Raw genomic sequence first — 57,671 nt, forward strand, 5'->3', positions numbered from 1 at the left:
GGCCATGCTGCTGATCCCGCTTAGCTCCGGCTTTGTGGGGCTGCTGCTCGCGGCTCTGCTGATCGGTTTTGGCAACGGGATCAGTTCGGGCCTGAACATGACGCTGGGGGCGGACTTCTCACCGGACAACGGCCGCGGACAGTTCCTGGGCATCTGGCGGTTTATGGCCGACGCCGGCGCCACCGGCGGCCCGGTGCTGCTCTCAGGCGTTACCGCGCTGGCCTCGCTCGGGGCCGGGGTAGCCGCCACCGGAGTGCTCGGCTTCGCGGCAGCTGCGGTCTTCGCCGTTACCATCCCCCGGCTCAAGCACCGGCGCAACTACTGAAGCTACTGGCACCGCGGCGCCGGAGCCCAACTAGCTCGCAGTAAACGTCGTTTTCAGCGCTCAAAACGACCTTTGCTGCGAGCTAGTTGGGGTGCACATGTCGCGGGGCCTCAGCGCAACGGTGCGCTCCGCCGTCGTGCAGCGTGCCCAAACAGCCACACCCCGGCGACCGTGGCCAAGTAGCCGGAAATGACAATCAGTGACGTGCCGGCCCAGAAATAGTTTGTGGTGCTGCTTTCCTGGCCCGGGCCAGGCGCAATCCTCAGCAACGAGTAGCTGGCCACCGCCGCCGCGGCGAGCCCGGCCAGCGCCGGCAGCGCCAGCCACAGCCGCGAGGAGGCCCAGAATATCCCGTAGCCGTCCCAGACGTTCCAGCGCGGCCCGTTGCGGATAATCAGCCAGCCTGCGGGGAGCATAAACACCGCCACGACCAGGAAGGCCGCCACCACGTCAGCGGGACGGTGCCACTGGTTGATCAGGGTGGACACCCCCGTGGCGACGGCGAAGCTGCCGCCGAGGAAACCAGCCAGCGGCCGCCAGCGCGGCGATACCATCAGGAACACGGCGGCCGCAGCGGATGCCGCCAGGGTGGTGTGCCCGGAAGGCAGGGAATTCAGTTCCAGGGTTTCGATCCCGCGGAAGGGCCGGACCGGAACGATGCTTTTCAGGACCTGGGTAGCCACGTTGGCGCCAACACAGGCTGCCACGGCGATCCCAGCGGCTGCCCAGCGCCGCTTCAGCACGGTGACAACGAGGACCACCACCGTGGCGATCAGCAAGGACAGTGCCGGCAGCCAGTCCAGGAACCTGGTGGCGGCCTTGCCTGCCGCGCCGTGGATATCCCCGGCCTCCACCAGGGCAGACTCGTCGATGAACTGGCCCGTGGTGGTCCGGACAAAGAAATAGTACGTTGCGGCGAGGGCCGCCATGCTGCCGAGGACGGCCAGCAGGAACAGGAACCCCGTTGCCCGGCCCGGCGTCCCTTCAGGAACGTGCCGAGGTGCGGCAGAGCGCGGCCGCGGGTACCCCGAAGCCGGATCCATGCTTGTGCGTTCCTGCCGAAAACTCATGACTATCAGAATCCCATAAATCCCTGCGAAGTATCTGGGACCACCGGCGTGGACCCGCGCGGGACCCCCGGTACAGTAAATTCATGCCCACCCCATCAGTACCGCCGCTGCACGTTCCCGGAGGCCACGGCCCTGCTGAGACGGTGCGGCTCCCGCAACTGGACGAGCTCCTCGCCGGCGCCCATGTGGTGAGCCTGCCCATGCGGGTGAAGTTCCGCGGCATCCTCCAGCGCGAGGCCCTGCTGCTGGATGGCCCGCTGGGCTGGGCCGAATTCTGCCCCTTCCCCGAATACGGCGACTTGGAGGCCTCCCGCTGGCTCCTCGCCGCCATCGAAGCCGGGTGGGAGGGTTTCCCGGCGCCGCTGCGGACCAGCATCCCCGTCAATGCCACGGTCCCCGCCATCGCAGCGGACCGGGTACCGGACATTCTGGCCCGCTTTGGCCGGGTGGACGCCGTCAAAATTAAGGTCGCCGAACCAGGGCAGACCCTGGCGGACGATGCTGCCCGGGTGGACGCCGTCCGCGAGGCGCTCCCGGGTGCGGCCATCCGGGTCGACGCTAACGGCGGTTGGGACGTACCTGCTGCCGTGGCGGCCTTGACGCGGCTGTCCGCCGTCGGACTGGAATACGCCGAACAGCCCGTGCCGGATATCGCCGGCCTCGCCGAGGTCCGCCGGCGCCTGCGCGCCAGCGGACTTCCGGTGCTGATCGCCGCGGACGAAAGCGTGCGCAAGGAAGAGGACCCGCTCAAGGTGGCCCGTGCCGGTGCCGCGGACCTGATCGTCGTGAAGGTGGCGCCGCTGGGGGGAGTACGGCGTGCGCTGGAGATCGTGGCGCAGGCCGGGCTGCCCGCCGTCGTCAGCTCGGCGCTGGACACCTCGGTGGGAATCCGCGCCGGGCTGGCGCTTGCCGCCGCGCTTCCGGAGCTTCCATACGCCTGCGGGCTGGGAACCGTGACCCTGCTGGCCGCCGACGTCACCCGGGATCCGCTGATCCCCGACGACGGCGCCATCACCCTCCGCGAGGTCACCGCCGACCCGGACCTGCTGGCGGAGTACGCCGCCGCGCCGGAGCGCCGCGACTGGTGGCTGGACCGCCTGCGCCGGGTCCACACGCTCCTTTCGGACCGGGGCCGGCCGCAGGTTCACCGGAACGTCACCTAGCAGACGCCTTGAGGTCGTGTTGGGCTGGAAGGGTGGACGGGATCACAGCCACCCCCTCGGAAGGTCGCCCCCATGTCTGTTTCCTCCGGACGCACGTTTTCCCTACTCCCGATGCTCGGCCACACCAAAGGCAAACGCAGCGCCGTCACCTGCGCGCTGAAATGCGACAACGCCTGTTCGGGTGAAGTGTGCAACACCAGCTCGAACAGCTACTTCCGCGACATTGCCTCCGCCACCATGTCCCGCCGCGCCGCACTGGGCTTCGGTGCCGCCGGCGCCTTGGCGATCGCCTTCGGCGGGGCCCTCGGCTCACCGGAGTCCGCAGTGGCCGACGGCGGCCCCGGACTGGCCGCCGCCGCGAAGGACGGCTTCGGGAAGTCCAAGCTGAAGTTCACCGCGATCGCCCCCGTTGATGCCGCCGTCGACGCCTTCACCGTGCCGGAAGGCTTCGGCTGGCAGCCGATCATCCGCTGGGGTGACCCGTTGTTCAACGATGCTCCGGCGTTTGATCTGAATGGCCAGACCGCGGCCGCCCAGGCCCGCCAGTTCGGCTACAACAACGACTACACCGACATCCTGCCGCTGGAGGGTTCCAAGGACCGCCGCGCAGTGCTCTTCACAAACCACGAATACACCAACGAGTCGATCATGTTCCCGGCGTCCCTGCCCGCGGCTGAGGGGCGCGCCATCGGCCGCGCCGCCCACGGTCTGACCGTCGTCGAGCTGGAACGCAAAAACAAGAACAAGCCGTGGAGCTACGTCAAGGGCGCCAAGCTCAACCGGCGCTACCTCTCCGACACCGCCTACGAACTCACCGGACCCGTCGCCGGTTCCCCGTTGGTCCGCACCGTGGCCGATCCCGCCGGCCGTTCCATCCTGGGCACGCTGGGGAACTGCTCCGGCGGCACCACGCCGTGGGGCACCATCCTCTCCGGTGAGGAGAACTTCAACGGCTACTTCGTCTCTGCCGGCACCTCGGACTCGGACAAGCGCTACGGGTTGACCAGCAAGCCCACCGCCCGCCAGTGGGAACTCGACGATCCCCGCTTCGACGCCCGCACCCCCGGCTTCGAAAACGAGACCAACCGCTTCGGCTGGATCGTCGAAGTCGACCCCCTTGATCCCACGTCGACGCCGAAGAAGCACTCCGCCCTGGGCCGCTTCAAGCACGAAGGGGCCAACGTCATTGTGGCCAAGTCCGGCCATGTAGTGGCCTACATGGGAGACGATGAACGTTTCGACTACCTCTACAAGTTCGTTTCTGCGCAGAAGTACGTTGAAGGCAACCGCAAGCACAACATGACCCTGCTCTCCGCCGGGGACCTCTACGTTGCCAAGTTCACTGGCGACTCCCCGGCCGGGGAGATCGACGGCTCGGGCAAGCTCCCCACGGACGGCGCCTTCGATGGATCCGGCCAGTGGCTGCCGCTGGTGGTCGGCGGCAAATCGATGGTCGCGGGCATGAGCGTCGAGGAAGTCCTGGTCTACACCCGCCTGGCGGCTGACAAGGTCGGACCTACCAAAATGGACCGCTGCGAGGACGTCCAGCCGAGCCTGCACACCGGCAAGGTCTACGTGGCCTGCACGAACAACACGGACCGCGGCAAGGCCGGCAAGGAAGGCGCCACCGAACCCAACCCGCGCAACCTCAACCGCGACGGCCACATCGTGGAAATCACCGAACGCGGCGACCAGACCTCCACGGGCTTTGACTGGAACCTGCTGTTGGTCTGCGGCGATCCGGCCCAGAATAAGTCCGCCTACTTCAGCGGCTTCCCGGCGGACCAGGTCTCGCCGATTTCCTGCCCGGATAACCTGGCGTTCGACTCCGTCGGCAACCTGTGGATCTCCACCGACGGCGCGCCGTCCACCACGGGCCAGGCCGACGGGCTGTTCAAGGTCACCCTCGACGGCGCCGAACGCGGTCGGGTGGAGCAGTTCCTGGCTGTGCCGCGGGACGCCGAGACCTGCGGCCCCATCGTCCACGATGAAGAGCGCACCGTGTTCGTCGCCGTACAGCACCCGGGCGAGGACGGCTCGTTCGAGGCGCAGAACTCGTTCTTCCCGGACTATGTTGCTGCCGGTACATCGCCCAAGCCTGGCCAGGTGCGCGCCCCGCGCCCCTCCGTGGTCCAGGTCTTCCGTACCCACGACTGACCGCCCCATCCCCTCCCGACGCTCCCGCAGGTTAGGCGGGTTTCGGGCGGACGCTCCCGCACCTTTCGCGGGCATTGAGTCGACGCTCCCTCACGTTGCGCCTTCGGGCGGCCGGACGTGAGGGAGCGTTTGCTGTTTGGGCGCCGGACGTGAGGGAGCGTTTGCTGTTTGGGCGCAGGAGCTGAGGGAGCGTCGGGGGTGTGGCGGAACTGATAATTTGAACAGTGTGAATAATCCGGCCGAAATGGTTGTCCCCAGAGTCCAGGCAGCAATTGCCAGCGCGTTCGGCGAAGAGTACCGCGGCACGGATCCGGTGGTCAGGCCCTCACAATTCGCGGACATCCAGATCAACGCGGCCATGGCGCTGGCCAAGAGGGTCGGCATGCCGCCGCGCGAGGCCGCTGCGAAGATCGTCGACGCACTGGACCTGGACGGGATCTGCACGGCGACCGAGATCTCCGGACCCGGCTTTATCAACCTCACCTTCGACGGCACCTGGATCGAAGAGCTGCTAAACGCCGAGTCTGCCGGCACCCCGGACGTGCCGGCCGCGGCGGCCCGGCGCGTCGTCGTCGACTATTCTTCCCCGAACGTCGCCAAGGAAATGCACGTCGGCCACCTGCGGACCACTGTGGTGGGGGACAGCCTGGTGAAGGTCTTCGAAGCGCTGGGGGACACCGTCATCCGGCAGAACCACATTGGCGACTGGGGCACGCCGTTCGGGATGCTGATCGAACACTGGCTGGAGATCGGCGAGGACTCCCCGGCGGCCGCGCTGCTGGTCGATGACCCCAGCGCCTTCTACCAGGCCGCCCGCGCCAAGTTCGATGCCTCCGCCGCCGAGGAGGGCGGCTTCGCGACCCGCGCGCGGCTCCGGGTGGTGGCACTCCAGGGCGGCGACGAGGAAACCTTCGCCGTCTGGCAGCGCCTCGTGGCCCAGTCCAAGCGCTACTTCAACGCCATCTACTCGGTGCTGGGCATCAGCCTCACGGACGACCACATCGCGGGCGAAAGCTCCTACGATGCGCACTTGGCACAGTTGTGCCGGGAACTTGAGGACCGCGGCCTTGCCCGGATCAGCGACGGCGCGCTGTGCACCTTCCCGGCGGGCTTCACCGGCCGTGACGGGGAGCCCATGCCGCTTATCATCCGGAAGTCCGACGGCGGCTACGGTTACGGCACAACGGACCTTGCCACGATCCGCTACCGGGTCCGCGAGCTTGCGGCAGACCGCGTCCTGTACGTCGTGGGTGCGCCGCAGAACATGCACCTGCGTATGGTCATGGCCACTGCCCGCGACGCCGGCTGGCTGCCCGACACGGTTGAGGCCGTGCACGTCCAAATCGGCAACGTGCTGGGGGAGGACGGGAAGATCCTGAAGTCCCGCTCCGGCGCCCCGGTCAAACTAATGGCCTTGCTGGCGGAAGCGGTAGACCGCGCCCGCGCCGTCATCGACGCCAGCCGGCCGGAGCTCACCGAGTCCGAACGCGCCCTGACCGCCCGTCAGGTGGGTATCGGCGCGGTCAAGTACGCGGACCTCTCCGTGGGCCACGACACCGAGTACGTCTTTGACTTCGACCGGATGCTGGCCCTCAGCGGCAACACCGGCCCTTACGTGCAGTACGCCGCCGCCAGGATCCGTTCGATCCTGCGCAAGGCCGGCGTCCTCGAGCAGTACGCCGTCACCAACACCGGCACCGGCACCGATACCGACGGCGACGGCGGAACGACGGCCACCCCGATCGCCGTCGTCGAGCCCGCCGAACGAGCACTTGCCCTGCACCTACTCGAATACAGTGCCGCGCTGCACAAGGTTCGTGAGGTACTGGAACCGCACCGGCTGTGCACCTATCTGTTCGAGCTCGCGCAGCTCTTCACCACCTTCTACGACCAGTGCCCGGTGCTAAAATCCGAGGACTCGGTGCGCGAGTCCCGCCTGGCCCTGTGCGCCGTGGTCCTGGGCCGCCTGTCCGAGGGCCTGGACTTGCTGGGCATCGAGACGCCGGAGAACATGTGAACCCGGACGAACTGACGGCGCTGGATTCCGCCCGGATCGCTGTCGCTGCACTCCTGCTCGAAGGGGTCCGCTACGTGGTGGTGGCGCCGGGCTCGCGCTCTGCACCAATGGCCTACGCCCTGGCCGAGGCAGACGCGGCGGGGCGGGTGGAGCTGCTGGTCCGGATCGATGAGCGCGACGCCGGCTTCACGGCGCTCGGGCTGGCCCTCGCCACCGGCGCACCCGCGGCCGTGCTCACCACGTCCGGAACCGCCGTCGGCAATCTCCTGCCGGCCGTGATGGAGGCAAACCACGCAGCCGTCCCCCTGGTGGTGATTTCCGCCGACCGTCCCGTGGAACTCCGCGGGACCGGCGCCAACCAAACCACCGCGCAACTGGACCTCTTCGGCGAGCATGTCCGCTTCGCCGCGGACGTGCCCGCCGGCGACGACCCGCGGCGCGCCGTCGAGACCGCCCTCAGCGCCGCCACGGGAGCCTTTGCGGACGCCCCGCCCGGACCGGTGCAGCTCAACCTGGCCTTCCGTGACCCCTTGGTTCCGGCTCCGGGCGACAGCCTGCCGCCCGAGTCCGGCCGCCGGGTATACCGGGCACCCCGCGGCCCGCTGGCCCTCGATTTCCCCCCGGTCGCTGACAACCTGCCCGAACGGCGGACAGTGGTGCTCGCCGGGCACGACGCCGGCCCGGTGGCCGAAGCCTTTGCCCGCGCCCATGGCCTGCCGCTGCTGGCAGAGCCGTCCTCCAATGCCCGGTTCGGACCAAACGCGGTGGGGCCCTACCGGCTCCTGCTGGCGGCTTTTGGCCCGGACTCCGGGCAGCCCATCGAGCGGGTGGTGCTCTTCGGCCGGCCGACCCTCTCGCGGCCGGTCAGCGAGTTGCTGGCCCGCGCGGACGTCCCTTCTGCCCTGTACCAACCGGTTCCGGTGGCCTGGTACGAGCCCGGCCGCCGAACCGAACTTCCACTCGAGACCCTGGCGGACCTGGCCGAGTTTGCCGGCCGGGGCTCCTCCGCCTGGCTGGATGCCTGGCTGCTGGCCGGGGCCGCCGCCCAACACGCCGTCGACCTGGTCCTGTCCGGATCCGCCGCTGCCACCGGTCCCGCCGTCGGCGCGCTGGTCTGGGAGCATTCGCGCGGACAGCTTATGCTCGGCTCCTCCAACGGCATCCGCGACGTCGACCTCGCCGGCGCGCCTGCCCCCGAGCCCGGTGCCACGGTCTACGCCAACCGCGGCCTCGCCGGAATCGACGGCACGGTGGCCACGGCCACTGGCATTGCCGTGGGCGGAATGCAGGCCACCACGGTGCTGCTGGGTGATGTTACGTTCCTGCACGACGCCGGCGGGTTGCTGCTCGGCGCAGGGGAAGAGGAGCCTGCGCTGCGGATCGTGGTCCTTAACGACGCCGGCGGGGCCATTTTCGGGCTGCTGGAACACGGCGCCGTCGAAGCCGCGGGCCGCTACGGCACCGCCGTCGAACGCCTATTCGGTACTCCGCACAGCGTGGACATCGCCGCACTGGCGGCCGCTTACGGAGTTGCACACCGTTCAGTCAGTACGACGGCGGAACTCGCCCGGGCGCTGGCCGAGCCGTGGGCGGGCCGGGTCATCATCGAGGTGCGCACGGACCGTCGCGGACTGCGGGAGCTGCACACACGCATCAGGGCCGCAGTGGGCGACGCGGTGGTAGGAGTGATCGCCGCGGAATAGGCGGGCGGCCGTCGCGGCCGGACTGAAATGCGTCAGGCGGGACGCCCCGCGCTGCGACGGCAACGGCGATGCCTTACGACGCGGAAAAGTCCCGTCGCTTCCGAATTCCGGTAGCGACGGGACTTTTGCGCAACGTGGGGCGAAATCCCGGACGGGCCGCCTAGAGGACCCGGCTGAGGAACTCCTTGGTGCGCGGGTGCTGCGGGTTGGCGAGGATCTCGCGGGGGTCTCCCGTTTCCACCACAACACCGGCGTCCATAAACGTCAAGCGGTCGCCGACTTCGCGGGCGAAGCCGATTTCGTGAGTCACCACGATCATTGTTATGCCTGACTTGGCAAGGTCCTTCATGACCTCCAGCACGTCGCCCACGAGCTCGGGGTCCAACGCGGACGTGGGCTCATCGAACAGCATCAGCTGGGGGTCCATCGCCAGGGCCCGGGCGATTGCCACCCGCTGCTGCTGGCCGCCCGAGAGCTGGGACGGATAGTGGCCCGAATGGTCCGCAAGGCCCACGCGATCCAGCAGTTCCATCGCCCGCTTTCGCGCGGAATCCCGGGACTGGCCCTTGACCTGGACCGGCGCCTCCATGACGTTGTAGAGGGCGGTTTTGTGCGGGAACAGGTTGAAGCGCTGGAACACCATGCCGATCTCGCGGCGCTGGGCCGCGATCTGCTTGGTTTTGAGGTCGTGGAGCCGGCCGTTGACTTCGCGGTAGCCGATCAGGTTCCCACCCACGGAGATACGGCCCGCGCTGATGGTCTCCAGCAGGTTCACGCACCTCAGCATGGTGGATTTGCCGGAACCGGACGGGCCGATGACCACTGACACCTCGCCTTGGTTCACCTCCAGGTCAATGCCGCGCAGCACGTGGTGCTGGCCGTAGAACTTATGGAGGCCTTCGATCCGCACCAGCGGTTCCTTGGTGGCCGTCGTCATTTTGCCTCCTCCTCGGGAATGTCCTTCTTCAAGGCCGGCTTGGCCGCGCCGCTTGGCGCACCGGCTGCGGCGGCTTTTGCTGCCGCCGGGTTGATGGCGGCCGGGGCAAGGTTGTCCACGCCCTTGCCGTAGTAGGCCTCGATGAAGTGCTGGCCAACCATCAGCAGGCTGGTGATCACCAGGTACCAGATAGCCGCCACAATCAGCAGCGGCACCGGAAGATAGGTCCGGTTGGCCAGGGTATTCGTGGCAAATGTCAGGTCCAGGGTGAACGGCACGGCCAGGACGAGAGAGGTCGTCTTAAGCATGCCGATCGTTTCATTGCCGGTGGGTGGCACAATCACCCGCATGGCCTGCGGCAGGATGATCCGCCACATGATCTTGGTCTTGCCCATGCCCAGGGCCTCGGCGGCTTCCGCCTGGCCGCGGTCCACTGACTTGAGGCCGGCCCGGAAGATTTCCGCCAGGTAGGCTGACTCGTTCAGGCCCAGGCCCAGGATGGCCGCGACAGTGACAGTGATGACAGTGCTGGTGTCCACGCTGAACCACTCGGGTCCGAACGGGATGCCGGCGGTGATCTTGGGGTACAGGACGGAGATCAGGCCCCAGAAGACCAGCTGGGTGTAGACCGGAGTGCCCCGGAAGAACCAGACCCAGGCCCAGCTGGACCAGCGGAAGACCGGGTTCTCCGACTGGCGCATAAAGGCCAGCAGGATGGCAAGGATGATCGCCAGGACCATGGAGGCCACTGTGAGCACCAGCGTCCAGCCGATGCCCTGCACTACCTTGATATCCAGGATGTAGGTCCCTACGATATCCCAGCGGAAGTTGCTGTTGGTGACCAGGCTCTGCAGGAACAGGGCGAGGACGGCGAGGATGATGATGGCGCTGATCCAGCGGCCCGGATGCCGAACGGGCACCGGATGGTTCAGTATTACCGGGGCGTCGAGATCTTCGTGCCTACTGCCCAGCTGCGCGCCTGGGGTGTGGCCGGTTGCGGGAAGACTCACGAGCCGGCCGCCGGGTTGACCTCTGACTTGGTGATGGCGCCTTCGGCGTTGCCCCAGCCTTCGAGGATCTTCTTGTACGAGCCGTTCTCGATGAGCTGGGCGACGGTCTTCTGGATGACCTCGGCCAGGGCCATGTCCGACTTGGCCACTGCGATCCCCTGCGGCGCGGCGTCATAGACGTCACCGATCTTTTCGATCTGGCCGTTGGTCTGGGTGGCGGCGTAGCCAGTGATCGGCGAATCGGCTGCCATCGCATCGACGCTGCCGTTGACCAGCCGTGTGGTGATGTCCGTCTGGTTCTTCAGCGTCACGACGTTGATGGGCTGCTTGCCGTCCGCTTCGCACTTTTTGTTACGGTCCGACAGGTCCGGATCTTCCTGGACGGTACCGGTCTGCACGCCGACGGACTTGCCGCAAAGATCATCCAGCGAGACTTTCTTCGGGTTGCCCTTCTGCACGGCCCAAGCGGTACCGGCGTTGAAGTAGCTGACCATGTTGACAGCGCCGAGTCGCTCCGGGTTGATCGTGAAGGAGGAGATGCCGAGGTCGTACTTCGGGCCGAGGGCCGGGAGGATGCCGGTGAATTCGGACGTCTGGACCTGGACCTTCAGGCCCAGGGTGGCGCCGATAGCCTTGGCAATGTCGACGTCGTAACCCACCGCGGTCTGGCCGTCGTTGCCGAGGAATTCCGCGGGGGCGTAGGTGGTGTCCGAGCCCACGGTCAGTGTGCCCTTGGACTTGATCGCCTCAGGGACCATGGCCGCCAGGGCGTCGTCCTTTTTGACAGTGGTGGGGTCGAAGCTTTCCTTGGCACTGCCGGACGCGGACGGCCCGCCGGTGGTGCCGGTCTCGGAGGCATTGGTGCAGGCCGTCAAGGCCAATGCGCTCACCGCGAGGACCGTGGCGGCCTTCAGTGCGGGGTTGCTCAGGAGTGAACGGGAGATCTGCATTTGATTACCTTTTTGTTGCTGGAGGGGTACGTAAAGAGGCCGGGTTATAGTGTAACGCCGAACATGAGATGTGCATCACAGGAAACTAAGTTTCACTATTGGATAACTAAACGAGACCCAAAAGCAAGATTCCCAACGCCAGATCTGTCTGTAATCCCGGATTTTTGCCGACCGGAACGCCGCCGTCGCCCGGTCGCTGCGCGCCGGTCGCTGTGCAGAGTCGCCGCGCGGCGTCTAGCTGCCGATGCCGAGCGACTCCAGCATGGGACGGAACTTCGCCCAGGTTTCGGCGAGCTCCATGTCCGGAACGGAGCCCTCTACAATCCCACAGCCGGCATAGAGCCGGACCGTCGCCGGGGACTCAATGACGGCGCCGCGCAGCGCGATGCCCCATTCGCCGTTGCCGGCCGCATCGAGCCAGCCGACCGGCCCGGCATAAGGACCGCGGTCCAGGTGCTCAAGTTTGCGGATCAGGGCGCCGGCCACGGTTGTCGGGGTGCCGCACACAGCCGCCGTCGGGTGCAGGGCATTGATCAGGGCCAGGCTGGTGGGCACATGGCCCTCCACCTCGGCCAGTTCCGCCTTCACATCAGAGGCCAGGTGCCAGACGTTCGGAAGTTCCAGGATAAACGGTTCGCTGTGCGCGTTCATGGCCTCGGAGAAGGGCGCCAGCTGGGTGGTCAGCGACTGGATCGCGATGTTGTGTTCGTGCCGTTGCTTCTCTGATCCGGCCAGCACGCGCTCGGCAAACTCCAGCGGGGAGCCGGCCATGCCGTCGGCGTCGCGGCGGTCCAGGGTGCCGGCCAGGACGCGGGCCTGTGCGGTGCGGCCCTCCACCTGGATCAGCATCTCCGGGGTGGCACCCACCAGTCCGTCGACACCGTAGGTCCAGCATTCGCGGTACCGGACGGCGAGTTGGCGCAGGATCTCGGCGGCACTCACACCGGCAGGAACGGTGGCGACAATGTCGCGGGCCAGCACAAGCTTCTCCAGCTCTCCGGTGCGGATCTCCGCCACACCGGCCGCCACGGCCGTCATCCATTCGGCCTCGCTCAGCGATCCGGTGCTCAGCGTCGCCTCAACCGGCGCGGCGTCTGCTCCGGCAGCTGTTGCCGGCGGGACGACGGGCGCACCGAGCCAGCGCTCCAGCGCGGCGCGTGCGCCGGCCTCGGTGAGGTCGGCGTCGTCGAACGTCAACTGCGTCAGCCAGGCCTTGCCGTCGCGCAGTCCCACAATGATTTCGGGCACAATCAGCCGTGAGGCGTGCGCGGAGGTTTTGGAGAAAGCGAAGGAGCCGAAAGCGACGGGACCGGTGCCGGGCCATTCCACCCGGTCCTCGATTTCGGCCTCGATGACCAGGTGGCGCCACCAGATGTCCGCCTCGAGGAATCGCTCCGGGCCCGTGGCGGTAAACCGGGCCACCTCGCCGAAACCAACGAGTCCGGCTTCGCGCCGCGTCCAGCAGAGCAGGTCATCCCGGACCATCAGCGACGGTACGCCCCCGGGGAATGATGCTGCATCGAGGGGGACTGTCAAGGTTCGGAACGTGCTCGTCATAGTGAGACAACACTACTCCCGCCTCCGCCGGGGGCCCTGTTCAGAGCGTGGTTAGTGGGTGTGCCGAACATTTGAGACAATGTCAGAGTGAACCGAGCATCCTTGGATAAGCGTCCGGACGAAGTAGCCACAATGTTTGACGACGTCGCGCCCAAATACGACGTCGTTAACGATGTCCTGTCGATGGGGCAGACCCGGCGTTGGCGCAAGATTGTCGTCGAGGCCATGGGTGTGAAGGCGGGCCAGCGGGTGCTTGATCTCGCCGCCGGCACGGGCACCTCCAGCGAACCGTATGCCGACTCCGGCATCGACGTGATCGCCTGCGACTTCTCGCTCGGCATGCTGAGGGTCGGCAAGCGCCGGCGCCCGGACATCGATTTCATTGCCGGTGACGCCACGCGCCTGCCCTTCGCGGACAACACCTTTGATGCCAGCACCATCTCCTTTGGTCTGCGTAACGTCAACGAGCCGAAAAAGGCCTTGGCCGAGATGCTCCGCGTCACCAAACCGGGCGGCAAGCTGGTCATCGCCGAGTTCTCCCAGCCTGTTGTCCCGCTGTGGCGCACCATGTACACCGAATACCTGATGCGCGCACTTCCCGCGATCGCCGTCAAGGTTTCCTCCAACCCGGATGCCTACGTCTACCTCGCAGAGTCCATCCGCGCCTGGCCGGACCAGGACCACCTGGCCGCGTGGCTGCAGGAGGCCGGCTGGGACAACGTCACCTACCGCAACCTCAGCGGCGGCATCGTCGCCGTGCACCGGGCCGTTAAGCCCGGCCCTGAAACAGGTCCCGGCGCGGGCGCCGCAGCACTGGCAAACCACACCGGACCCGTGGCGAAGCTGCGCCGCAACACCCGGCCCGCGCTTTAGTTCGCCGCTGCCGTGAGAGTACTGATCGTCGGAGCCGGTCCGGCCGGGTCCACCGCCGCCTACTACCTGGCCCAATCCGGCATCGACGTCACGGTCCTGGAGAAGACCAGTTTCCCCCGCGAAAAGGTCTGCGGCGACGGGCTCACCCCCCGGGCCGTCCGCGAGATCCAGAAGCTTGGCCTGCCGCACCCCGAAGCGGAGGGCTGGCGCCGCAACAAGGGCCTGCGCCTGCTTGCCGGCGGGCGCAGCATCGAACTTCCCTGGCCCGAGGTCTCCGATTTCCCGCAGTACGGGCTGATCCGGACCCGCCTAGGCTTCGATGAGGAACTGGCCCGGCACGCCCAGTCCGCGGGCGCCGTTGTGCTGGAACGGCACAGTGTCACCGAGGCGCTGCGCTCCGACGACGGCCGCGTCACCGGGGTCCGGGCCGCGCTGCTGGACGATGCCGGGCGCAAGACCGGCGAAACCCGTGACTTCAGCGCCGACGTCGTCCTCGCCGCGGACGGCAACTCCAGCCGCACCGCCGTGTCCCTGGGCATCCGGAAGCGCGATGACCGGCCGCTCGGCGTCGCCGTCCGAACCTACTTCACCAGCCCGCGGCACAACGACGACTGGATGGAAGGCTGGCTGGAGCTTCCGGGGCGCGACGGAAAGCTGCTGCCCGGCTACGGCTGGGTGTTCGGCGTCGGCGACGGCACCTCCAACGTTGGCCTCGGCATCCTGAACTCGTCCAAGGAATTCGGCAAACTGGACTACAAACAGGTGCTGCGCGAATGGACCGCGGGCATGCCCGCGGAGTGGGGATTCACCCCCGAGAACCAAGTGGGCGAGATCCGCGGCGCCGCCCTGCCGATGGGCTTCAACCGCACCCCGCACTACTCGCCGGGGCTGCTCCTGCTCGGCGACGCCGGCGGTATGGTCTCCCCGTTCAACGGGGAGGGCATTTCCTATGCCATGGAGTCCGCCCGTTTCGCTGCCGAGTTCATCATCGACGCCGCCGCCCGCTCCGCATCAGCCGGCGGGACAGACGCCGACGCGCACCTCGCACGGTATGCGGATTACGTGCGGGACCAGTGGGGTTCGCACTTCACCCTGGGCAGGGCCTTTGCTGCCCTGATCGGCAAGCCGGCTGTGATGAAACTGGCACTGCGGACGGGCATGCCCATCCCTGTCCTAATGCGTTTTGTGGTGCGTTTGCTGGCCAACCTGACCGATCCCGCGGCCAAGGGTTTCGAGGACCGTGCCATCCGGGTCTTGGAATCGCTGGTTCCGGCAACGTCCAACCAAGGCCATTCCGGCGCTGACGCTTCACCGCATTCCAGCGCCAACTCCGCGGATTCCGCAACAAAAGTTAGGGTTAACCCGTGATCAACTCTGCAGACCAAAGCTGGACGCACGCCGGGCACGGCCTGCCGAGCTCGGAACCCGACCTCAACACCACCGCGATCGCCACCGGTTTGCAGCTGCCGGCGGGCTTTGCCGCGATTGCCGGGGACGCCGACCTCGGCCCCGCGATCACCACCAACCTGGCCCGGGTGGAGAAGAAGCTGCGTGAAGCCATTGCCAACTCTGATCCGCTGGCCGATGCAACGTCGCGCCACCTTGTGGAAGCCGGCGGCAAACGGATCCGTCCGCTGCTGACCTTGCTGTGCGCGCACCTGGGTGACGCCTCCCGGCCGGCTGTGGTGCAGGCCGCCGTCGTCGTTGAGCTGACCCATCTGGCGACGCTCTACCACGACGATGTGATGGACTCCGCGCCGTTCCGCCGCGGGGCCCCCACCGCGCATGAGGTCTGGGGCAACTCCGTCGCCGTGCTGACCGGCGACCTGATCTTTGCCCGCGCGTCCATCCTGGTCTCCGAACTTGGATCCAGGGCGCTCGGCATCCAGGCCCGTACCTTTGAGCGGCTCTGCCTGGGCCAGCTTCACGAAACCGTTGGCCCGCGCCCGGACGAGGACGCCGTGGAGCACTACCTCTCGGTCATCGCGGACAAAACCGGCTCGCTGGTGGCCGCTTCCGGACAGCTGGGCGCGATCTTCTCCGGAGCCGATGAAGCCTACGAGCCGATGCTGGTTGAGTACGGCGAGAAAGTGGGTGTGGCCTTCCAGCTTGCCGACGACGTCATTGACGTCACCGGCGTCAAGGTCAAGTCCGGCAAGTCCCCGGGCACCGACCTGCGCGAGGGTGTGCCGACGCTTCCCGTCCTCCTGCTGCGGAAGGCGGCCGCGAGCGGCGACCAGTCCGCCGTCGAGCTCCTGGAGCTCATCGACGGCGACCTCAGCTCCGATGAGTCCCTCGCGGCGGCGGTCGCCGGCCTCCGGGAACACGCCGTGACGGCGGAATCCTGGGTGGTGGCACGTGCCTGGGCCGACGAGGCGATTGCGGCCCTGGCGCCGCTGCCCGAGGGTGTGGTGAAGAGCTCGCTGGCCAGCTTTGCGCTGGCCGTGGTGGACCGCGCCAGCTGATCGTGCCTGCGGCCTGCTGCCTGCTGATTCTGGCTGCCGGCAGCCGCACCCGGGCTGCCCCGGATTAAACGGAATGGCCCCGGTTCCTCACAACGTTTTAGGACATCCGTTGTGCCGAGCCGGGGCCATTTCTCCGTTCGCATCAGATTCACCGGAGGCATTTAGTGAACCCAAAAACGAGCTTATGACAAAAATGTCATGCTGTCTAGCGTGCCTGTAAATCGTTTGTCACGAGATGTTGAGGGCTTGTCCGGGCCGAGGTTCCCCCTTCAAGCTGGACCGCGGGGGCAAGTGCGGCACGCCGGACAGTCCTGCCAAAGCTGGGGAGAATTGGCGGCTGGACCGGAACCGGTGCCGCCTAGTCCTCGTCCTCGTCGTTGAAAGCCCACTCGAACATGTCAAAGACGAACTCGGAGAAAGTGCCTTCCTCGCTCTTCCACTGGCCGCGGGCGTTGTTGCGGCGGTACACGATCGGGTCCGGAACGCTGAGGTCGCCGACCCGGAAACCCCAGGTGAACTGTTCCTCCTCGTCCTCAAGGAACATCAGGAAGCCTTCGTCGTCAACTTCGAGCTCTTCGGGGTCCCAGAAATAGTGGTACGCCTCCATGATGTCCTCGCAGCCGCCGACGGCGAGGTAGAACTCCCGAAGGACCAGCGGAACCTGGAACTGGTGCTCGGCGAGGGCCGCATCCACCTCATCGGCCGGGAGGCCATCCTCTTCCTGCCATTCGTCTTCGAGATACTTCGGAACAAGCGCGCGGAACTTCTCGAGGAACATGTCAGTCATGGTTCTTATCCTAGCTAATCCTTGGCCCCGCCATCCGCTGTGTCCAGGCCGAGCCGGTGCCACCCGCGGACCGCCAGCGGGACGTGCCACTGCCGCCGCCAGGCCGTGACCCGGAAGGCGAAGACGACGGCTGCCACGGCTCCGCCGGTTGCCGCGTTAAAGGTGCCGGTGACGGAGAGGACCATGGTCAGGGTTGCGCCCGCAAAAGCAGGCAGCGCATAAAGATCCTTGGGGTCGAACAGCTGTGGAACCACATTGGCCGTGATGTCCCGGAGCAGGCCGCCGCCCACCGCCGTCGTGACCCCTAGGAGCAGCGCCGCAACGGGGTGCATCCCGGCTGACAAGGCCTTGAGGGTGCCGGTAATGCAGAACAGCGCCAGTCCGCCGGCATCAAAGAGGACCAGTAGCGAGGTGAAACGCTGGACGCTGGAGAACAGGAAGTACACCAGCACGGCGGCGAGCAACGGTGGCACCAGGTATGCCGGGTTGGTGAATGCGGCGGGCGGTCCGGCATTGATGATGATGTCACGGATGACGCCGCCGCCCAGGCTCACCACGGAGGCCAGCAGCAGGGAACCGATGATGTCGAACTGCTTGCGGGCCGCGAGCAGGGAGCCGGAGACCGCGAAGAAAAAGACACCGGCGAGGTCCAGCCAGACCAGGACAAGGCTGAAGGAAAGAGTCATGGAGGGTCCCGGTCGAGTCTCGTGAGGGCGGATAGGGCGGCTCCAAGGTTACGCTAACGGCTATGAATAGCCCCATCCTGATCGCCTGCGCCCACGGCACCTCCAGCACCGCGGGCGCCGCCGAAGTCAACGCCCTCCGGGACGGGATAGCCGCGCTGCGCCCGGGGCTCGACGTCCGCGAGGCCTATGTCGATGTCCAGGGCCCCGATCTGCCGGCCGTCGTCGCGGGCCTGCCGGCCGGGGCGACCGCCGTCGTTGTTCCGCTGCTGCTAAGCGTCGGGTACCACGTCAAGGTCGACATCGCCCGGGCGGCGAAGGACCGCGCCGGCACCCGCGCCGCCGCTCCGCTGGGACCCGATCACCGCCTCGCAGCCCTGCTGGACCGGCGGCTGCGGGAAGCCGGCGTCACCGACAACGACGCCGTGGTCCTCGCAGCAGCGGGTTCCTCCGACCCCACCGCGGCGCAGAACGTCGAGGAACTCGCGGGCCAGCTCCGCACCCTGCGTTCGAACCGGATCGTGGCCGCGTACGGCTCGGCCGCGAAGCCGTCAGTGCCTGAGGCTGTGGCCATGCTCCGTGCGGAAGCTGCAGGCGGAGCAGGCGCAGGGGAGTCCGCCGGAGCAGTGGACCTGGGTGGCCGCGTGGTCATCGCCGCGTACCTGCTGGCCCCGGGATTCTTCCACGACCAGCTTGCCAAGGCCGGCGCTGACCTGGTCACGGCAGCACTTTTGCCGTCACCGGTGCTCGCGGAAATTGCCTTGGAACGCTACGATGCCGCCCTCGCGGCAGGCACCTGAACCGGCTCCGCCAGCGCCGTCGCAATGGCCCGGGAGGGCGCCGGAATTCTGCCCCGGACATACACGGCGGCAGTGCCACTTCAAGGCTCGCCGATGCTTCGTGACGATTTGTTGCCCAAGGTGACCCCGCGTTTCTGAGCCTTTGTGACGTCATTACGGGCCGCCCTACAGTCGATCCATGACTGATACAGCTCTAGCCGGAGCGTCCCCGGACCAGGCTGACCCTAGCCGCACCAAGCGCCCCACCTCCCGCCCCGCCGCAAAGCCGCACGGGCAGTGGAAAGTCGACGGCACCGCGCCGCTGAACGCCAACGAAACCTGGAAGCAGGAAGACAGCGGCCTGAACGTCCGCGAGCGCATCGAGTCCGTCTACGCCAAACACGGCTTCGATTCGATCGACGGCACCGACCTGCACGGACGCTTCCGCTGGTGGGGCCTCTACACCCAGCGCAAGCCCGGGATCGACGGCGGCAAGACCGCCACCCTTGAGCCGCACGAGCTCGAAGACAAGTACTTTATGCTGCGCGTGCGGATCGACGGCGGCGCGCTGAGCACCGGACAGCTCCGTGTCATCGGCCAGATCTCCGTCGACTTTGCGCGCGGCTCGGCCGACCTCACCGACCGGCAGAACATCCAGCTGCACTGGATCCGGGTCGAGGACGTCCCGGAGATCTGGCGCCGGCTCGAATCGGTGGGCCTGTCCACCACCGAAGCCTGCGGCGACGTTCCCCGCGTTATCCTCGGCTCCCCGGTCGCCGGCATCGCCAAGGACGAGATCATCGACCCGACGCCGCTGATCCACGAGCTCGCCGAGCGCTTCATCGGCGACCCGGAACTTGCCAACCTGCCGCGCAAATTCAAGACCGCCATCACCGGCCACCCCAGCCAGGACGTGGTCCACGAAATCAACGACGTCGCACTTGTGGGCCTGGTCCACCCCGACCTTGGCGCCGGCTACGACCTTTGGGTGGGCGGAGCGCTCTCCACCAACCCCATGCTGGGCAAGCGGCTGGGCGCGTTCGTCCGCCCGGACCAGGCGGCCGACGTCTGGCTCGGCGTCACCAGCATCTTCCGCGACTACGGCTACCGGCGGATGCGCACCAAGGCGCGGCTGAAGTTCCTGCTGGCCGACTGGGGGCCGGTGAAGTTCCGCCAGGTCCTCGAGGAGGAATACCTCGGCTACCAACTCGACGACGGCCCCGCCGCGCCCAAGCCGTCCAGCCCGGGGGACCACATCGGCGTGCACGAACAGAAGGACGGCAGGTTCTTCATCGGCGCCACCCCGCTGGCCGGCCGGCTCTCCGGAAGCCAGCTGGTCACGCTCGCTGACACCCTGGAAGCCCGCGGCTCGCGGCGGCTGCGCACCACACCGCACCAGAAGCTCGTGGTCCTCGACGTGGCCAAGGACCAGGTGGAACCGCTCGTCGCGGAACTGGACGCCTTGGGCCTCTCCGCCAGGCCCTCCGTGTTCCGCCGCGGCACCATCGCCTGCACCGGCATCGAATACTGCAAGCTCGCCATCGTCGAAACCAAGGTAACCGCGGCCACCGCCGTCGCCGAGCTGGAACGCCGCCTCGCCGACCTCGTTGAGTCCCGGCAGCTCCCGCAGGCACTGTCGCTGCACATCAACGGCTGCCCCAACTCCTGCGCCCGGATCCAGACGGCCGACATCGGCCTTAAGGGCATGATGCTTCCCACACCCGACGGCGACCCCACCCCGGGTTTCCAGGTCCATCTTGGCGGCGGGCTGGCTTCCCTCGACCGCGAGGAAGCGGGCCTGGGACGCACCGTCCGCGGCCTCAAGGTCACCGCCGGGGACCTGCCCTATTACGTGGAGCGTGTGGTCCGGAAGTTCGTGGCCGACCACTCCGAGGGCCAGACGTTCGCCGAGTGGGCTTTCGCCGCCGAGGAGGGTGATCTGCAGTGAGCCCCCAACCGCTGCGCAGCCACGAGGAGCTTAGGATCCTCGCCGAGTCCGGTGCCGCCGAGCTCGGCTGGGACGCCGCGGCGCGGGAGGTTATTGCCTGGGCGGCGCGGCACTTCGAGCTGCCCGCCGTCGCCGTCGCCTGCTCCATGGCCGACGCCGTCCTCCCCGCGCTCGTCTCAGACCAGCTTCCCGGCGTCGACGTCCTCTTCCTGGAGACCGGGTACCACTTCCCGGAAACCTACGCGACGCGCAACGAGGTGGCAGCGAACCTGCGCGTTAACGTCGTCGACGTGCTGCCGGAGAACACCGTGGAGCAGCAGGACCGGCTCCTGGGCAAGGACCTCTTCGCCCGCGACCCCGCCCAGTGCTGTGCGCTGCGCAAAGTCGCGCCGCTGCGCCGTACCCTCGCCGGTTACGAACTCTGGTTCACCGGCGTCCGCCGCGACGAAGCCCCCACCCGCACCAACACCCCGCTGGTCAGCTGGGACGAAACCAACGGCCTGGTCAAGGTCAACCCGGTCGCCGCCTGGAGCTTCGACCAATTGGTCCAGTTTTCCGACGACAGTCTCCTGCCCGTCAACCCCTTGCTGTCGCAGGGCTACCCGTCCATTGGCTGCCAGCCCTGCACCCGCAAAGTGGCGCCGGGTGATGACCCCCGCGCCGGACGCTGGGCAGGAACCGACAAGACAGAATGCGGACTACACGTATGAGCAATGTTGAGACTTTCGTGGCCGGCTACGCCTCCACAGCAGATGCCGCCCCCGCCCCTGCGCGGGACGGCGATGCTGCAAGCAGCATCGCGTCCCGCTCCGACAGGCCCGATGCCACTCCCGGGGCGGCATCTGCTGCTCCGGCTCTGCCGCCGGGTGACCTGAGTTCTGCAGCTCTGCTGTCGGCCCGCCTGTCGTCTTTGGACACCCTCGAGTCCGAGGCCATCCACATCATCCGCGAGGTTGTTGCCGAGTTTGAGAAGCCGGCACTGCTGTTCTCCGGCGGCAAGGATTCCGTGGTGATGCTGCACCTGGCCACCAAAGCGTTCTGGCCCGGGAAAGTGCCGTTCCCGGTGCTGCACGTGGACACCGGGCACAACTTCCCCGAGGTTATCGAGTTCCGCGACCGGACCGTGCAGCGGCTGGGCCTCAAGCTTGTCGTCGGCTCCGTCCAGGAGTTCATCGATTCCGGCGAGCTGGCCGAGCGTGCCGACGGCACCCGCAATCCGCTGCAGACTGTGCCGTTGCTGGCCGCGATCCAGCGCAACAAATTCGACGCCGTCTTCGGCGGCGGCCGCCGGGACGAGGACAAGGCCCGGGCCAAGGAACGAATCCTGAGCCTGCGCGACGAGTTCGGCCAGTGGGATCCGCGCAACCAACGGCCCGAGCTGTGGAACCTGTACAACGGCCGGCACACCGTGGGCCAGCACGTCCGGGCCTTTCCGATCAGCAACTGGACGGAGCTGGACATCTGGCGCTACATCGAGCGGGAAGACATTGAGCTGCCGGGCCTGTATTACGCCCACCGCCGCGAAGTTTTTGCCCGCGACGGCATGTGGCGTGCGGTCGGCGAGGTCTCCGGGCCCCGCGATGACGAAGAGGTCATCACCAAGACCGTGCGCTACCGGACCGTCGGCGATATGTCCTGCACCGGCGCCGTCGAATCGGCTGCCGCCACCGTGCGCGACGTTGTCATCGAAGTTGCCGCTTCCACCATCACCGAACGTGGCGCCACCCGGGCCGATGACCGCATTTCCGAGGCCGCCATGGAAGACCGCAAGAAGGATGGCTATTTCTAATGAGCACGGAAACTCTTATCCCGGGCCTGGACCTGGCATCCGCGGCGCTGCCCGCCACGCTGTTCCGCTTCGCCACTGCCGGCTCGGTCGATGACGGCAAATCCACCCTGGTGGGCCGGCTGCTGCATGACTCGAAGGCGATCCTCGCCGATCAGCTCGACGCCGTTGCCCGCACCTCCGCGGACCGCGGGTTCGGCGGGGCAGGCGCCACCGGCACACAGGCCATTGACCTGGCCCTGCTGACCGACGGCCTGCGCGCCGAGCGGGAGCAGGGCATCACCATCGACGTCGCCTACCGGTACTTCGCCACGGACCGCCGCAGCTTTATCCTCGCGGACTGCCCCGGCCACGTGCAGTACACCAAAAACACGGTGACCGGCGCGTCCACTGCGGACGCCGTTGTTGTGCTTATCGATGCCCGCAAGGGTGTCCTGGAGCAGACCCGCCGGCATATGTCCGTGCTGCAGCTGCTCCGGGTGGCGCACGTGATCGTCGCCGTGAACAAAATCGACCTGGTGGACTTCAGCGAGGCCGTGTTCCGCGAACTCGAAGCGGACGTGCAGCGGGTGGGCCGGGAGCTGGGGCTCGGTTCCGATGGCATCGCTGACCTCATCGTCATCCCGGTCTCCGCGCTCGACGGGGACAACGTTGTGGACCGCTCCGAGCGCACGCCTTGGTACTTCGGCCCGGCGCTGCTGGAAGTCCTGGAGACCCTGCCCGCCGCCGACGAAATCGAAAGCCACCTGGAAAGCTTCCGTTTCCCGGTCCAACTGGTCATCCGGCCGCAGGGCGCACTCGCTCCCGACGCCGTCGCCGGTGGTCTTGATCCCGCTGCGTACCGGGATTACCGTGCCTACGCCGGGCAGATCACCGAAGGCTCGGTGAAGCTGGGGGACCGGGTCAGCGTCCTGACTCCGGGGCAGGCAACGCGCACCACCACCGTGGCTGGCATTGACTTCGCCGGGCAGGTACTGAGGGAGGCTGTGGCCCCGCAGTCCGTCGCGCTGCGGCTCGCCGACGAGTTCGACGTCGCCCGCGGCGACACGATTGCGGCGGCGGGGCCTGGCGGTGGCAAAATACCGCAAGCTTCGGCTGACCTCTATGCCGCGCTGTGCTGGCTGTCGCCGAAGCCGCTCCGCGAGGGAGCCAAGGTGCTGGTCAAACACGGCACCCGCACCGTCCAGGCACTGGTGCGCAACGTGACCGGAAAACTGGACCTCGCCGATTTCCAGCTGGAGCCCACCACCACCCTTGACCTCAACGACATCGGCCACGTCCAGCTGCGGCTCTCCGCTCCGCTGCCGTTGGAGAACTACGGGAACCACCGCCGCACCGGCGCGTTCCTGGTAATCGATCCGCAGGACGGCAACACCCTCGCCGCCGGCCTCGTCAAGGACCACCCCGGCGACCACGAGGACGAACGCTACTCGATCTGAGGGCTGCTCCGCCGACTGCCTGCCCGGTCGCCGGAAACCTGCGGGGTCGCCGCAAACTTCCGGCGACCCCGCAGGTTTCCGGCGAATTCGCCGCTGACCAGCTGTTATGGCGCACCCCGATGACGACGCGTATGGACTGGCCGGCACCGTGGCCTTGTATGCCCGGAATCCGGAGTTCCGGTTCATCCTGATTCACGCCACCGACGGCGGCGCCGGGGAGATCGCGCCCGGCGTCGAGGTTCCAGCCGGGGGATTGGGCGAATTCCGGCGCCGGGAGGACGACGCCGGGTGGCAGGCCCACGGCCGGCCCCCGGACCGGCATGACTGGCTTGGCTACCCGGACGGCGGGGTGGCGGCTGTGCCGTTGGCGGAGCTCGCGGGAAGGGTCGCGCGGATCTTGCGGGAGGAGCGGCCGCGGGTGGTGTGTACCTTTGGCCCGGATGGCATCACTGGACACCCCGATCACATTGCCACCGGGCGGGCCGCCGACACCGCCTTTCACCAGGTCCGCAGCGAAGGTGGCGCCGGGATGGAACGGCTGCTCCACGGCGCGATGCGCGAATCTACGTTCCTGCGCTGGAACATGGCACGCCTCAAGCACGGCCTGGAGCCGTGGGACCGGGAGCGCGTTTACCACTTGCGCCCGGTGCCGGACGAGACCATCGGCGTGGAAGTCGATACGCGCGCCGTGGCAGGCAACGTCCTTGCCGGCCTGCGGGAGCACCGGACCCAGCGGCACGTCATCATGGCTGACACGCTCACCCGTGAACAGCAGTTGCGGGTCCTGGGCCGGGAGTCGTACGTGCTCGCCTGGCCACCCCGCCAGTCCGGCGCGCCGCTGCTGGCCGACATCTTCGCGGCACTCTGACGGTCCCACCGGTCCGGCCGTCTTCTCCGGCCGCAGCGGGAGCCTCGCTCACATGTGACGCCGCATGAACCCGCATGACCCCGGGTTTCCGGACCGTTGAACCCTGTCCCGGGCGGTCCCTATGGTGAACCAATGACACCTACGGATCGGATCTCCTACGCCACCGGGAAGAGTCCCGGAACCACCCGGATCGTCGCCGGTGAAGCTGCTATGCCCAGGCGCAAGCGCACGCTGGAGATCAGCCTGGCTGCCGGCCTCGTGCTGCTGATCGGGGCAGGTGCTGCCGTGGCTTCGACGGCGTCCCGCAACACTGAAGCCGCCCCCGCAGCGGCGGTTTCCGACACCCCCGCCGCAGAACTGCGGCTCGGTTACTTCGGCAACATCACCCACGCCCCGGCCCTCGTAGGCGTCAACAAGGGCTTCATTGCCAAAAACCTCGGCGGGACCAAGCTCAGCACCCAGGTGTTCAACGCCGGCCCGGCCGCGATCGAGGCCCTCAACGCCGGCGCCCTTGACGCCACCTACATCGGCCCCAACCCGGCCATCAACTCCTACGTCAAGAGCAAAGGCGAATCGATCAGCATCATCGCCGGTGCCGCATCCGGTGGAGCCCAGCTGGTGGTCAAACCCGAAATCACCTCGGCTGCGGACCTGGCCGGCAAGAAGCTCGCGACGCCGCAGCTCGGCGGCACTCAGGACGTGGCCCTGCGCGCCTGGCTGGGCACGCAGGGCTACCGGACGAACACCGACGGCAGCGGCGACGTCGCGATCAACCCCACCGAGAACGCGCAGACGTTCAAGCTGTTCCAGGACGGCAAGCTCGACGGCGCGTGGCTGCCGGAGCCCTGGGCTTCCCGCCTGGTGCTCCAAGCCGGCGCGAAAGTCCTCGTTGACGAAAAGGAACTCTGGGACGGGGCACTGTCAGGGAAGCCCGGCGAGTTCCCCACCACCGTCCTGATCGTCAACAAGAAGTTTGCCGCCGAGCACCCCGGCACCGTCACGGCCCTGCTGAAGGGCCACGTCGAATCCGTGGACTGGCTCAACGCCGCCCCCGCCGCGGAGAAGGCCGCGGTCCTCAACGCCGCGCTCAAGGACTCCGCCGGCGCCGCCCTGCCCGCCGATGTGATTGACCGGTCGCTCACGAACATCGTCTTCACTGTCGACCCGCTCGCCGGAACCTACAAAAAGCTGCTCCAGGACGGGGTTGCGGCCGGAACCACCACCCAGGCCGACATCAGCGGCATCTTCGAGCTCACTGCCCTGAACAGGGTCCTGGGCGGTGATGCCACGGGGACGAAGATCTCCGCACCCGGATTGGGCAGGGACCAGCCGGTTCCCGGCACCGGCTCCGCCCCAACAAGATAGGACCTGACCATGCCAGTCGTACTCGAACACCTGGGCAAGCGCTTCGGCGACAGCGCCCCGGTGCTGGATGACGTCAACGCCAGCATCGGGCAGGGCGAATTCGTCGCCCTGCTCGGTGCCTCCGGCTGCGGCAAGTCCACCCTGCTGAACATTATGGCGGGACTGGAGGCCCCGACGTCGGGCGCCCTGGAGGTGCCGAGCGACGGCGCCGCGTTGATGTTTCAGGACGCGGCACTGTTCCCCTGGCTCACGGCCCGGGAAAACATCGAGCTGGCACTGAAGCTGCGCGGCGTCGGGAAAGCCGCGCGCCGGATCAAAGCCGACGACCTCCTGGACCTGGTGCACCTGGCCGGCTCGGGGGACAAACGCCCGCACGAGCTCTCCGGCGGCATGCGGCAGCGGGTGGCCCTGGCCCGCTCGCTCGCCCAGGACCGGCAGCTGCTCCTGATGGACGAACCTTTTGCAGCCCTGGACGCGATCACCCGCGACCTGCTGCACGATGAGCTGGAGCGGATATGGAAGGAAACCGGCCGCACCATCATTTTTGTCACCCACAACGTCCGCGAAGCCGTCCGGCTGGGCCAGCGCGTGCTGCTGCTCTCCTCCCGGCCCGGCCGCGTGGTGCGGGAGTGGCAAGTCAGCGAAGAGCAGCGCACCGACGCCGGGCTCGCCGGCCAGCTCACCGGCGAAATCACCGCCCGGCTCCGCGAGGAGATCCGCCGCCATGCCAAGTAAACAATCGTCCCTGGCTGAGCCGGGGGACACCCGCTACGTCACCGCGGCCCTGACGCGCTCCTCCACCGGCCCGGCCGAACTTCGGGAGCTTGAGGCTGGCCTGGACTCATTGCAGTCCGATGCCGTGCGCCGGGCGGGCGTCGACTGGAGCCGGATCCTGCTTCCGCTGGCCGCGATTGTGGCCTTGATCCTTGTCTGGCAGCTGTACGTGTTGATGGGCTTTAAGCGGCAGGACCTGGTGCCCGGCCCGCTGGACGTGATGGCCCAGTTCGGCCGGCTCTGGGCAGAGGGCAAGCTGCAGGAAGCGCTCTGGACCTCGCTGCAGCGCGGGCTCATAGGATTCCTGATCAGCGTGGCCATCGCGACCCCGGTCGGTCTGCTGCTGGCCCAGGTCGCCCCGCTGCGGCGCGCGTTCGGCCCCTTGATCTCCGGGCTGCAGGTGCTGCCGTCGGTGGCCTGGGTGCCCGCCGCCATCATCTGGTTCGGCCTCACCGACGCCACCGTCTTCTTTGTGGTGTTTATGGGCGCGATCCCCTCGATCATCAACGGGCTGATTTCGGGTGTGGACCAGATTCCGCCGCTGTACCGCAGTGTCGGAAAAGTGCTGGGCGCGTCCCGGGTCCAACTGGCCCTGCAGATCATCCTCCCGGCAGCACTGCCCGGGTACCTGGGCGGTCTCAAGCAAGGCTGGGCCTTCTCCTGGCGCTCGCTGATGGCCGCGGAGATCATCGCCGTCGGAGGCAGCATCGGCTTTGGCCTTGGCTCACTCCTGGACCAGGGCCGTGTGTTGTCGGAGATGACCATGGTGATGTCCGCGATCCTGCTGATCCTCGCCATCGGCATCCTGATCGAACTGCTGGTGTTCGGCCCGATCGAAAAACGGCTGCTCCGCCGCCGCGGACTCCTCACGGGCAGTACCCGCTAGGCCGGCACCCCGCGTTGCTGTTGTCTGGTGGGTGCGCCGGCGGCTGCTCCGCCGTCGGGCTGGCATCTGGCAGACTGACGGCATGACCGTGAGTTTCGTCTGCCGCACCGAATCCGTCCTGCCCAAGGAACAGTTGTTCGACCGGGCGCGCAGCATCGACGTGCACGTGGACACGATGGCTTCTTCGGGTGAGCGGGCCGTTGCCGGGGTCACCGAGGGGCTCATCGGCGCGGGCGATGAAGTGACCTGGCGGGCACGGCACTTCGGCGTTCCCCTGACCATGACCAGCCGCGTGACAAGCTTCGACTACCCGACGTGGTTCGTGGATGAGCAAGTAAAGGGGCCCTTCAAGGCGTTCCGCCACGTCCACGAATTCGCGTCAAACGATGCTGGGGCCGTTATGACGGATCGGATTGAATTCTCGGCACCCTTTGGACCGCTGGGCTGGCTTGTCGAGCGGCTTATCCTGCGCCGCTATCTGCAACGCCTTATTGCGGCTCGCGGGATCCTCCTCGCGACGCCTTGTCCGGACCCCGGGACCGGCCTACACTCGCGGCTATAGGCCGGTATGCGGCCCATCCAGCCCAATTCCAAGGAGACAGCCGTGGCGCCAAAATACGGAGTGCTGGCACTGGTCGAAGCCAAGCCGGGGAAGGAACGCGACGTCTGGGACTTCCTCAACGGGGGCCGCGAGATAGTTCTGGCCGAGCCCGGCACGCGGACCTGGTATGCCTTCCGGGTCAACGAGAACAGCTTCGGCATTTTCGACACGTTCGACACCGAGGAGGACCGGCAGGCCCACCTCAACGGAGCCATCCCCGCGGCCCTTGGCGAACACGGGCCCGAGCTGCTGGCCAAGGACCCCGACATCAAACTGATCGAGCTCATCGCAGTGAAATAGATCCATGGCTGCCCTGACGGCTACTGGATGACCCGGACCGCAGCGAAGCCCCAGGTTACGCCTCGTTACCCTGGATGAACTGGTGTTTCCGCACCGTTGTTCCACCCTGGAACGCCGCCCTATCGTCGATGCATGGCAATTCAGGACATTTACCCCACGGCGCTGCGCCTCCTCGGCCGCCCCGTGCTGGTGGTCGGCGGTGGCCCGGTCGCCGCGCGCCGCGCCAAGGGACTGCTCGACGCCGGTGCCCGGGTCACTGCCGTTGCCCCCGTGGCCTGCCCGGCCCTGACAGAGCTGTCCGACGCCGGGCTCCTCGACTGGGCTCCGCGGGCGTACCGCAGCACCGACGTCGACGCCGTCTGGTTCGTCCAGACCGCCACCGGGGATGCCACCGTTGACGCGCAGGTAGCGGCCGACGCCGAGGCGCAGCACATCTGGTGCGTCAACGCCTCCAACCACGAAGCCTCGGCCGCGTGGACGCCCGCCGTCGCGGTGGTGGACGACGTGAAGATCGCTGTGAACGCAGGGGGAGACCCGCGCCGCGCCATGGCACTGCGTGACGCCGTCGCCACCGCCCTCGAAACCGGGGACCTGCCGCTGCGCCGCCGGCGGGAAACTCCGGGCTCCGTGGCCCTCGTGGGCGGCGGCCCCGGCGACTCCGGACTTATCACCGTCCGCGGCCGGCGGCTGCTGGGCCAGGCCGACGTTGTTGTCGCGGACCGGCTGGGCCCGCGCGAACTCCTGGCCGAACTGGCCCCCGACGTTCGGGTGATCGAGGTCGGCAAGTCCCCCGGCCACCACCCTGTCCCGCAGTCCAACATCAACCGGATCCTGGTGGATGAAGCCCTGGCCGGGCACCGGGTGGTCCGGCTCAAAGGCGGCGATCCCTACGTCCTGGGCCGCGGCGGCGAGGAGGCACAGTTCTGCCGGCAGCACGGCGTCGAGGTTGAGGTGGTTTCCGGCGTCACCTCGGCCATCTCGGTTCCGGCCGCCGCCGGCATCCCGGTCACGCACCGCGGGCTGGCCAAGGGCTTCAGTGTGGTGACCGGCCACGAGGAACTCGCCGAAGTCCCGGCCCGTGCCGACCACACAGTGATCCTGCTCATGGGCGTGGGCCAGTTGCGCGAGTCAGCGGCTTCCCTGGCACGCGGCGGTTTGCCTCCGGGGACACCTGTTGGCATCGTAGAGAATGGATACCTGCCCAACCAGCGGGTGACCATCGGAACGCTCGGGACCATCGCGGACCAGGCGGAGGCCGCAGGCGTTGCGAACCCCGCCGTGATCGTGATCGGTGACGTGGTCCGCGTCAGCCCGTTTGCGCCGTCGCACTTTAAGACCGCGGACTACAGCACCACCGCCCCGAACGCCCCCCGCGTCCTGACCAAGTAGCCCCGACCCGTAGCCTCACCCAACTGACTCGCAGTTGAGGTCGTTATGAGCCCGCAAAACGACCTCAACTGCGAGTCAGTTGGGCCGTGACAGAAAAAAGGAACACAGCCGTGTCAACGAACAGCCCTGCAGGAACTGCCGCTCGCCCGCTGCGCATCGCCATTGTCGGCTCCGGACCCGCCGGTGTGTACGCCGCGGACATCCTCACCAAGAGCGAGGCGGTCAAGAGCGGTGGGCTTACGGTGAGCATCGACCTCTTCGACCGCTACCCGGCACCCTATGGGCTGATCCGCTACGGCGTGGCACCGGACCACCCGCGCATCAAGGGCATCGTCAACGCCCTGCACAAGGTCTTGGACCGCGGCGACATCCGCTTTTTCGGCAACGTGGACTACGGCACTGACCTGTCCCTGGCGGACCTGCAGAGGCATTACGACGCCGTCATCTTCGCCACCGGCGCCATCAAGGACGCGGACCTGAACATTCCGGGGATCGAGCTGGAGGGCTCCTACGGCGGCGCCGACTTCGTCTCCTGGTACGACGGCCACCCGGACGTCCCCCGGGAGTGGCCGCTCCAAGCCAGTGAAGTTGCCGTGATCGGCAACGGCAACGTGGCCCTGGACGTGGCCCGGATGCTCTCCAAGCACGCCGACGACCTCCTCAGCTCCGAAATCCCGGACAATGTCTACGCCGGGCTGAAAGCCTCCCCGGTCACCGACGTCCATGTCTTCGGCCGCCGCGGGCCAGCCCAGGTGAAGTTCACCCCGCTGGAGCTGCGCGAACTCTCCCACTCCAGGGACGTCGACATCATCCTCTACGCCGAGGACTTCGAGTTCGACGCCGAATCAGACCGCCAGATCCAAAGCAACAACCAGACCAAGACCATGGTGGGAACGCTCACCAACTGGATCGCCGGGCAGCCGGAGGACCTGAGCGAACTCACATCCTCCCGCCGCCTGCACCTGCACTTCCTGCACAGCCCGGTGGAAGTGTATGACGACGCGGACGCCCCGGGCCGTGTCGCCGGGATCAGATTCGAGCGCACCGCGCTGGACGGTACCGGCAACGCCCGCGGCACCGGTGAGATCATCGACTACCCGGTCCAGGCCGTCTACCGCGCCATCGGCTACTTCGGTTCGGCCCTGAACGAGGTCGGCTTCGACCACGGCAAGGGGGTTGTGCCGAACGACGGCGGCAGGGTCCTGGATGCGTCCGGCGCCCGGGTGCCGGGCATCTACGCCACGGGCTGGATCAAGCGCGGCCCGGTCGGGTTGATCGGGCACACCAAGGGCGACGCCCTCGAAACCGTCACGCATCTGCTGGCGGACCTCGAAAAGCTGCCGCCGGCCGCAGCACCCGCGCCGGACGCCGTCGTCGAACTGCTGCAGAACCGGGGCGTGCAATACACCGGCTGGGAAGGCTGGCTGGCGCTCGACGAGCACGAGCGGTCCCTGGGCGAAAAGGCGACCGCCGACGGCGGCTCGCACGGCGTCGAGGTCGCCCGCGAACGCATCAAGGTGGTCCCGCGTGCGGCCATGGTCCGGATTTCCCGCGACGGGGTGGCCGCGGAAGTCTGACCGCCAGCTGGCCCCGGATTGTCCTGGAGGGGAATTTTCGACGTGTAGTCAGTAGGCTTACCGTCATGGATGAGCAACTCACGCCAGCGGCCCGCCGATGAGGCTCCGTCGCAGCAACGCGTCCGGGCGCGGCTACCGGCGTCTCGCGTCCGGGACCGGCTTCAGCTACAAGGACCTGGACGGCTCCACCCTGGCTGCCGGGCAGGTGCGCGATCGGCTGGCAAGCATCGGCATCCCGCCCGCCTGGACGGACGTGTGGATAGCCCCGTACGACAACGGGCACATCCAGGCCACCGGGCTGGACGCGGTCGGCCGGCGCCAGTACATCTATCACCCAAGCTGGCGGGAGAAAAAAGACCGGCTGAAGTTTGACCGGGCGCTGCAGCTCGCGGAAACCCTACCGGCCGCTCGCCGGCTCGTTACCTTGGACCTGCGCTCCGAGGGCCTCGCCCGGGAGCGGGTGCTGGCGGCCGCCTTCAGGATGCTGGACAGCGGCTCGCTGCGGGTTGGCTCGGAGCGGTATACCAACGAGAACGGCAGCCACGGCCTCGCCACGCTGCTCTGCGCCCACGTCCGCGTGAGCAAGGACGAACTGCGGCTCAGTTTCCCCGCCAAGAGCGGCCAGGCCTGGGAATCGCGGATCAACGACGCCGACCTTGCCGCCGTCGTTCGCCAGCTCAAGCGCCGCGGCGGCAAGGCCCGCCTGCTGGCGTACCGGGACGGACGGAGCTGGCATCCCGTGTCAAGCGCCGAGATCAACCAGTACGTCAAGGAACGCACCGGCCAGGACTTCACCGCCAAAGACTTCAGGACCCTGCGCGGAACGGTGGCTGCCGCCGCCAGCCTGGCGCGGAGCGGTCCGCAGCCAAAGGTTTCAGCCCGGAAGCGCGCGGTGAGCCGGGCCATGGTGGATGCATCGGATGTCCTCGGTAACACTCCGTCGATCGCCCGGAAAAGCTACGTAGATCCCCGGCTGCTGGACCACTTTGCCGCGGGGGAGACGATCGACCCGAAGCGGCCGGACTCCGCCGAGTCCGAGGTCCGGGCCCTGTTGTACCGCGAGGGCGACGTCGTCGCGCTGCGCTGACGCCGTGCGCTGCGCTGACGCCGTGTACTGCGCTGACGCCGCTGGCGCCGTGCGCTGCGGCGCTGGCGCCGTGCGCTGCGCGCCCGGAGCAGCGCAAACACCCCGTAGGCGATGAACCCGGCACCGATGGCCAGCAAGAGTACCGGGCCGAACTGATGCTCCAGCAGGGCTTTGAGGCTGCCGTCCAGCCCGGTTGCGGAGGCCGGATCATTGGTGGCCGCGGCGATCACAAACAGCAGGCCCGTCAGGATCAGCGCCACTCCCTTGGCGATGTGTCCGGCAACGCCCAAGCCGCTGATCAGATGGCCCCTGCGCGTTCCCTCAAAATGGCCTAACTCCGCCTTGAACTTCTTCCCCGCGCCTTTGGCGATGAAGTACACCCCGATCCCGCTCACGGTCAGGCCCAGACCGATGAGCGCCGGCACACCGAATGGCCCGTGCACCAGTGCGACGCTCAAATCCCGGGTCGAATCGCCGGAATCGCCCCCGTTGCCCAGCGCGAAGCCGGCGAAGCTGAGTCCCACGCTGGCGTAGGCGATGCTGAGGAAGCCGGAGGAAACGAACTTGCCAACCCGGGCCCGGCGCGGGAGGTGCCGGGCCCGCAGCGTGGCCTCACTCAGCTGCCACAGGGCGAGTCCGGCGCACGCGACGAACCCCGCCCACATAACCGCCGGCCCCCAGGGGTTGGCCGCGAGCTGTTCAATCGCCCCGGTGGGCTCCGCCTGGCCGGGGGAACCCAGGGCCAGGGCCGCGGCAATCGCGCCGATAATAATGTGCAGCAGTGCCATCACGGCAAAACCGGAACGGGCGACGACGTCGAGGGCCGCACTGTTGGAGGCATCCTCTGCGGCATCTGCGGCATCTGACGCGTCGGCGGCGTACGCCACGGATTCGTCAGGGTCCTCGCCGGCAGGGGAGGGCCGGTCCCGGGGCCATGGTGATTCCATGCCGCAGAGTCTACTCAGACCCGGTCCCCGCGCCGAACTATCAACTTTTTGCTAAGTGTGCTTACCATAGTCGGGTCGTGGCCTTAAGGGGTGACGGCAGTCCCGGACCCAGACGATAGGAAGCTCACCATGGCAGGAAATCTTGTTGCCCGATCCATCCACGACCTGACGGCGGGGGCCTGGTTCGGCGGCTCGCTGATGGGTGCTATCGGGCTGAACGGAGCAACGGCGGAAGCCAAGGACCCGGCCGAACGCACCCGCCTCTCCAGCCTGGGCTGGAAGAAGTGGGCCCCCTTCCAGGCGGCCGCCTTCGGTGCGCACCTGCTCTCCGGGCTCGCCATCATGTGGGAGAACAAGGGCCGGATGGCCAAGCAGGACGGCGTAACCCGGCTGAGCGTCTACAAGTCCATCGTTACCCTGGCCGGTGCCGCCGTGACGCTGTATTCCGGTCTGCAGGGCGCGAAGGTGGACAAGCTAGCCGCCGAAGGCGCCGAAGGTGCCACCGAGCCCAAGCCCGGCGCCTCGGAGGAACTCCGCTCGGCCCAGCAGCAGTTGAAGATCCTGCAGTGGGCGATCCCCGTCTTCGCCGGCGTGGTGATCGTCCTCGGTGCCAAGCACGGTGAAATGCAGCGGCCCAAGAACGTTTTCCAGGGCCTCACGCGCTAGCGGCACACGCCGTCAGCGCACAGGCCGCGGCGCCGGAATCCCGTTTCGGCGCCGCGGCCTGTGCGCTGCAGTGCGGTTACTGCCGGATCCACTCCGCGCAGGAGTTCAGGTTCCGGTGCACACTCTCGACGGCGGAAGTTTCGTCGTGTGCGGCGATTGCGTCCACAAGTTCGTCATGCCCTTCGTGCGGGAGGCCGCTGAAGCCGCCGCGCTGCTGCTGGCGGAGCAGGCCGGCGTGGAAAACAGCGCCGAAGCTGGCGTACAGCTCGTACAGCAGCGGATTGCCCGATGCCTGCGCAACCAGCAGATGGAAATCCCAGTCCGCCCGGGCCCAGCCTGCGTAGTCGCCGGCCAGCCAGGACTCACGGCGCGCCGTCAGCAGTTCACGCATCGCCCCGACGTCGCTGCCAGCTGCATGGCGGGCCGCAAGCCGGGCCGCCTGGGTGTCCAGCCCCACCCGGACCTCGAGGATGTGAGCCTGCGAGTGGTCCAGGTACATGCGCTGGGCCGCGCCGGAGATCTCGCTGGTGGCGCGGACGTAGGTGCCGTCCCCGCGCCGGACATCGAGCATGCCGCCGTGGGCCAGGGCCTTGACGGCCTCCCGCAGGGTTCCCCGCGAGACTCCGAGCATGGCCATCAGTTCAGGTTCGGCCGGGATCCGCTGTTGCAGCGGCCATTCGCCGGAGTGGATCAGGCCGCGCAGCTTGGCGGTGACCTCCTCCACCAGCGGCGGCCGATGGGACGGTGTATGGCTCATGACCGTCCCTCGCCGGCATCAGGCCGGGCCGGTGTGCCGGCGGCCCGCAGTTCAGTGTCCTGAAGTTCCTTCCGCTGCGGAACCTTCGGCAGGGTGGTCAGCAGATGCCCGACGGCGATCTGGCCCAAGGCAACGGCCAGCAGCAGGATCAACGGGAGCGTCCAGGCGCCCGTGGCGCTGTGCAGCAAGCCCATGCCGAAGGGGCCGAGCGTCGCCAGCAGGTAGCCGGCCGACTGCGCAACCGTGGACAAAGCGGTGGTTTCGGCAGTGGTGCGGCCGCTGCGGCTGATCATCACCATCACCAGCGGGAAGATGCCGAGCCCAAAGCCAAGCAGTACCGCGGTGACGGGTGCCCAGCTCAGCGGCAGGACGAGCATAGCCAGGACACCCGCGGCCATCGTCACAGTGGCCAGGTAGAAAGCGGTCCGTTGCATCCGCGGGCGTGATCCGATCGCGACGAGCACCATGCCGGCCGGCACCGAGACGAGCTGCATCAGGCCGAACATCAGCCCGCCCTCGGATGCGGAGAGGCCCAGCGTGACCAGCATGTAGGGGAACCAACTCAGCACCGAATAGGCCAGCAGGGCCTGGACAGTGAAGCCAAGGGTAATGAGCCTGCCGGTACGGGTCCGCAACAGCGGCCAGGGGGACACCGGGGCGGCCTTGATACCGGGTGCGTTGCGGTGCGCGTGCAGGGCGATCGGCAGGAAACCCAGGCAGGCGCCCAGGGCCAGGAAACCGATCGCGCCGACCCCGGCGGAGGGCGAGCCGAGCTGGTGCGCCACGGGAACGATCAGCACGGCAACCGCAGTGGCGCCAGTGGTCATGGTCACCGTATAGAGCGCCGTCATCAGCGATGTCCGGTGCGCGAAGTGGACCCGGATGAAGGAGGGCATCGCCACGTTGCAGATCGCCAGTCCGGACATCCCGACGACGGTGCCTGCCAGCAGCATGCCGGTGGAAGGGATGCCCCGGACCAGCAGGCCGGCAGCGAGCAGCACGAGGGAGAGCAGGATGGCTTTCTCGAGTCCGAGCCGCCGGGTCAGCCAGGACGTGGCGGCGCCGGCAACGGCGAAACAGAGCGTGGGGATCGAGGGAATAATGGCGGCGGTCAGCGGCCCGTAGCCGAGGACCTCCTGCAAGTCATGCAGCAGGGCGGCGGCTCCGGTGATGCCGGCGCGCAGGTTCAGCCCGATCAGCACAATCGCGATGACTCCGGCGATCGCCACGCCGCGCGGTGAGCGCACGACGGCGGGAGGTGCTGTCTCGGGAAGGGCGGAAGACGCCGTGCTGCTAGCCATACCTAAAGGTTAGACGTTTGACGTTTGGACCTAGCTTTTTAGTGGCGAATATCTCGGCCAGCGGCACGGCCCGGACGGGCAGGTCCGCGGCGGAGGCAATGGCGGCGGAGTATCCGTCGGGAGCCGGCACCGGCCGGACCAGGAGGCCATCGACCGCTGGATTCGTGGGGCTCTGCGCACTCAGGTGCCCGCGGGGGCCGGCCGGGGCCAGCCGCAGGCCCGCGGGGTCCACGGCCAAGCCAAGGCCCGCCGCTTTCAGCGCGGCTTCCTTCGCCACCCATAGCCGGATGCGCCCGGCGTCGGTCAGCTCAGGGCCATCCGGACCGGGATGTTCCTCCGGCGCGACGGCGAACTCGTCGAAGCCGGCGAACACGCGGGCGGGCACCCTTTCGAGGTCCGCTCCGAGGCTGGCGCCGGCCGGACCGGCAGCAGCCATCACCGTTCCGTGGCTGCGCGACATGCTCAATTCGACGCCCTCGATCGAGGGTTTGCCGTGGGTGGTGCTGCCGCAGCCGGCGCACGTCCGCCGGACGGTCAGCCCGGCAGCGTCTTCGGGTTCGAGCCCCAGCCGCCACGCTGCGAGCAGCCGGAACAGGGCGTGGGACGCCGGGTAGTCCAGTCGGTCCTCGGCGCGGCTGAAACGGAGCGAGGCCTCGCGTTCCGGTGCCGAGAGGAACGCGCCCAGGCCGCCGAATAAGCCCGCGAACAGTCCCTGGCCGGCCTCTACCGCGGCATCCCTGACGGCGGGTGACGGGACCACGAGGTAGCCGATCTCGGCGGGCCCGTGCCCGGACGCGATCATCGCTTGCTGATCCGGCGGTACTGGGCGATCGCCAGCGGGGCAAAAACGGCGATGATCCCGATGCTGCAGAGCACGGAGTACAGGACCGCGTTCTCCGCTGGCCAGCCGGTCGGCGTGAGGAATCCAGCCGGTGCCGTGTTGCCGAAGAGCTCCCGGGCGGCAGTGGCGACGGCGGTGACAGGATTCCATTCGGCAATCACCCGCAGCGGGCCCGGAAGGGAGGTCACGGACACAAAGGCGCCGGACACAAAGGTGACCGGGAACAGCCAGACAAGCCCGAGGCTTTGGGCGACTTCAACGCTGCGGGCGGTCAGGGCAATGACTGCCCCGATCCAGGAGACGGCAAAGGCAAACAGCAGCAACAGGGCCAGGGCGGCCAGGGCGGATGCCGGCCCCGTGGAGATCCGCCAGCCGATGGCGAGACCGCAGAGCAGGGTGACGGCGACGGACAGTACGCTCGTGGACAGATCCGAGGAGGTGCGGCCCAGGATTACGGCCACGCGGGACATCGGCAGGGAGCGGAAGCGGTCGATCAGCCCGAGCTGGAGATCCTTGGCCAGGTAGACCGCGGTGAAGGAGGCGTTAAACGTCAGGGTCTGCGCCAGGATGCCGCCGATCAGGTAGCTGCGGTATTGGTCCCCGCCGAGGGTGCCGCCGAAGACGAAGCCCAGCAGCAGGACGAACATCACCGGCTGCACGATTCCGGTGACCAGCGCTCCGGGCGTGCGCACTACGTTGATGAGGTTGCGCCGGGCAATGACGGAGCTGTCGCGGGCGGCTGCGGCGATGGCGCTCATGCTGGCACCTCGACTTTCTCCGGCGTCTGCACGTCCGGCGTCCGGTCTTGCGTGGCCGGCGCCGCGGCGTGGCCGGTCAGCTGCAGGAAGACGTCGTCCAGGGTGGGGCGGCGCAGCGATGCTTCCTCTACCGGCAGGGCGCGGGCATCAAGTTCTGAAAGCACCCGGACCAGCAACCGGTGGCCTTCGGGAGCGGCGACGGAAATCCGCAGGTTTTGCGGGTCCAGCTCGGGCCGTGAGCCCGGGCCCGCTGCCTGCTCCAGCACCCCGGCCGCCGCGGCGAGGTCGGCGGCGTTGCGCATCACGACGTCGATCCGTTCGGATCCGGCGCTTTGTTTCAGTTCCGTCGCGGTCCCCTCCGCGATGACGCGGCCGTGGTTAATGACGGCGATGTGGTCTGCGAGCCGATCGGCCTCCTCGAGGTACTGGGTGGTGAGCAGCACGGTGGTGCCGTCCGCCACAAGACCGGACACAACGTCCCAGGTATCGAGGCGGCCCCGCGGGTCAAGTCCGGTGGTGGGCTCGTCCAGTACAACGACCTTGGGCCGGGCGACTATGGCTCCGGCGAGGTCCAGCCGGCGCCGCATGCCGCCGGAAAACGTCCCGGAGCGTTTGCCTGCGACGTCGGTGAGCCGGAAGCTCTCGAGGAGTTCGTGTGCCCTGGCCGTGGCGGTCCGTCGGTTCATCCCGTAGAGCCGGCCCACCATGTGCAGGTTTTCGAAGGCGGTTAGTTTCTCGTCCACGGCGGCATACTGGCCGGACAGGCCCAGGTTCCGCCGCACCAGCTCCGGATGGCTGAGCACCGAGTGGCCGGCGACCCGGGCGTCGCCGCTGTCAGGGGACAACAAGGTGGTGAGCACCTTGACGGTGGTGGTCTTGCCGGAACCGTTTGGTCCCAGCAGTCCCAGCACCGTTCCTTCGCCGGCCCGCAGCGTGAGCCCGTCAAGGGCCTTGAAGCTGCCGAAACTCTTGCTGACGTTCTCGACCCGGATCACTGCGCAGTAGCGAGTTCTGCGACCTTGCGCGGCGCCATATCCGTCCAGGTCCGGGATACGTAGTCGAGGCAGGCCTCCCGGCTGTCCGGGCCAAACATGGTGACCCAGCCCTGCGGCACTGCCGCGAAAGCCGGCCAGAGGGAGTGCTGCTGGTACTCGTTCACGAGTACGGAGAACGTTGCGGACTTGTCATCGAATGGATTCGTCACGTTGACCTTTCCTGTCAGTTCTGGCGTTCGGACAGCCCCCTACTGGAGCTGAGGCATCACTGGTTATTCGGGTCCGCTGCCCAGTTGGATGGCCAGTGCCGGCATAATTGCGCTGAGAGCCCGGTCACTGAGCAGCTGGGAGTGACGCTCGTCCACGGCAACATCGGTAATGGTCCCGCTGATGAACGGCTGCCAGGCACCGGTGCCGGGGGTGCCTTCAGGCACCTCGCGGGTGGCCCGGAGGAACAGCAGGTCGCCGTCGAAAACCTGCGGCTGCTCCTGGCGGATCAGCCGCGCCAGCGGCGGGAAGTTGCCCACCATGGCGTTGACGGAGGCCAACGGGACGCTGCCCAGCGGGTTGTGGTGTTCGCGCAGGATTTCCTGGGCGCGTTGCCCGTCGAGCCCGGCCTTGTCCTGTTCCCCCAGGTCATAGCCTTGCGCTTCGAGGTAGCTGGCCCAGAGCGCTTGGCCTGTACCCACCTTGGCGTTATCCTCCTGGTTGCCGGGGAAGGCGTCGAGGATGGCCAGGAAAGCCACCTCCTCGCCGAGTTCCTGCAGCCGGGTGGCCAGCCGGTGGACGAGGTGGCCGCCGAAGGACCACCCCATCAGATGGTAGGGGCCCGCCGGCTGCACGGAGCGGAGCTTGGCGATGTAGTCATCGGCCAGTTCGGTCAGGTTTGCTGCCTCGATCGGGTGGGTGCGGCCCGGTTCCATGCCGGGCATCTGGAGTCCGAACAACGGCCGCTCCGGATCCAGTTTGCCCAGCATGGAGGCATAGCCCCAGCTGATCCCGGATGCCGGGTGCACAGCAAACAGCGGCAGCTTGGTTCCGGTGGTCCGCAGCGGAAGCAGTTGGCGCAGGCTGTCCGCGGCGCTCTCCTGCGCACCTTTGGACGCCTCGCGGAGCAGGCCCTCGACGGTGGGCGCCCGGAACAGCGACTGGACCGTCAACTCCGTCCCCAGTGCAGCGTTGACCTTGGCGATGAGCGGCCGGGCCAGGAACGAGTGGCCGCCGAGCTCGAAGAACGATTCGTCCACGCCGGCCCGGTCCAGGGACAGCACGTCGGCGAAGATCGCCGCGACGGTTTTTTCCCGCGGCGTCCGCGGACCCCGCCCGGCAGTGCGGGCCGTGCTGCCGGGATCCGGCAGCGCGGCCGTGTCCACCTTGCCATGCGGGGTCAGCGGCACCTCATCGATCACCACAACGGCGGCGGGAACCATGTAGTCCGGCAGCAGGCCCCGTACGTGGTCGCGGACCTCCCCGGACAGGGTTCCGGCATCGGGGCCGTCGGCGGAGTCCGCCGTGTGGCCGGGTGCCGCCGGAACGACGTACCCGATCAGGCGCGTGCCGCCGTCGGTGCCGACGGCACGGACGACGGCGGCGCTGACGCCGGCGGCGCTGCGCAGGGCCTGCTCCACTTCGCCGGGTTCGACCCTGAAGCCGCGGATCTTCAGCTGGTCATCGTTGCGGCCGGCAAATACCAGCCGGCCGTCGGCGTGCCGGAAGACCAGGTCGCCGGTGCGGTACATTCGTTCGCCGCCGCCGGTGAAGGGATCCGCAATAAAGCGCTCGGCCGTCAGCTCCGGACGGCCGCGGTAGCCGCGGGCCAGTTGGCGGCCGGCGATGTAGAGCTCGCCGGCCGCGCCGGGAAGGGTGTGCTGCAACCGGTCGTCCAGGACGTAAAGCCGGGTGCCCGCGGTGGGGCTGCCCAGCACCGGCTCGCCGGTCCGGCCAACCCGGGCCAGCACGGTATCCACGGTGGCTTCGGTAGGTCCGTAGAGGTTCCAGGCTTGGACGCCGCGGTGTGCGGCAACTGTGTTCCACAGTCCTGCGTCGAAGGCCTCCCCGCCGAGGGCCAGGCTAAAACGTTCCGCCTCGCCGCCGCCGGGGGTGTGCGCCTCGAGCAGCCGGGTGAATTCCGGCTCGGCCAGGAGCTGCCGGAGATAGCCGGGGGTGGTCTCCCACGCGTTGATGCCATGCGCTGCGAAGTAGGCGGCCAGCTGCTGCGCGTCGCGGCGGGTCTCGTCGTCGATCAGGTGCAGCTCGTGGCCCGCCACCATCCACAGGATCGGGTCCCAGGAGGCGTCGAAGCCAACGCCCGTGGTGTGCGCGGCCCGGCGGTGTCCGAGGCCGGACAGCAGGGTCTCGCGGTGCGATCCGAGCAGGGCAGCCAGGGCGCCATGGCTGATTTCGACGCCTTTGGGCCGGCCGGTGGAACCGGATGTGAAGATCACATAGGCCAGCTCGCGCGGCTCCGGAACGGCAAACGCTGCCAGCGCGGCGGCGACGGTGTCCCGGCCGGGTTCCTTCTCCGGTTCCGTCACTGCCGCCAGGTCTTCCAGGACCAGCACCCGGGGCCGGACCGTCAGCCCGGCGAGGATTTGCTCCACCCGGGCGGCCACGCTGCGGCTGGTCAGGATGACCGGCGGGGCAGCGTCCGCGATGATTGCCGAGGCGCGCTCGTCCGGGTATTCGGTGTCGATCGGGTTGTAGACGGCGCCGGCGGCCAGTACACCGAACATGCCCTCAACCGTTGCCCGTGAGCGGGGGAGCAGCACGGATACAACGTCGCCGCGGCTGACACCTGTCCCGGTGAGTGCGGCCGCGATCCGGGATGCCGAGGCGGCAAGTCCGGCAAAGCTCAGGGTGCCATCGGCCGCGACCACCGCTGCGGCGTCCGGCGTCGCCCGGACCGTGGCGGCGAACGCCGCCAGGATTCCGGGTTCGGGGTCTTCCGCAGACGGATCCGAGCGGGATCCGGCGGTGACCTTCATCAGGGCGCCAGCTTCCGCAGTCCCGATCAGGCCCAGCAGCGAAACCGGGGTGTCCGGGGAAGCTGCGGCGAGCTCCAGGAACCGGCCGAAACTGGCGGCCAGGCGCCGGGCCGTGGCGTCCTCAAACATCGCAGCGTTGTAGTCCAGCGTGCCGGCCAGTCCGCCGTTTCCGCCGTCGGGCCGGAACGTAAAGGAGAGGTCGAATTTCGCCTCGCCCGACCCTGTTTCGGGTTCGGCGTCCACCCGGACTCCGGGCAGTTGCGGAACGGCAGGAGCCCCGGTGTCCACGGTGAGCATGGTCTGGAACAGCGGGTGGCGTCCCAGTTCACGGTCCGGGTTGACGGCCTCGACGAGCCGTTCGAACGGTACGTCGTTATGGTCGAAGGCATCCAGGATGCCTTCCCGCGAGCGGCCGAGCATGGTCCGCAGGCTGGGGTCTCCGGCGGCGTCCACGCGCAGCGGCAGGGTGTTGACGAAGAAGCCGACCAGCTCGCGCAGGGCGGGGTCCGTCCGTCCGGCGGTGGGGGAACCAATCACCAGATCCTCGCCGGCGCCGCTGCGGTGCAGGAAAGCGGCCAGGGCGGCGTGGAGCGCCATAAACAGGCTGGCGTTCGATGCCGAGGCCAGGGCGTTCAGTGCAGTGACGCTGTCCGCACCGAGCAGGAAGCCCAGCTGCCGGCCGGGCTGGCGTGACTCGCGGGGCCTGCGGTGGTCCGCCGGCAGCATCAGCTCTGCGGGGATCCCGGCCAGGGTGCGGCGCCAGTGGTCCAGTTTGGCCGTAAGGGCGCTCCCGTCGAGCTGTTGCCGCTGCCAGTGGGCGTAGTCGGCGTACTGCAGGGGCAGGGGTGCCGGAGCGGCGGCCGGGCCCTGGCCGCGGGCGGCCGTGTAGGCGGCAGAGAGGTCCCGCGCCAGCGGGGCCAGGGACGCCCCGTCGCTTGCGATGTGGTGCATCACAAGGTGCAGGACCCACTCCGGTGAGCCGGCTGAGCGGACGGGGATCAACCTCGCCCGCAGCGGCAGCTCGGAGCGGACATCAAAGCCGTGCTCTGCGTCGTCCCGCAGCAGCACCGGGACTGCGTCGCGCGCCGCGGGCGGATTGACGGTCAGGTGCATGCCCGGCCCGTGGGTGGCGTCAGAGGGGTCCAGGACCAGCTGCTCCGGAACTCCGCCGGTCTCCGGGTAGATGGTCCGGAGGACGTCGTGGCGCCGGAACAGCGCGCCGACGGCGGCGGCCAGTGCCTGTTCGTCGAGTTCACCGGTCAGACGCACCGCCAGGGAGATGTTGTAGTCGGCCGAGCCCGGATCCAGCTGGTTGAGGAACCACATCCGGGACTGGGCGTACGAGAGCTCCGGCCGGGCATTGCGGGCAGAATCGTTGTTTGCCAGCCATTCCGTAAGGGAGACCGGCTCAGCGGCCGGCTCCCGCTGCCCGGAGCCCGGCGCCGTTGCCGGCGCCGCCGCGGAAGCTTCGGTCCCCGGGGTACCGGTCTGCCGGTGCACTGCCGAGAGCAGCCCGGCCGGTGTGGGCTCGTTGAAGAGCATACGCAGCGGAAGTTCGGTGCCAAAGGCGTCGCGGATTCCGCCCATCATCGAGACGGCGAGCAGGGAGTGTCCGCCCAGGACGAAGAAGTCATCGCCCATCGAGACCTCAGCAACGCCCAAGACATCGGCGAAGATCCCGCACATGGTGCGTTCGTCAGCGGTCTCGGGAGCGGCCCCGGAGCCCGCGCCGGTGCCCGCGGAGGGAGCCGGCAGGGCTTTGCGGTCCAGCTTGCCGTGCGGCGTCAGGGGAATCGCGGACAACTGCATAAAGACGGACGGCACCATGTAGTCGGGCAGCTTGCCGGCGGCCAGCTCGCGCAGATCCTCGGCTCCGGCGCTCCCCGTGTAGTAGGCCACCACACGGTGGGCCGGCTCGCCGTCGGCCACGGCTACCGCGCGGTCAAGCTGCGGGTGGGAGGCCAGCGCGGCCTCAATTTCGCCGAGTTCGATCCGGAAACCGCGGACCTTGACCTGTTCGTCCGTGCGGGAGAGGAACTCCAGGGAGCCATCCGGTGCCCGGCGGACCAGGTCGCCGGTGCGGTACATCCGGCTGCCGTCGGCGGCGAAGGGGTTGGCCACAAAACGGCAGGCCGTCTCGGCGGGGCGCCGGTCGTAGCCGCGTGCCATGCCGGGACCGGCAAGGTACAGCTCGCCCGGCACGCCTGCCGGAGCCAGCGCCAGGTACGGGTCCAGGACAAAGGTGTCCGTATTGGCGATGCCACGGCCGATGGACGGTGAGCCGCCGCTGATCTCAGCGGTCACCGAGTCCACAGTGAACTCAGTGGGACCGTAGAAGTTATGGGCCGCGACCTCGGGAGTCGAGGCCAGCTGCGTCCAGAGCTCGGCCGTCACAGCCTCGCCGCCAAGGGCGAGGAGCAGCGGCTGGTCCCGGGCCGGGTCGAGCAGGCCGCTGTGCAGAAGCTGGCCGGCGTAGGACGGCGTCGTTTCCAGCACGTCGATGCCGTGGCTGCGGCAGTAGCCAGCGAGTGATTCGGCGTCGCTGCGGACCTCGTCAGCCACGATGTGGAGCTCCGCGCCGGCGATCAGCCACAGCATCGGGTCCCAGGCGGCGTCGAAGCCAAGCCCGGCGATATGGGCCACGGACACGGTACCGTCCGGACCGGCGGCCTGGAAGCGCGGTACGTACAGTGTGCGGTGGTGGTGCCGGTACAGGTTGGCCAGTGCGCCGTGCGGCACGGCGACGCCCTTGGGTCGCCCGGTGGAACCGGAGGTGTAGAGCACGTAGGCGAGGTCGCCGGCGGCCGGGCGGCGCTGTGCCAGGTCCGCGTCGGTGACCTCGGCACCCGCCGCCAGCAGCGTGCCGACGTCGAGGTGCCGCGGGCCGTCGGTGCCGCGGTCCGCCGCGGACGGTGCGGCGGAGATGACGACGGCGGGAGCGCCGTCTTCAAGGATCACCCGGATCCGCTCCTGCGGGTAGGAAAGGTCCACGGGGATGTAGACGGCGCCGGCGGCCAGTACCGCGAGGGCCGCAGTCACCACGTCGGCAGTGCGCGGCAGGGCAACGGCGACCCGGTCGCCAGGGCCCACACCGGAGGCCATCAGTCCGGCGGCGAGGGCCCGGACCCGGGCATCGAGCCGGGCGAAACTCATGGCCCCGGTGGCGTCCACGAGTGCCGGCGCGTTCGGAGTCCGTGCCATCGTGGCGCGGAGGGCATCCACGACGGTTTCCGGGCCGAAGTCGCCGGACCCGGGTGCCCCTGCACTCAGGCTGTGTGCCAGGGCGAGCTGGTGCTGCTCGGGGGACTGGATCCGCAGCCGGTCCAGCGTGATCCCGGGATCTGCGGCGAACTGCTCGATCACTGCTACGTACCCTGCCACGAGCTGCTCGACGGTGGACCGGGCGAACAACGCGGGGTTGTAGGCGAGTGAGCCGCGGATGCCGGTGGCCGCGGGCCCGTCCTCATCGGTGGCAGCTTCCACCAGGTCCAGCAGCAGGTCGAATTTAGCCCCGCCCGGTTCCTGGCTCAGGTCCGCGGTGGCATCGAGCCCGTTCATGTTCAGCCCGGCAGCCGCAGTGTTCTGCAGCGTGAGCATCACCTGGAACAGGGGGTGGCGGTGCTGGGACCGGGCCGGGTTGAGCTCCTCGACCACACGCTCAAAGGGCGCGTCCTGGTTGGCGTAGGCGTGCAGGTTTGTGTACCTGACACTTTCCACGAGCTCCGCCGCGGTGGGATTTCCGGAGGTGTTGGTCCGCAGCACCAGGGTGTTGACGAAGAAGCCCACCAGCTCGTTGAGCTGGGTGTCCGTGCGGCCGGCCACGGGGGTGCCGAGCGGGATGTCCTCTCCCGCGCCGGACTTGGTGAGCAGGGCCGCGAGCGCGGCCTGCAGCACCATAAAGAGGCTGGCGTTGTGTTCGCGTGCCAGCGCGTTTAGCCGGGCGCTGGTTTCCGGACGGATGGTCAGGGGAACTGACGACGCCGGTCCGGCGGCGCTGTGCGCGCCCCGGATGAAGTCGAACGGCAGCCGGAGTTCCTCCGGAGCGCCGCGCAGTTCGCGGGTCCAGAACTCCAGCTGGCGGGAGATGGCACTCGTCGGGTCAGCTTCGCTGCCCAGTTCGCCGCGCTGCCACAGCGTGTAGTCGGCGTATTGCACCGGCAGCGGCGCCAGTGCGGTGTCCGCGCCCGAGGCGAGGGCGTTGTAGGCGAGCGAGAGATCCTGCGCGAGCGGTGCCAGGGACCAGCCGTCTGCGGCAATGTGATGCAGTGTGATGGCCAATACGTGGTGCTCCGGCGCCAGCTGGAACAGCACGGCGCGCAGCGGCAGTTCGCGTGTGACGTCGAAGCCGCGGCGGGTTTCCGCTGCGAGGGCGCCCGGCAGTCCTTCGGCGCTGCACTGGACAGCCAGCAGTTCCACCGGCCGCTCGCCGTCGGGCAGGATCTGCTGGGCGGGTTCACCGTCGATCAGCGGAAAAACCGTCCGCAGTGTTTCGTGGCGTCCGGCCAGCCTGTTGATCGCAGCATAAAGCGCCGGGACGTCCAGGGTGCCTTTGAGGTCCAGCACCACAGGGATGTTGTAGGCGCCGGACTCCGGATCGAAGCGGTTCAGGAACCACAGCCTGCGCTGGGCGAAGGACAGCGGCACAACGGCCGGGCGGTCGGCGGGCTTGAGCGGGTGGGCGTTGTTGGCTCCCAACTCAAGGGTGCCGGCGAGGGCAGCCACGGTGGCCTGTTCAAAAACCGTGCGCAGCGCCGGTGCGACCCCGGTCCGGTCCCGCAGCAGTGCCACGAGCCGGGTCGCCAGCAGCGAGTGGCCGCCGAGTTCAAAAAAGTCGTCGTCCACGCCGACGGCGTCGAGGCCCAGGACCTCCTTAAAGGCATCGGCTACGATCCGTTCCCGCTCATTGCGTGGCGTCGAGACGGCGGTTTCCTGCTGCGGAGCAGGAAGGGCCCGGGAGTCCAGTTTGCCGTTGGCGGTCAGCGGGATGTCGGGGATCTGCTGCACGGCGGTGGGCACCATATAATCCGGCAGCTGCCGGCGGACTGCGTGCCGGAGTCCGGCCGTGTCCAGTGTGGTTCCGTCCGGTCCGGCCGCGGTGACATAGCCGAGCAGCTGGTCGTAGCCGGCGCGGTTCTTCGTGACGGCGACGGCGGCGTGTTCCACCCCGTCGAGGCCGCGGAGCGCTTCCTCGATTTCGGCGAGCTCGATCCGGAAACCGCGGATCTTGACCTGGGCGTCCATCCGGCCGCGGAATTCCAGGGTGCCGTCCGGCAGGCGCCGGACGACGTCGCCGGTCCGGTACATCCGGGAGCCGTCCGGAACGAACGGGTCGGCGACGAAGCGTTCGGCGCTGAGCCCGGGCTGGTCAAGGTAGCCGCGGGCCAGGTTGATGCCGGCGACGTAGAGCTCACCGATGGCGTTGACGGGAACCGGGTTCAGGCCGGAGTCCAGGATGTAGTGCCGGCTGTTGGCTACGGAGTCACCGAGGGTCGGTTCCGTGCCGGGGGACATCACGGCGGTGAGGGAATCGACAGTCGTCTCCGTGGGGCCGTAGAAGTTGTAGGCCACGAGCCCTTCCTTCTCGGCGAGGGCGCTCCACAGCGGCGGGTCGACGGCTTCGCCGCCCAGGGCCACCACGGATGGGTGGGCGGCCTGGTCGAACAAGCCCCCGGCCAGCAGCACCTTGGCGAAGGACGGGGTGGTTTCGATCGAGTCGATGCCGGTGCCGGCCAGGTAGCTGCTGAGGGCTTCCGGGTCCCGGCGGGTCTGGTTGTCCACCAGATGCAGTTCATGTCCGGCGATGAGCCAGAGGATGGGGTCCCAGGAGGCGTCAAAGGACAACCCTGCGGTGTGCGCGACCCGCAACTTCCGCCCCAGCCGCTCTTCTGCGGGGGCGAAGATGCTCTCCCGGTGCGAGGTGTAAAGGTTCAGCAGGGCCAGATGCTCGACGCCGACGCCTTTGGGCCGGCCGGTGGAACCGGAGGTAAAGATGACGTACGCGAGATCCTGCTGGCCGGCCGGGCACGGAAGCGGTGATGCGTCCTTGCCGTCCAGGCAGGACACCATCAGGGCGGCATCGAGCACAGTGACGGGTACATCCGTGGCGAGGTCGGCATGCTCGGACGCGTCGCCGGTGAAGGCTCCGGACGTCAGCAGCCGGACCGGCGCGGCATCTTCGAGCATGCCCTCGACCCGGCCCGCCGGGTAGTCCGGGTCCAGCGGCAGGTATGCGGCGCCGGATTTCAGGATCGCCAGGATTGCGACGGGCAGCAGGACGCTGCGGCCCAGCCGGACGGCAACGGTCTGCCCGGGGCCCGCCCCGTGGCTGCTGAGGAACCTGGCCAGCTGGTTCGACCGCGATTCGAGCTCGCCGAAGGTCAGTTCGCCGTCGGGCGCCACGACGGCGGTCCGGGGGCCGGACTCGCGGGCGTTGAGCCGGAACTCCTCCACTATGGTGTGCCCGGGAAGGTCCGCGTCCCCGGCCTCCCCGGCCGCCAGCAGCGAAAGTTCTTCGGCTGCGGTGGTCACCGACAGTGAGGCCAGAAGCGACTCGGGCTCGGTAGCTACGGCGTCGAGGAGCCGGACGAAGCGCTCCAGATGCTCCTGCAGTTCCGATGTGCTGTAGAGCGCCGCGTTGGCTTCGAACTGGACGGTGGGCGCCGCTTTGCCGCGGGAACCGCCCTCGGGCGCCGAACCGCCGGCCAGGCCGTGGATGATGATGGAGAGGTCATCGATGGGGCCGGTGGAGAGAATGTTCATGGTGCCGCGGGCCGGGCCAAAACTGATGTTTTCCAGGACGGGCAGGATATTCACCGAGGGGCCGCGGTAGCCGCTCTGGGCATTCAGGTCCTCGAAGCGGGCGCGCTGGTGGATGAGGGCGCCGCGCAGGGTGGCGCCCATGGCGCTGACGGTATCCCGCACTGTCGCGCCGGGTTCGACGCCGATCCGGATCGGCAGGATGTTGGAGAGCATGGACGGCGTGGATTTCGCCAGTTGGCCGCGGCGCGCGGTCACCGGCAGTGCCACGGAGACCTCGCGTTCGCCGGTGATCCGGTGCAGGTAAAGGGCTGCCGTTGTGAGGATCTGGGCAGGTGCGGATCCGGTGGCTGAGGCCAGCGCGGCGACGGCCGTGGGCGGCAGCGTCCTGGTGGCGCGGACCAGCGAACTGGCCGTACCCGTCGGCCGGCCGGCGAGTCCTGTTGCGGCCGAAGCGCCCTGCAGCTGGTCTTTCCAAAAGCTGCGGTCAGCGTCGGCGGTCGCTGATTCTGCGTAGTCGCTCTCGGCGGCCAGCAGCTCGGGCAAGGCGCCGAAGGCCCGCGGCCGGTCACGCCCGGCGCCATTGCCGTCGGAGCCCCCCAGCAGGCCCTGATAAAGCTCTGCCACGCGCTTGAGCACCAGCACGGCCGAGTAGCCGTCCAGCATCAGGTGGTGCACGCGCTGGTAGAAGAAGTGCCGCTGGTCGGAAATCCTGATCAGTTCGGTGTGCAGCAGCTCATCGGTGATGACATCGCGGGGGAAGCCCAGGTCCGAGTCCATCAGCATCCGGGCTTGGGCCTCGGGGTCGTTGGCGCCGCTAAGATCCGTGACGTCCAGTCCGGCCGGGTTGGACCGCGGCAGCTGGAACGGACCTGCATGGTCCTCGCCGAAGGCCACATTGAGGGCATCGGTTTCCGCCACGGCCCGGGCCAGCGCCTCGGCCAGCACCGGCACCTCAAGCGTTCCCTCAATCTCGACGAACTGCCCGATCTGGTACATCGGATTCTCCGGCGCCAGCCGCTGCGCGTACCAGATGCCCCGCTGCGCGGGACTCAGATCCAGCCGGCCGCCGGAGGTGTTGGGCTGGGCGTTCAGAGGATTCGGGGACATGTTCCTTCTCGGTATCTTTCGAGGTGGGCGCGTTCAGGGCACAGCGAAGCGGCCCGCGCCGCGGGCTCAGACGGGATGACCCCGCCAGGGCGGCCGGACGGCCGGACTGACGGGGTCAGGGGAGGTTTACTGGAACTGGCCGAACTGGAAAGGTCCGATCACACCGGTGTCCACCAGGGGGCCGTCCACCAGGGGGCCGTTGATAAGCCCGCCTTCAAACAACGGACCGAAGGTGAAGTGGTTGTTCGATGCCGGGCTGCTGCTCACGGCCGTGGTGTCAGGGGCGGTGGCGGCCTGGGCCGGCATTGACGTGACGGCGAAGGCGGAGAATGCCAGTGCTGATCCTGCGGCGATCCGGGTAGCGGTCTTGAGGGTCTTATTCACGTTCATCTCCAGTTAGGTAGCCGTACGGTTTCAACGCACCAAAAAGGTGCCATAGGGCTATTCGGACCCGTCGGGAACGCGGATGGGTCGGCACCGGCCGGGGGCCGTGCTTAGCCCGAGTGGCGGGCGCCCAGACGCTGCACGGCCAGCGCAAGCCACAGCTGCACACGGTCCGAGGTCTGAGCCGGGTCGTAGCCGGTGAGTTCGGTGATCTGGGCAAGCCGGTAGCGGACCGTGTTCCGGTGCAGCGTGAGCTCCTCGGCCACGGCCGCCACCGAGCCGTTGTTGTTCAGGTAGCTCTCGAGCGTGGGCAACAGCTCGGCGCCGTGGGCGGCATCAAAGCTCCGGAGCGGGTTGAGGGACTCGTTCGCCATGTCCGCCAGCGGCACATCCTCGCTGGCCAGCAGCAGCGAGGTTAGGCTCAGCCGCTCAGGTTCGTTCACGGGCAGGCCGTGGCTTGCCGCGTCACGGGCCTCGAAATAGCTCCAGCGCAGCCCGTTGGGTTTTGTGTAGGCTCCGCCGATCCCGATCGTCGCGTGGATTCCGGCTTCGGCCAGATGATCGCTGAGGCTGCGGGCCAGGGCCCCGGCGCCGGAACCGTCGTCGGGGACCACGGCCACCAGATCCTTGCCGACGACGGCGCTGATCGACCCTTCCAGCGGCTGCGGCAGGGAGGAGGTGACCAGTTGTTTGGGGTGGGCGGCCGATTCTGCCAGCAGCACAACGTTCCTGCGGGTGCTGTTGATGCCGATTCCGGCCAGCCGCCGGGTGGCCTCATTGGCCTCCAGGGTCCCGTGGATTACATCCTCGAGGACCTGGCCCGCCAGCGCGCGCTGGGACTGCCGCTGTTTGACCATGTTGTTGAGCTCGACGCTGATCAGGTTCTGGGCATAGCCCACAATCCCGGAGTCCTCAAACGGCTGCCGCACCCACAGGGTGCAGGCGTCGCGGCGGCCGGTGGGAATCGGGAAGGATGCCCAGCCTTCGGCGCTGGGCGCCGCGTGACCGGGCTCGCTGCTGTAAAGCTGCGCGGTGAACTGGGTCAGCACGATCTCTGTCCGCAGCATGGATCCGAGGTGCTTGAGCAGTTCGGCGAGGCCGCCGCCGGTAAGCAGGGCGCGGGCCAGGATCTGGTGCCCGGCAATGAGCCGTTCCAGCTTGGTGAAATGGTCGGCGGACTGGGCATCGGCGACCAGCTTGCCGATCGCAATAAACGGCGTCTCATACGGGACCGCCACCACCGGCAGGCCCCACCGGTTGGCTTCGGCGATCAGTGCCTGCGGCACGGCCTCGTGCGTCAGGCCGATCCCAAAGCCGATGCCTACCGCCCCGGCGCGCTGGACCTGACGGACGAAGCGGCGCTGTTCCGGGGCGCTTTTGAGGCGCATGCCGGTGGTGAGGACCAGCTCGCCGCCGTTGAGGAACCGCTGCGGATCTTCCTGTTCGGTAACGGCCACCCAGGCAATGTCCTGGTGCCAGGTGGTCTCGGCGAGGCCGGCCTTGGCGAGTTTGAGGGACGGAACCCCCAACAGAGCAGCGAGTGAAATGGCCATAACTTCAGGATAACCGGGGGCTGGGCAAGCGCACTAAAATCACGCTGGAATGGTGTGCAGGTGACTATTCCCTGGTGTGCACCGCTGGCATAGGCTCGGAGCAGTCTCATTGGGTCCTTTCAGCGTGAAAGAGGTTGTACACCGTGGTTCAAACCTTGCAGAACTTCATCAACGGCGAGTTTGCTACCCCGGCCGGAACCGGGGTACTGGACATCGTCAACCCCACGAACGGGGACGTCGTTGCCATCTCCCCGATTTCGGTCCAGGCCGACGTCGACGCCGCGATGACCGCCGCGAATGATGCCTTCAAGAGCTGGAAGCATGTGACGCCGGGCCAGCGCCAGCTGATGCTGCTTAAGCTCGCTGATGCCGTCGAGGCCAACAGCGACGAACTCGTCGAAGCACAGCACCGGAACACCGGACAGGTCCGGTCCCTGATCGCCGCCGAGGAAGTTGCCGCCGGGGCGGACCAGTTGCGGTTCTTCGCCGGTGCCGCCCGCATTATGGAGGGCAAGTCCGCCGGAGAATACTTCGAGGGCCACACGTCCTACGTGCGGCGCGAACCTATCGGCGTAGTCGCGCAGGTTGCACCCTGGAACTACCCGTTCCTGATGGCGATCTGGAAAATCGGGCCGGCCCTGGCCGCGGGCAACACCGTGGTACTCAAGCCTTCGGACACCACGCCGGAATCCACCCTCGTGCTGGCCCGCCTCGCCGGCGGCATCTTCCCGGCGGGCGTGCTTAATGTTGTGCTGGGCACCGGCGAGACCGGCGCCCTGATGGTCGAGCACAAGGTCCCCGGCCTGGTCTCGATCACCGGCTCCGTCCGCGCCGGCATCGCGGTCGCGTCCGGTGCCGCGAAGGGCCTCAAGCGCGCCCACCTGGAACTTGGCGGCAAGGCCCCGGCCATCGTGTTCAAAGACGCCGACCTGAAGAAGAGCGCCGCGGCCATCGCCGAATTTGCGTTCTTCAACGCCGGCCAGGACTGCACCGCGATCACCCGCGTCCTGGTCCAGGAAGACGTCCACGACGACGTTGTTGCAGCCATGGTCGAACACACCAAGACCCTGCGCACAGGTTCTCAGAACGATGAAGAGAACTACTTCGGCCCGCTCAACAACGTCAACCATTTCAATGCCGTCACCGCAGTAGTGGACCACCTGCCGGCGAACTGCCGGATCGAGACCGGCGGCCACCGGGCGGGTGAGAAGGGATTCTTCTTCGAGCCCACGATCGTAACGGGCGCCAGGCAGAGCGATGACATTGTGCAGAAGGAAACGTTCGGCCCGGTCATCACGGTGCAGAAGTTCAGCACCGAGGACGAGGCCGTGGAGCTGGCCAACGACGTCGACTACGCCCTCGCCTCCAGCGTTTGGACAACCGACCACGGCACGGCCATGCGCGTCAGCCGGGACCTTGATTTTGGCGCCGTCTGGATCAACACGCACATCATGCTCACCGCCGAGATGCCGCACGGCGGCTTCAAGCACTCCGGCTACGGCAAGGACCTCTCCATGTACGGCGTCGAAGACTACACCCGCATCAAGCACGTGATGAGCGCGCTCGACGCCTAACTCACCCGCCCGCCCGGCTTAGCCCCCACTTCACGCTTAGAAAGGCTTTCCCATGACCATCACCGCACATGACATCACGTACCGTCTGGAGCAAAAGCGCCGCGTCCAGGCCGACTTTCCGGGACCCAAGTCCCTCGCCCTGACCGAGCGCCGCAAGGCCGTCGTCGCTGCCGGCGTCGCCTCCAGCGTCCCGGTCTTCGTTGCCGATGCCGACGGCGGGATCATCCACGACGTCGACGGCAACTCCTTCATCGACCTCGGCTCCGGCATCGCCGTAACGAGCGTCGGCGCCTCTGACCCGGCCGTCGTCGGCGCGGTCAAGGAAGCCGTGGAGCACTTCACCCACACCTGCTTTATGGTCACCCCCTACGAAGGTTACGTCGCCGTCGCGGAGCAGCTGAACCGACTCACCCCGGGCGACCACGAGAAGCGCACCGTGCTGTTCAACTCAGGTGCCGAAGCCGTGGAAAACGCCGTCAAGGTGGCACGCCTGGCCACCGGCCGTGACGCGGTCGTCGCGTTCGACCACGCCTATCACGGCCGGACCAACCTGACGATGGCACTGACCGCCAAGGCCATGCCGTACAAGACCAACTTCGGCCCGTTCGCGCCCGAGGTCTACCGGATGCCTATGAGCTACCCCTTCCGCGAGGAAAACCCGGGGATCACCGGTGCCGAGGCCGCCAAGCGCGCCATCACGATGATCGAAAAGCAGATCGGCGGGGACCAGGTCGCCGCGATCATCATCGAACCGATCCAGGGCGAGGGCGGCTTTATCGTCCCGGCCGAGGGTTTCCTGCCGGCTCTTGCCGCCTGGGCCAAGGACAAGGGCATCGTCTTCATCGCCGACGAAGTCCAGTCCGGCTTCTGCCGCACGGGTGAATGGTTTGCCGTCAACCACGAAGGCGTTATCCCGGACATCATCACCATGGCCAAGGGCATTGCCGGCGGCATGCCGCTCTCCGCGATCACCGGCCGGGCGGAGCTGCTGGACGCCGTCCACCCCGGCGGCCTCGGCGGCACCTACGGCGGCAACCCGGTGGCCTGCGCTGCGGCGCTGGCGTCGATCGGCTCGATGGAACAGTACGGCCTGAACGCCCGGGCCAAGCACATCGAGGAGATCGCGCTCGGCAAACTGCGCGAACTCGCCGCTGAACAGCCAGTGATCGGTGAGGTCCGCGGACGCGGTGCGATGCTGGCGATAGAACTTGTCCAGGCCGGCTCCAAGGAGCCGAACCCGGAGCTGACCAAGGCCGTCGCCGCAGCCTGCCTGAAGGAGGGCGTCATCATCCTGACCTGTGGCACGTACGGGAACGTTATCCGCCTGCTGCCGCCGCTGGTCATCAGCGACGAGCTCCTGCTGGACGGACTCCAGGTGCTGGCCGCCGCCGTCAAGGCGAACGCTTAACGGATCCGGCCCGCCGGACAACAACCCCGGCCGGACAACAGCAGGGCCCCGGACCACGGTCCGGGGCCCTGCTGGGTTAATCCGGGCCGCGCCCGGCGTCGGATCGGAGCGTTGCCGGGCGCGGCGCCAAATCCCGCTGACCATCCCGGCCAATTCGGGTCCTGCTGGGCTAGAGTCGTTCCTACCACTGCAGGAACGCAGACCGGCCGACGTCGCCCGGGACCCCCGGAGCAAGGCTGGCTTCTGCCACAGACCCATAAGGGGTTCATACATGCGATACGTAGTCGGCTACACTCCCAGCGAACGCGGCGCTGACGCCGTGGCCCTGGCCTCCGCCATGGCCCGCGCCCAGGGCGCGCACCTTGACCTGGTCTACGTGGTGGACCGGCGAACGCCCTATGTCGCGATGAACCCTGAGGGCAGCCGTATCAGCGCAGCCGAGCAGGAAGTACTCCGGGCCGAACGGGAGGGCCTGTCCCTTGTACCCAAGGACATCGAGGCCCGGTTCCATGTCCGCCAAGCCGATTCGCACGCCGCAGGCCTCATCGACGCGGCCCTGGAATACAGGGCCGGCCTGATCGTTGTTGGTGCCGCCAGCGCCGGGCTGTTTAAGCGTTACACCATCGGCAGTGCTGCCAACGCCCTGCTCCATGCCTCTCCGGTTCCGGTGGCGCTGGCCCCGCGCGGTTACCGCCGGACCGAAGCGATCACGCGGCTGACCCTCGCGGTGGGCCAGCGCAGCGGGGCGGATGCGGCGATCGAGGTGTCGATCGAATCCGCTGAACGCCGCGGCGTCCCGCTGCGGCTGGTTTCCCTCGTGGAACTCGACGCCGAAGGGATCGGCGGCGAAAACATCAATGCGGCGCACGTGCATGCCAATACCGTTCTCACCGCGGCCGCCGGCCGGCTGCCGGCGGGGCACCAGGTAAGCGTTGAAGTTGCCCACGGGCGCTCCATTGAGGAGGCGATCGACGACCTCGAATGGGACGAGGGCGAGATCCTGATCGTGGGCTCCTCCCGCTTGGCGGAGAAGAATAAACTGTTCATTGGCAGCACGGCACACAAAGTACTGTTGGCCCTGCCGGTTCCCATGGTGGTGGTCCCGCGCGACTACGTACGGGTCAACACCAGCCCTACGGACTAACACCTGGCCCGGCCCGCCGCAGCCAGAGCCGTCGCGGGCCGGGGCCGGCCGCTAGCTGTGCCGTTTGCCCAGAACCGCCCAGTAGGCCGGGATCGTGACGCCGGAACCGCCGTCCTGCATGGGTGCTGTCTCCAGGGTTGTCGCGCCGTCCGCAAACACCGTCCAGTGCCCGGCAGGGAACGCCCGGCCCCGTTGCTGTGCACCAAAATGGCCCGGTTTAGGAAGGGTCGCGATGGCCTGCCTCAGGGGCGCGGGGATGGCACGTCCGGTGGCACCCAGCCCGCGCAGATAGTCGAGGGCCCCGCCGGGGACGTTCGACTCGACCAGGTAGATCCGGCCGTGGGTTCCCAGCAGCGGTTCGATGGCCCGCGCCAACGCAGCCTGGCGGCGTGGGCTCAGGACATGGAACACACCGCGCACAAAGACGTTTGCTTCGCCCAGATTGACTGCAAGGCCAGTGACGGCTTCCGGGTCCGTAGCGTCCAGGACAACGAATCTGAGGTGCGGCACCCCAGCGCTGGCCGAGGTGGCGGCGGCCACGGCTCCGGGCGAAACGTCGGCTCCGACGACTGCGGGAAACAGCTCGGCGAGCCGCCGGGACGGGGCCCCGGTGCCACAGCCGAGGTCGACGATTGGGAGCCCGGTATCCAGCAGACCGGCCAGACGAGCAAGGTGCTGGCCCATTTCTCCCTCCGCGTTGGCTTCCCAGATGACGGCCTCACGCAGCGAACCTGCCGCAACACCGCGCCAAAATTCGTCCCAGAGGCTATTAGGGTGCCGGGGGAACCTGAGGGACAGGGCGGCCACCCGGACCACAAGCCGAAGGGTGTCGGTGGATTTGGCCAGTGCATCCGGCAGCCGGACCATTACGTTGGTGCGTCCGCTCGGCGACGTCCCTGGCCCTCCCGGCTGCCGGCCGGGGACGCGAAGCAGTGCAGATCACCGGCGGCAAGAAGTGCCGTCATATCAGCCACCGCAAGAGGCCGGCTGAAGAAATAGCCCTGCCCGAATTCGCACTTCATTTCCTTGAGCTTCTCTGCCTGTTCCCGGTGCTCGATTCCCTCGGCTACGGCGCCAAGGCCCGCCGAGTGGATCAACTGCAGGATTGCAGCGACGAATTCTTCCTGTTGGCTGTCCTGCACCAGGCCATCGATGAGTGACTTGTCGATTTTCGCGTGCAGGGCCGGCAGGGTCCGCAGGTAGCTGATGGACGAATAGCCAGTGCCGAAGTCGTCAATCTCCAGGGGAATGCCGAGCCCGGTGAGCGCTTCCATGGTTCGGGAGACTTCCGGTCCGCCGCTCATGATCGCCGTTTCGGTTATTTCGATCGCGAGATGTTCCGGCACCACCCCGTACTTCGCGAGCAGGCCTTGGACGTACCCGGCCAGGTCGCTGTGGTGGAGTTCCACAGCTGACAGGTTGACATGGATGCGGAAATCTTCGGGAAGGCCCGGTGCGGTCCGCCAGCGGCCGGCCTGTGCGATGGCCTGGTCCAATACCCAGCGGCCTATTTCCACGGTCAGGCCGCTTTCTTCCGCCGAGGCGAGGAACGAAGCGGGCGCCAGCAGCCCCCGGCTCGGATGCCGCCAGCGGATCAGGGCCTCGGCTCCGGCGACACCGCCCGTGCGCAGGTCGACGATTGGCTGGTAGTGCAGCTCAAACTCGCCGGCGGCGATCGCGGTCCGTACTTCCGTGACGAGATGGACCCGCGCCTTCGCGGTCTCGTGCATGGCCGGGGAAAAAACCTGCAACTTGTTGCGGCCCAGTTTTTTCGCCTCGTGCAAGGCAATGTTGGCGTCCCGGATGAGTTCGTCGGCTCGGAGCCCGGACTCGCCGAACCTTACGCCTGTTCCTGTCGTGACGTTTACGGTGATTCCGCCCGCCGGGATGGCTGCCTCGGTGGCCGTCACGAGGCGGGCGGCGAGCTGCAGCACGGACTCGGGGTCGCAGTCCCTGACCAGCACGGCGAATTCGTCTCCGCTGAGCCGGGCCACAAG

The 57,671-nt window shown here is 67.9% G+C and carries 44 protein-coding genes and 1 pseudogene (2 of these 45 only partly in view); 26 read left to right on the forward strand and 19 right to left on the reverse strand.

The window, feature by feature from the left end:
• A protein-coding gene (locus tag ABIB49_RS13775) for an MFS transporter (protein WP_354157171.1) crosses the window boundary here: on the forward strand, window positions 1-325 show its 3' end. Its footprint begins 884 nt before the window's first position; the window shows 325 of its 1,209 coding nt (coding positions 885-1,209); its start codon lies beyond the left edge, outside the window; it ends in the stop codon at window positions 323-325.
• Window positions 326-435: 110 nt separating this feature from the next.
• On the opposite strand, the gene ABIB49_RS13780 is transcribed toward ABIB49_RS13775, so the two are convergent.
• The gene (locus tag ABIB49_RS13780; RefSeq protein ID WP_226775716.1) at window positions 436-1,395 is read right to left on the reverse strand and encodes a phosphatase PAP2 family protein; all 960 of its coding nucleotides are present in this window, start codon (window positions 1,393-1,395) and stop codon (window positions 436-438) included.
• An 83-nt stretch (window positions 1,396-1,478) separates the two neighbouring features.
• Here ABIB49_RS13780 and ABIB49_RS13785 point away from each other — a divergent pair, with 83 nt between their 5' ends.
• The 4 genes from ABIB49_RS13785 (at window position 1,479) to menD (ending at window position 8,435) form a co-directional block, all read left to right on the forward strand.
• Window positions 1,479-2,558: an o-succinylbenzoate synthase gene (locus ABIB49_RS13785; RefSeq protein WP_282358587.1), complete on the forward strand. Its 1,080-nt coding sequence runs from the start codon at window positions 1,479-1,481 to the stop codon at window positions 2,556-2,558.
• Window positions 2,559-2,630: 72 nt separating this feature from the next.
• Entirely contained in the window at window positions 2,631-4,715 is a 2,085-nt protein-coding gene (locus ABIB49_RS13790) for a PhoX family protein (RefSeq protein WP_282358586.1), read from the forward strand.
• A gap of 244 nt (window positions 4,716-4,959) precedes the next feature.
• Window positions 4,960-6,732 (forward strand): arginine--tRNA ligase, encoded by a 1,773-nt coding sequence (gene argS, locus ABIB49_RS13795; RefSeq protein WP_354157172.1) that lies wholly within the window; start codon window positions 4,960-4,962, stop codon window positions 6,730-6,732.
• Window positions 6,729-8,435, forward strand: coding sequence for a 2-succinyl-5-enolpyruvyl-6-hydroxy-3-cyclohexene-1-carboxylic-acid synthase (gene menD, locus ABIB49_RS13800; RefSeq protein ID WP_282358584.1), 1,707 nt, complete (start codon window positions 6,729-6,731; stop codon window positions 8,433-8,435). The genes argS and menD overlap by 4 nt, the downstream gene beginning before the upstream one ends.
• Window positions 8,436-8,595: 160 nt before the next feature.
• Here the strand turns inward: menD and ABIB49_RS13805 are convergent, their stop codons facing one another.
• From ABIB49_RS13805 to ABIB49_RS13820, 4 genes are all read right to left on the reverse strand, one after another.
• Window positions 8,596-9,372, reverse strand: coding sequence for an amino acid ABC transporter ATP-binding protein (locus ABIB49_RS13805; protein ID WP_282358583.1), 777 nt, complete (start codon window positions 9,370-9,372; stop codon window positions 8,596-8,598).
• Window positions 9,369-10,292 (reverse strand): amino acid ABC transporter permease, encoded by a 924-nt coding sequence (locus ABIB49_RS13810; protein ID WP_354157173.1) that lies wholly within the window; start codon window positions 10,290-10,292, stop codon window positions 9,369-9,371. Before ABIB49_RS13810 ends, ABIB49_RS13805 begins: the two co-directional genes overlap by 4 nt.
• An 86-nt stretch (window positions 10,293-10,378) precedes the next feature.
• Window positions 10,379-11,332, reverse strand: a complete 954-nt coding sequence (locus ABIB49_RS13815; protein ID WP_354157174.1) for an ABC transporter substrate-binding protein — start codon at window positions 11,330-11,332, stop codon at window positions 10,379-10,381.
• 234 nt (window positions 11,333-11,566) lie between these two features.
• Window positions 11,567-12,889 carry an isochorismate synthase gene (locus ABIB49_RS13820; protein ID WP_354157175.1) on the reverse strand — a complete coding sequence of 441 codons (1,323 nt, stop codon included), beginning with the start codon at window positions 12,887-12,889 and terminating at the stop codon, window positions 11,567-11,569.
• Window positions 12,890-12,976: 87 nt separating this feature from the next.
• Between ABIB49_RS13820 and ABIB49_RS13825 the strand changes: the two genes are divergently transcribed.
• The 3 genes from ABIB49_RS13825 to ABIB49_RS13835 are packed head-to-tail and all read left to right on the forward strand — an operon-like array spanning window position 12,977 to window position 16,227.
• A complete protein-coding gene (locus ABIB49_RS13825; RefSeq protein ID WP_354157176.1) occupies window positions 12,977-13,762 on the forward strand; it encodes a demethylmenaquinone methyltransferase in 786 nt (261 codons plus the stop codon).
• Between the two features lie 12 nt (window positions 13,763-13,774).
• Window positions 13,775-15,130 (forward strand): geranylgeranyl reductase family protein, encoded by a 1,356-nt coding sequence (locus ABIB49_RS13830; protein ID WP_283480220.1) that lies wholly within the window; start codon window positions 13,775-13,777, stop codon window positions 15,128-15,130.
• A complete protein-coding gene (locus ABIB49_RS13835; protein ID WP_226775705.1) occupies window positions 15,127-16,227 on the forward strand; it encodes a polyprenyl synthetase family protein in 1,101 nt (366 codons plus the stop codon). The genes ABIB49_RS13830 and ABIB49_RS13835 overlap by 4 nt, the downstream gene beginning before the upstream one ends.
• A 358-nt stretch (window positions 16,228-16,585) precedes the next feature.
• On the opposite strand, the gene ABIB49_RS13840 is transcribed toward ABIB49_RS13835, so the two are convergent.
• Both ABIB49_RS13840 and ABIB49_RS13845 read right to left on the reverse strand, forming a co-directional pair.
• Window positions 16,586-17,014 carry a hypothetical protein gene (locus tag ABIB49_RS13840; RefSeq protein WP_226775704.1) on the reverse strand — a complete coding sequence of 143 codons (429 nt, stop codon included), beginning with the start codon at window positions 17,012-17,014 and terminating at the stop codon, window positions 16,586-16,588.
• 14 nt (window positions 17,015-17,028) lie between these two features.
• A complete protein-coding gene (locus ABIB49_RS13845) occupies window positions 17,029-17,700 on the reverse strand; it encodes a trimeric intracellular cation channel family protein (RefSeq protein ID WP_282358575.1) in 672 nt (223 codons plus the stop codon).
• A 62-nt stretch (window positions 17,701-17,762) separates the two neighbouring features.
• Here ABIB49_RS13845 and ABIB49_RS13850 point away from each other — a divergent pair, with 62 nt between their 5' ends.
• The 14 genes from ABIB49_RS13850 (at window position 17,763) to ABIB49_RS13915 (ending at window position 32,496) form a co-directional block, all read left to right on the forward strand.
• Complete coding sequence (locus tag ABIB49_RS13850; RefSeq protein WP_354157177.1) at window positions 17,763-18,497, forward strand: sirohydrochlorin chelatase; 735 nt, start codon at window positions 17,763-17,765, stop codon at window positions 18,495-18,497.
• Between the two features lie 178 nt (window positions 18,498-18,675).
• A complete protein-coding gene (locus ABIB49_RS13855) occupies window positions 18,676-20,424 on the forward strand; it encodes a nitrite/sulfite reductase (protein ID WP_354157178.1) in 1,749 nt (582 codons plus the stop codon).
• Window positions 20,421-21,134 (forward strand): phosphoadenylyl-sulfate reductase, encoded by a 714-nt coding sequence (locus ABIB49_RS13860; protein WP_282358571.1) that lies wholly within the window; start codon window positions 20,421-20,423, stop codon window positions 21,132-21,134. Before ABIB49_RS13855 ends, ABIB49_RS13860 begins: the two co-directional genes overlap by 4 nt.
• Window positions 21,131-22,213, forward strand: coding sequence for a sulfate adenylyltransferase subunit CysD (gene cysD, locus ABIB49_RS13865; RefSeq protein ID WP_282358570.1), 1,083 nt, complete (start codon window positions 21,131-21,133; stop codon window positions 22,211-22,213). The genes ABIB49_RS13860 and cysD overlap by 4 nt, the downstream gene beginning before the upstream one ends.
• Entirely contained in the window at window positions 22,213-23,649 is a 1,437-nt protein-coding gene (locus tag ABIB49_RS13870) for a sulfate adenylyltransferase subunit 1 (RefSeq protein WP_282358568.1), read from the forward strand. Before cysD ends, ABIB49_RS13870 begins: the two co-directional genes overlap by 1 nt.
• A gap of 106 nt (window positions 23,650-23,755) precedes the next feature.
• The gene (locus ABIB49_RS13875) at window positions 23,756-24,517 is read left to right on the forward strand and encodes a PIG-L deacetylase family protein (RefSeq protein WP_354157179.1); all 762 of its coding nucleotides are present in this window, start codon (window positions 23,756-23,758) and stop codon (window positions 24,515-24,517) included.
• Window positions 24,518-24,649: 132 nt separating this feature from the next.
• Entirely contained in the window at window positions 24,650-25,882 is a 1,233-nt protein-coding gene (locus ABIB49_RS13880; RefSeq protein ID WP_282358565.1) for an ABC transporter substrate-binding protein, read from the forward strand.
• Window positions 25,883-25,891: 9 nt separating this feature from the next.
• A complete protein-coding gene (locus tag ABIB49_RS13885; protein ID WP_226775697.1) occupies window positions 25,892-26,617 on the forward strand; it encodes an ABC transporter ATP-binding protein in 726 nt (241 codons plus the stop codon).
• A complete protein-coding gene (locus tag ABIB49_RS13890) occupies window positions 26,607-27,542 on the forward strand; it encodes an ABC transporter permease (protein ID WP_354157180.1) in 936 nt (311 codons plus the stop codon). The genes ABIB49_RS13885 and ABIB49_RS13890 overlap by 11 nt, the downstream gene beginning before the upstream one ends.
• Window positions 27,543-27,624: 82 nt before the next feature.
• Entirely contained in the window at window positions 27,625-28,104 is a 480-nt protein-coding gene (locus tag ABIB49_RS13895) for an SRPBCC family protein (protein WP_226775695.1), read from the forward strand.
• Window positions 28,105-28,146: 42 nt separating this feature from the next.
• A complete protein-coding gene (locus ABIB49_RS13900) occupies window positions 28,147-28,443 on the forward strand; it encodes a putative quinol monooxygenase (RefSeq protein WP_226775694.1) in 297 nt (98 codons plus the stop codon).
• A 132-nt stretch (window positions 28,444-28,575) separates the two neighbouring features.
• On the forward strand, window positions 28,576-29,832 hold the full coding sequence (gene cobA / locus ABIB49_RS13905; RefSeq protein ID WP_282358561.1) for a uroporphyrinogen-III C-methyltransferase: 1,257 nt from the start codon (window positions 28,576-28,578) through the stop codon (window positions 29,830-29,832).
• 110 nt (window positions 29,833-29,942) lie between these two features.
• Window positions 29,943-31,409: an FAD-dependent oxidoreductase gene (locus ABIB49_RS13910; protein WP_226775692.1), complete on the forward strand. Its 1,467-nt coding sequence runs from the start codon at window positions 29,943-29,945 to the stop codon at window positions 31,407-31,409.
• Window positions 31,410-31,506: 97 nt separating this feature from the next.
• Complete coding sequence (locus ABIB49_RS13915; protein ID WP_226775691.1) at window positions 31,507-32,496, forward strand: DNA topoisomerase IB; 990 nt, start codon at window positions 31,507-31,509, stop codon at window positions 32,494-32,496.
• A gap of 68 nt (window positions 32,497-32,564) precedes the next feature.
• On the opposite strand, the pseudogene ABIB49_RS13920 reads toward ABIB49_RS13915, so the two are convergent.
• Window positions 32,565-33,284: pseudogene (locus tag ABIB49_RS13920) on the reverse strand (DUF1206 domain-containing protein); the annotation flags it as partial.
• Window positions 33,285-33,572: 288 nt separating this feature from the next.
• On the opposite strand from ABIB49_RS13920, the gene ABIB49_RS13925 reads away from it, so the two are divergent.
• Window positions 33,573-34,109, forward strand: coding sequence for a hypothetical protein (locus ABIB49_RS13925; protein ID WP_226775690.1), 537 nt, complete (start codon window positions 33,573-33,575; stop codon window positions 34,107-34,109).
• A 76-nt stretch (window positions 34,110-34,185) separates the two neighbouring features.
• Here the strand turns inward: ABIB49_RS13925 and ABIB49_RS13930 are convergent, their stop codons facing one another.
• The 9 genes from ABIB49_RS13930 to ABIB49_RS13970 all read right to left on the reverse strand — a co-directional run bounded on the left by ABIB49_RS13930 (window position 34,186) and on the right by ABIB49_RS13970 (window position 51,548).
• On the reverse strand, window positions 34,186-34,866 hold the full coding sequence (locus tag ABIB49_RS13930) for a FadR/GntR family transcriptional regulator (RefSeq protein WP_226775689.1): 681 nt from the start codon (window positions 34,864-34,866) through the stop codon (window positions 34,186-34,188).
• The gene (locus ABIB49_RS13935; RefSeq protein ID WP_226775688.1) at window positions 34,863-36,167 is read right to left on the reverse strand and encodes an MFS transporter; all 1,305 of its coding nucleotides are present in this window, start codon (window positions 36,165-36,167) and stop codon (window positions 34,863-34,865) included. The genes ABIB49_RS13930 and ABIB49_RS13935 overlap by 4 nt, the downstream gene beginning before the upstream one ends.
• Window positions 36,160-36,969, reverse strand: coding sequence for a 4'-phosphopantetheinyl transferase family protein (locus ABIB49_RS13940; protein WP_226775687.1), 810 nt, complete (start codon window positions 36,967-36,969; stop codon window positions 36,160-36,162). The genes ABIB49_RS13935 and ABIB49_RS13940 overlap by 8 nt, the downstream gene beginning before the upstream one ends.
• Entirely contained in the window at window positions 36,966-37,766 is an 801-nt protein-coding gene (locus ABIB49_RS13945; protein ID WP_226775686.1) for an ABC transporter permease, read from the reverse strand. The genes ABIB49_RS13940 and ABIB49_RS13945 overlap by 4 nt, the downstream gene beginning before the upstream one ends.
• On the reverse strand, window positions 37,763-38,761 hold the full coding sequence (locus tag ABIB49_RS13950) for an ATP-binding cassette domain-containing protein (RefSeq protein WP_282358556.1): 999 nt from the start codon (window positions 38,759-38,761) through the stop codon (window positions 37,763-37,765). The genes ABIB49_RS13945 and ABIB49_RS13950 overlap by 4 nt, the downstream gene beginning before the upstream one ends.
• Complete coding sequence (locus tag ABIB49_RS13955; RefSeq protein ID WP_226759692.1) at window positions 38,758-38,970, reverse strand: MbtH family protein; 213 nt, start codon at window positions 38,968-38,970, stop codon at window positions 38,758-38,760. Before ABIB49_RS13955 ends, ABIB49_RS13950 begins: the two co-directional genes overlap by 4 nt.
• 63 nt (window positions 38,971-39,033) lie before the next feature.
• Window positions 39,034-49,611 (reverse strand): non-ribosomal peptide synthetase, encoded by a 10,578-nt coding sequence (locus ABIB49_RS13960; RefSeq protein ID WP_354157181.1) that lies wholly within the window; start codon window positions 49,609-49,611, stop codon window positions 39,034-39,036.
• Window positions 49,612-49,737: 126 nt separating this feature from the next.
• Window positions 49,738-49,995 (reverse strand): hypothetical protein, encoded by a 258-nt coding sequence (locus ABIB49_RS13965; RefSeq protein ID WP_226775683.1) that lies wholly within the window; start codon window positions 49,993-49,995, stop codon window positions 49,738-49,740.
• Between the two features lie 110 nt (window positions 49,996-50,105).
• A complete protein-coding gene (locus ABIB49_RS13970; RefSeq protein WP_226775682.1) occupies window positions 50,106-51,548 on the reverse strand; it encodes a PucR family transcriptional regulator in 1,443 nt (480 codons plus the stop codon).
• Window positions 51,549-51,691: 143 nt separating this feature from the next.
• Here ABIB49_RS13970 and ABIB49_RS13975 point away from each other — a divergent pair, with 143 nt between their 5' ends.
• From ABIB49_RS13975 to ABIB49_RS13985, 3 genes are all read left to right on the forward strand, one after another.
• A complete protein-coding gene (locus tag ABIB49_RS13975; RefSeq protein WP_354157182.1) occupies window positions 51,692-53,122 on the forward strand; it encodes a gamma-aminobutyraldehyde dehydrogenase in 1,431 nt (476 codons plus the stop codon).
• 52 nt (window positions 53,123-53,174) lie between these two features.
• Window positions 53,175-54,530 carry a 4-aminobutyrate--2-oxoglutarate transaminase gene (gabT, locus tag ABIB49_RS13980; protein WP_226776172.1) on the forward strand — a complete coding sequence of 452 codons (1,356 nt, stop codon included), beginning with the start codon at window positions 53,175-53,177 and terminating at the stop codon, window positions 54,528-54,530.
• A gap of 271 nt (window positions 54,531-54,801) precedes the next feature.
• Entirely contained in the window at window positions 54,802-55,674 is an 873-nt protein-coding gene (locus ABIB49_RS13985; protein ID WP_226776173.1) for a universal stress protein, read from the forward strand.
• 51 nt (window positions 55,675-55,725) lie between these two features.
• Here ABIB49_RS13985 and ABIB49_RS13990 read toward each other — a convergent pair whose 3' ends face one another.
• The gene (locus tag ABIB49_RS13990) at window positions 55,726-56,541 is read right to left on the reverse strand and encodes a class I SAM-dependent methyltransferase (protein WP_283480241.1); all 816 of its coding nucleotides are present in this window, start codon (window positions 56,539-56,541) and stop codon (window positions 55,726-55,728) included.
• A protein-coding gene (locus tag ABIB49_RS13995; protein WP_282358538.1) for a putative bifunctional diguanylate cyclase/phosphodiesterase crosses the window boundary here: on the reverse strand, window positions 56,541-57,671 show its 3' portion. 462 nt of this gene lie beyond the right edge of the window; the window shows 1,131 of its 1,593 coding nt (coding positions 463-1,593); its start codon lies beyond the right edge, outside the window; the stop codon is at window positions 56,541-56,543. Before ABIB49_RS13995 ends, ABIB49_RS13990 begins: the two co-directional genes overlap by 1 nt.

It is taken from the genome of Arthrobacter sp. UYCu512, assembly GCF_040547075.1.
In the GTDB taxonomy this organism is placed as follows: Bacteria; Actinomycetota; Actinomycetes; order Actinomycetales; family Micrococcaceae; genus Arthrobacter.

Bases quoted from the DNA above. Each gene is read 5' to 3' on its own strand.
- ABIB49_RS13780 (WP_226775716.1), bottom strand. From the start codon at position 1,395: ATGAGTTTTCGGCAGGAACGCACAAGCATGGATCCGGCTTCGGGGTAC.
- ABIB49_RS13785 (WP_282358587.1), top strand. From the start codon at position 1,479: ATGCCCACCCCATCAGTACCGCCGCTGCACGTTCCCGGAGGCCACGGC.
- ABIB49_RS13790 (WP_282358586.1), top strand. From the start codon at position 2,631: ATGTCTGTTTCCTCCGGACGCACGTTTTCCCTACTCCCGATGCTCGGC.
- argS (WP_354157172.1), top strand. From the start codon at position 4,960: ATGGTTGTCCCCAGAGTCCAGGCAGCAATTGCCAGCGCGTTCGGCGAA.
- ABIB49_RS13805 (WP_282358583.1), bottom strand. From the start codon at position 9,372: ATGACGACGGCCACCAAGGAACCGCTGGTGCGGATCGAAGGCCTCCAT.
- ABIB49_RS13815 (WP_354157174.1), bottom strand. From the start codon at position 11,332: ATGCAGATCTCCCGTTCACTCCTGAGCAACCCCGCACTGAAGGCCGCC.
- ABIB49_RS13820 (WP_354157175.1), bottom strand. From the start codon at position 12,889: ATGACGAGCACGTTCCGAACCTTGACAGTCCCCCTCGATGCAGCATCA.
- ABIB49_RS13840 (WP_226775704.1), bottom strand. From the start codon at position 17,014: ATGACTGACATGTTCCTCGAGAAGTTCCGCGCGCTTGTTCCGAAGTAT.
- ABIB49_RS13845 (WP_282358575.1), bottom strand. From the start codon at position 17,700: ATGACTCTTTCCTTCAGCCTTGTCCTGGTCTGGCTGGACCTCGCCGGT.
- ABIB49_RS13850 (WP_354157177.1), top strand. From the start codon at position 17,763: ATGAATAGCCCCATCCTGATCGCCTGCGCCCACGGCACCTCCAGCACC.
- ABIB49_RS13855 (WP_354157178.1), top strand. From the start codon at position 18,676: ATGACTGATACAGCTCTAGCCGGAGCGTCCCCGGACCAGGCTGACCCT.
- cysD (WP_282358570.1), top strand. From the start codon at position 21,131: ATGAGCAATGTTGAGACTTTCGTGGCCGGCTACGCCTCCACAGCAGAT.
- ABIB49_RS13870 (WP_282358568.1), top strand. From the start codon at position 22,213: ATGAGCACGGAAACTCTTATCCCGGGCCTGGACCTGGCATCCGCGGCG.
- ABIB49_RS13875 (WP_354157179.1), top strand. From the start codon at position 23,756: ATGGCGCACCCCGATGACGACGCGTATGGACTGGCCGGCACCGTGGCC.
- ABIB49_RS13880 (WP_282358565.1), top strand. From the start codon at position 24,650: ATGACACCTACGGATCGGATCTCCTACGCCACCGGGAAGAGTCCCGGA.
- ABIB49_RS13885 (WP_226775697.1), top strand. From the start codon at position 25,892: ATGCCAGTCGTACTCGAACACCTGGGCAAGCGCTTCGGCGACAGCGCC.
- ABIB49_RS13890 (WP_354157180.1), top strand. From the start codon at position 26,607: ATGCCAAGTAAACAATCGTCCCTGGCTGAGCCGGGGGACACCCGCTAC.
- ABIB49_RS13895 (WP_226775695.1), top strand. From the start codon at position 27,625: ATGACCGTGAGTTTCGTCTGCCGCACCGAATCCGTCCTGCCCAAGGAA.
- cobA (WP_282358561.1), top strand. From the start codon at position 28,576: ATGGCAATTCAGGACATTTACCCCACGGCGCTGCGCCTCCTCGGCCGC.
- ABIB49_RS13915 (WP_226775691.1), top strand. From the start codon at position 31,507: ATGAGGCTCCGTCGCAGCAACGCGTCCGGGCGCGGCTACCGGCGTCTC.
- ABIB49_RS13925 (WP_226775690.1), top strand. From the start codon at position 33,573: ATGGCAGGAAATCTTGTTGCCCGATCCATCCACGACCTGACGGCGGGG.
- ABIB49_RS13930 (WP_226775689.1), bottom strand. From the start codon at position 34,866: ATGAGCCATACACCGTCCCATCGGCCGCCGCTGGTGGAGGAGGTCACC.
- ABIB49_RS13935 (WP_226775688.1), bottom strand. From the start codon at position 36,167: ATGGCTAGCAGCACGGCGTCTTCCGCCCTTCCCGAGACAGCACCTCCC.
- ABIB49_RS13940 (WP_226775687.1), bottom strand. From the start codon at position 36,969: ATGATCGCGTCCGGGCACGGGCCCGCCGAGATCGGCTACCTCGTGGTC.
- ABIB49_RS13945 (WP_226775686.1), bottom strand. From the start codon at position 37,766: ATGAGCGCCATCGCCGCAGCCGCCCGCGACAGCTCCGTCATTGCCCGG.
- ABIB49_RS13960 (WP_354157181.1), bottom strand. From the start codon at position 49,611: ATGTCCCCGAATCCTCTGAACGCCCAGCCCAACACCTCCGGCGGCCGG.
- ABIB49_RS13970 (WP_226775682.1), bottom strand. From the start codon at position 51,548: ATGGCCATTTCACTCGCTGCTCTGTTGGGGGTTCCGTCCCTCAAACTC.
- gabT (WP_226776172.1), top strand. From the start codon at position 53,175: ATGACCATCACCGCACATGACATCACGTACCGTCTGGAGCAAAAGCGC.
- ABIB49_RS13985 (WP_226776173.1), top strand. From the start codon at position 54,802: ATGCGATACGTAGTCGGCTACACTCCCAGCGAACGCGGCGCTGACGCC.
- ABIB49_RS13990 (WP_283480241.1), bottom strand. From the start codon at position 56,541: ATGGTCCGGCTGCCGGATGCACTGGCCAAATCCACCGACACCCTTCGG.